This is a genomic window from Nonomuraea sp. NPDC059194, assembly GCF_042754765.1.
GTDB lineage: Bacteria > Actinomycetota > Actinomycetes > Streptosporangiales > Streptosporangiaceae > Nonomuraea.
Genome location: NZ_JBHZBH010000040.1, coordinates 1 through 53,048, shown reverse-complemented (window position 1 = coordinate 53,048; position 53,048 = coordinate 1). Strand labels below are relative to the sequence as shown.

Annotated in this window: 57 protein-coding genes and 1 pseudogene; 30 read left to right on the top strand and 28 right to left on the bottom strand. The window is 70.4% G+C overall.

The genetic code is table 11. The features are described 5' to 3' along the window. Positions 1-68 precede the first annotated feature (68 nt). Positions 69-701, bottom strand: coding sequence for a TetR/AcrR family transcriptional regulator (locus tag ACFXJ8_RS35370; RefSeq protein WP_379648557.1), 633 nt, complete (start codon positions 699-701; stop codon positions 69-71). Between the two features lie 89 nt (positions 702-790). Here ACFXJ8_RS35370 and ACFXJ8_RS35365 point away from each other — a divergent pair, with 89 nt between their 5' ends. Continuing rightward, positions 791-1,453 carry a heme oxygenase (biliverdin-producing) gene (locus ACFXJ8_RS35365; RefSeq protein WP_379648513.1) on the top strand — a complete coding sequence of 221 codons (663 nt, stop codon included), beginning with the start codon at positions 791-793 and terminating at the stop codon, positions 1,451-1,453. A gap of 40 nt (positions 1,454-1,493) precedes the next feature. On the opposite strand, the gene ACFXJ8_RS35360 is transcribed toward ACFXJ8_RS35365, so the two are convergent. The 3 genes from ACFXJ8_RS35360 to ACFXJ8_RS35350 are packed head-to-tail and all read right to left on the bottom strand — an operon-like array spanning position 1,494 to position 3,507. After that, positions 1,494-1,682: a ferredoxin gene (locus ACFXJ8_RS35360; RefSeq protein ID WP_379648511.1), complete on the bottom strand. Its 189-nt coding sequence runs from the start codon at positions 1,680-1,682 to the stop codon at positions 1,494-1,496. Beyond that, on the bottom strand, positions 1,679-2,860 hold the full coding sequence (locus ACFXJ8_RS35355) for an NADH-ubiquinone oxidoreductase-F iron-sulfur binding region domain-containing protein (protein ID WP_379648509.1): 1,182 nt from the start codon (positions 2,858-2,860) through the stop codon (positions 1,679-1,681). The genes ACFXJ8_RS35360 and ACFXJ8_RS35355 overlap by 4 nt, the downstream gene beginning before the upstream one ends. Continuing rightward, a complete protein-coding gene (locus ACFXJ8_RS35350) occupies positions 2,857-3,507 on the bottom strand; it encodes a heme oxygenase (biliverdin-producing) (protein ID WP_379648507.1) in 651 nt (216 codons plus the stop codon). The genes ACFXJ8_RS35355 and ACFXJ8_RS35350 overlap by 4 nt, the downstream gene beginning before the upstream one ends. A gap of 109 nt (positions 3,508-3,616) precedes the next feature. On the opposite strand from ACFXJ8_RS35350, the gene ACFXJ8_RS35345 reads away from it, so the two are divergent. From ACFXJ8_RS35345 to ACFXJ8_RS35320, 6 genes are read left to right on the top strand one after another with little or no spacing between them, the layout of a single operon-like run. Beyond that, complete coding sequence (locus ACFXJ8_RS35345; RefSeq protein WP_379648505.1) at positions 3,617-4,375, top strand: DUF1838 family protein; 759 nt, start codon at positions 3,617-3,619, stop codon at positions 4,373-4,375. Between the two features lie 58 nt (positions 4,376-4,433). Next, positions 4,434-5,399 carry an ABC transporter permease gene (locus ACFXJ8_RS35340; RefSeq protein ID WP_379648503.1) on the top strand — a complete coding sequence of 322 codons (966 nt, stop codon included), beginning with the start codon at positions 4,434-4,436 and terminating at the stop codon, positions 5,397-5,399. After that, complete coding sequence (locus ACFXJ8_RS35335) at positions 5,396-6,238, top strand: ABC transporter permease (RefSeq protein WP_379648502.1); 843 nt, start codon at positions 5,396-5,398, stop codon at positions 6,236-6,238. Before ACFXJ8_RS35340 ends, ACFXJ8_RS35335 begins: the two co-directional genes overlap by 4 nt. Continuing rightward, positions 6,235-7,764 carry an ABC transporter substrate-binding protein gene (locus ACFXJ8_RS35330; RefSeq protein WP_379648500.1) on the top strand — a complete coding sequence of 510 codons (1,530 nt, stop codon included), beginning with the start codon at positions 6,235-6,237 and terminating at the stop codon, positions 7,762-7,764. The genes ACFXJ8_RS35335 and ACFXJ8_RS35330 overlap by 4 nt, the downstream gene beginning before the upstream one ends. Next, positions 7,761-8,663 (top strand): ABC transporter ATP-binding protein, encoded by a 903-nt coding sequence (locus ACFXJ8_RS35325; protein WP_379648498.1) that lies wholly within the window; start codon positions 7,761-7,763, stop codon positions 8,661-8,663. Before ACFXJ8_RS35330 ends, ACFXJ8_RS35325 begins: the two co-directional genes overlap by 4 nt. After that, positions 8,660-9,619 (top strand): oligopeptide/dipeptide ABC transporter ATP-binding protein, encoded by a 960-nt coding sequence (locus ACFXJ8_RS35320; RefSeq protein ID WP_379648496.1) that lies wholly within the window; start codon positions 8,660-8,662, stop codon positions 9,617-9,619. Before ACFXJ8_RS35325 ends, ACFXJ8_RS35320 begins: the two co-directional genes overlap by 4 nt. Positions 9,620-9,659: 40 nt before the next feature. On the opposite strand, the gene ACFXJ8_RS35315 is transcribed toward ACFXJ8_RS35320, so the two are convergent. Next, positions 9,660-10,277, bottom strand: coding sequence for a neocarzinostatin apoprotein domain-containing protein (locus ACFXJ8_RS35315; RefSeq protein WP_379648494.1), 618 nt, complete (start codon positions 10,275-10,277; stop codon positions 9,660-9,662). A 122-nt stretch (positions 10,278-10,399) separates the two neighbouring features. On the opposite strand from ACFXJ8_RS35315, the gene ACFXJ8_RS35310 reads away from it, so the two are divergent. Genes ACFXJ8_RS35310 through ACFXJ8_RS35295 form a run of 4 tightly spaced genes read left to right on the top strand, consistent with a single transcriptional unit; the run spans position 10,400 to position 14,287 of the window. Continuing rightward, entirely contained in the window at positions 10,400-11,122 is a 723-nt protein-coding gene (locus ACFXJ8_RS35310) for a VIT1/CCC1 transporter family protein (RefSeq protein ID WP_379648492.1), read from the top strand. A 15-nt stretch (positions 11,123-11,137) separates the two neighbouring features. Beyond that, a complete protein-coding gene (locus ACFXJ8_RS35305; RefSeq protein WP_379648490.1) occupies positions 11,138-11,590 on the top strand; it encodes a DUF3598 family protein in 453 nt (150 codons plus the stop codon). Further along, the gene (locus ACFXJ8_RS35300) at positions 11,587-13,077 is read left to right on the top strand and encodes a class I adenylate-forming enzyme family protein (protein ID WP_379648488.1); all 1,491 of its coding nucleotides are present in this window, start codon (positions 11,587-11,589) and stop codon (positions 13,075-13,077) included. The genes ACFXJ8_RS35305 and ACFXJ8_RS35300 overlap by 4 nt, the downstream gene beginning before the upstream one ends. Further along, positions 13,061-14,287: a DUF4437 domain-containing protein gene (locus ACFXJ8_RS35295; RefSeq protein WP_379648486.1), complete on the top strand. Its 1,227-nt coding sequence runs from the start codon at positions 13,061-13,063 to the stop codon at positions 14,285-14,287. The genes ACFXJ8_RS35300 and ACFXJ8_RS35295 overlap by 17 nt, the downstream gene beginning before the upstream one ends. Before the next feature lies 1 nt (position 14,288). Here the strand turns inward: ACFXJ8_RS35295 and ACFXJ8_RS35290 are convergent, their stop codons facing one another. The 7 genes from ACFXJ8_RS35290 to ACFXJ8_RS35260 are packed head-to-tail and all read right to left on the bottom strand — an operon-like array spanning position 14,289 to position 21,452. After that, positions 14,289-15,017 (bottom strand): ABC transporter ATP-binding protein, encoded by a 729-nt coding sequence (locus ACFXJ8_RS35290; RefSeq protein WP_379648484.1) that lies wholly within the window; start codon positions 15,015-15,017, stop codon positions 14,289-14,291. Then, the gene (locus ACFXJ8_RS35285; protein WP_379648482.1) at positions 15,014-16,753 is read right to left on the bottom strand and encodes an ATP-binding cassette domain-containing protein; all 1,740 of its coding nucleotides are present in this window, start codon (positions 16,751-16,753) and stop codon (positions 15,014-15,016) included. Before ACFXJ8_RS35285 ends, ACFXJ8_RS35290 begins: the two co-directional genes overlap by 4 nt. After that, entirely contained in the window at positions 16,753-17,622 is an 870-nt protein-coding gene (locus ACFXJ8_RS35280) for a branched-chain amino acid ABC transporter permease (RefSeq protein WP_379648480.1), read from the bottom strand. Before ACFXJ8_RS35280 ends, ACFXJ8_RS35285 begins: the two co-directional genes overlap by 1 nt. Then, complete coding sequence (locus ACFXJ8_RS35275) at positions 17,622-18,797, bottom strand: ABC transporter substrate-binding protein (protein ID WP_379648478.1); 1,176 nt, start codon at positions 18,795-18,797, stop codon at positions 17,622-17,624. Before ACFXJ8_RS35275 ends, ACFXJ8_RS35280 begins: the two co-directional genes overlap by 1 nt. Before the next feature lie 28 nt (positions 18,798-18,825). Next, the gene (locus tag ACFXJ8_RS35270; protein WP_379648476.1) at positions 18,826-20,241 is read right to left on the bottom strand and encodes a dihydroorotase family protein; all 1,416 of its coding nucleotides are present in this window, start codon (positions 20,239-20,241) and stop codon (positions 18,826-18,828) included. Positions 20,242-20,284: 43 nt separating this feature from the next. Further along, entirely contained in the window at positions 20,285-21,094 is an 810-nt protein-coding gene (locus ACFXJ8_RS35265; RefSeq protein ID WP_379648474.1) for an IclR family transcriptional regulator, read from the bottom strand. Between the two features lie 13 nt (positions 21,095-21,107). Continuing rightward, positions 21,108-21,452 carry a hypothetical protein gene (locus ACFXJ8_RS35260; protein ID WP_379648472.1) on the bottom strand — a complete coding sequence of 115 codons (345 nt, stop codon included), beginning with the start codon at positions 21,450-21,452 and terminating at the stop codon, positions 21,108-21,110. 80 nt (positions 21,453-21,532) lie between these two features. Between ACFXJ8_RS35260 and ACFXJ8_RS35255 the strand changes: the two genes are divergently transcribed. From ACFXJ8_RS35255 to ACFXJ8_RS35245, 3 genes are read left to right on the top strand one after another with little or no spacing between them, the layout of a single operon-like run. Further along, entirely contained in the window at positions 21,533-22,726 is a 1,194-nt protein-coding gene (locus ACFXJ8_RS35255; RefSeq protein ID WP_379648470.1) for a CaiB/BaiF CoA transferase family protein, read from the top strand. Then, complete coding sequence (locus ACFXJ8_RS35250) at positions 22,726-23,520, top strand: cyclase family protein (protein ID WP_379648469.1); 795 nt, start codon at positions 22,726-22,728, stop codon at positions 23,518-23,520. The genes ACFXJ8_RS35255 and ACFXJ8_RS35250 overlap by 1 nt, the downstream gene beginning before the upstream one ends. Continuing rightward, the gene (locus ACFXJ8_RS35245) at positions 23,520-24,929 is read left to right on the top strand and encodes an MmgE/PrpD family protein (protein ID WP_379648468.1); all 1,410 of its coding nucleotides are present in this window, start codon (positions 23,520-23,522) and stop codon (positions 24,927-24,929) included. Before ACFXJ8_RS35250 ends, ACFXJ8_RS35245 begins: the two co-directional genes overlap by 1 nt. Positions 24,930-24,961: 32 nt before the next feature. On the opposite strand, the gene ACFXJ8_RS35240 is transcribed toward ACFXJ8_RS35245, so the two are convergent. Together ACFXJ8_RS35240 and ACFXJ8_RS35235 are read right to left on the bottom strand one after the other, a co-directional pair. After that, positions 24,962-25,585, bottom strand: coding sequence for a response regulator transcription factor (locus tag ACFXJ8_RS35240; protein ID WP_379648467.1), 624 nt, complete (start codon positions 25,583-25,585; stop codon positions 24,962-24,964). Further along, entirely contained in the window at positions 25,582-26,784 is a 1,203-nt protein-coding gene (locus ACFXJ8_RS35235) for a sensor histidine kinase (protein WP_379648466.1), read from the bottom strand. Before ACFXJ8_RS35235 ends, ACFXJ8_RS35240 begins: the two co-directional genes overlap by 4 nt. Positions 26,785-26,932: 148 nt before the next feature. Between ACFXJ8_RS35235 and ACFXJ8_RS35230 the strand changes: the two genes are divergently transcribed. From ACFXJ8_RS35230 to ACFXJ8_RS35195, 8 genes are all read left to right on the top strand, one after another. After that, the gene (locus ACFXJ8_RS35230) at positions 26,933-28,003 is read left to right on the top strand and encodes an ABC transporter permease (protein ID WP_379648464.1); all 1,071 of its coding nucleotides are present in this window, start codon (positions 26,933-26,935) and stop codon (positions 28,001-28,003) included. Then, positions 28,000-28,689, top strand: coding sequence for an ABC transporter ATP-binding protein (locus tag ACFXJ8_RS35225; RefSeq protein WP_379648462.1), 690 nt, complete (start codon positions 28,000-28,002; stop codon positions 28,687-28,689). The genes ACFXJ8_RS35230 and ACFXJ8_RS35225 overlap by 4 nt, the downstream gene beginning before the upstream one ends. A 67-nt stretch (positions 28,690-28,756) precedes the next feature. Beyond that, positions 28,757-29,983, top strand: a complete 1,227-nt coding sequence (locus ACFXJ8_RS35220) for an ABC transporter substrate-binding protein (RefSeq protein ID WP_379648460.1) — start codon at positions 28,757-28,759, stop codon at positions 29,981-29,983. Further along, positions 29,980-30,915, top strand: a complete 936-nt coding sequence (locus ACFXJ8_RS35215; protein ID WP_379648458.1) for a branched-chain amino acid ABC transporter permease — start codon at positions 29,980-29,982, stop codon at positions 30,913-30,915. Before ACFXJ8_RS35220 ends, ACFXJ8_RS35215 begins: the two co-directional genes overlap by 4 nt. Then, complete coding sequence (locus ACFXJ8_RS35210) at positions 30,912-31,889, top strand: branched-chain amino acid ABC transporter permease (RefSeq protein ID WP_379648456.1); 978 nt, start codon at positions 30,912-30,914, stop codon at positions 31,887-31,889. Before ACFXJ8_RS35215 ends, ACFXJ8_RS35210 begins: the two co-directional genes overlap by 4 nt. Beyond that, complete coding sequence (locus ACFXJ8_RS35205; protein ID WP_379648454.1) at positions 31,886-32,614, top strand: ABC transporter ATP-binding protein; 729 nt, start codon at positions 31,886-31,888, stop codon at positions 32,612-32,614. The genes ACFXJ8_RS35210 and ACFXJ8_RS35205 overlap by 4 nt, the downstream gene beginning before the upstream one ends. Continuing rightward, positions 32,601-33,281, top strand: a complete 681-nt coding sequence (locus ACFXJ8_RS35200; RefSeq protein WP_379648452.1) for an ABC transporter ATP-binding protein — start codon at positions 32,601-32,603, stop codon at positions 33,279-33,281. The genes ACFXJ8_RS35205 and ACFXJ8_RS35200 overlap by 14 nt, the downstream gene beginning before the upstream one ends. 26 nt (positions 33,282-33,307) lie before the next feature. Continuing rightward, on the top strand, positions 33,308-33,730 hold the full coding sequence (locus ACFXJ8_RS35195; RefSeq protein ID WP_379648450.1) for a DUF2871 domain-containing protein: 423 nt from the start codon (positions 33,308-33,310) through the stop codon (positions 33,728-33,730). A gap of 7 nt (positions 33,731-33,737) precedes the next feature. Here ACFXJ8_RS35195 and ACFXJ8_RS35190 read toward each other — a convergent pair whose 3' ends face one another. From ACFXJ8_RS35190 to ACFXJ8_RS35135, 12 genes are read right to left on the bottom strand one after another with little or no spacing between them, the layout of a single operon-like run. Further along, on the bottom strand, positions 33,738-34,082 hold the full coding sequence (locus ACFXJ8_RS35190; RefSeq protein ID WP_379648448.1) for a cupin domain-containing protein: 345 nt from the start codon (positions 34,080-34,082) through the stop codon (positions 33,738-33,740). Beyond that, positions 34,079-34,930, bottom strand: coding sequence for an HpcH/HpaI aldolase/citrate lyase family protein (locus ACFXJ8_RS35185; RefSeq protein ID WP_379648446.1), 852 nt, complete (start codon positions 34,928-34,930; stop codon positions 34,079-34,081). Before ACFXJ8_RS35185 ends, ACFXJ8_RS35190 begins: the two co-directional genes overlap by 4 nt. Further along, positions 34,927-36,081 carry an acyl-CoA dehydrogenase family protein gene (locus ACFXJ8_RS35180; RefSeq protein WP_379648444.1) on the bottom strand — a complete coding sequence of 385 codons (1,155 nt, stop codon included), beginning with the start codon at positions 36,079-36,081 and terminating at the stop codon, positions 34,927-34,929. The genes ACFXJ8_RS35185 and ACFXJ8_RS35180 overlap by 4 nt, the downstream gene beginning before the upstream one ends. Before the next feature lie 5 nt (positions 36,082-36,086). Then, positions 36,087-36,437: a Zn-ribbon domain-containing OB-fold protein gene (locus ACFXJ8_RS35175; RefSeq protein WP_379648443.1), complete on the bottom strand. Its 351-nt coding sequence runs from the start codon at positions 36,435-36,437 to the stop codon at positions 36,087-36,089. Beyond that, positions 36,434-37,576 carry an acetyl-CoA acetyltransferase gene (locus tag ACFXJ8_RS35170; RefSeq protein WP_379648441.1) on the bottom strand — a complete coding sequence of 381 codons (1,143 nt, stop codon included), beginning with the start codon at positions 37,574-37,576 and terminating at the stop codon, positions 36,434-36,436. Before ACFXJ8_RS35170 ends, ACFXJ8_RS35175 begins: the two co-directional genes overlap by 4 nt. Continuing rightward, positions 37,573-37,935 (bottom strand): MaoC/PaaZ C-terminal domain-containing protein, encoded by a 363-nt coding sequence (locus ACFXJ8_RS35165; protein ID WP_379648440.1) that lies wholly within the window; start codon positions 37,933-37,935, stop codon positions 37,573-37,575. Before ACFXJ8_RS35165 ends, ACFXJ8_RS35170 begins: the two co-directional genes overlap by 4 nt. Then, positions 37,932-38,387 (bottom strand): MaoC family dehydratase, encoded by a 456-nt coding sequence (locus tag ACFXJ8_RS35160; protein WP_379648438.1) that lies wholly within the window; start codon positions 38,385-38,387, stop codon positions 37,932-37,934. The genes ACFXJ8_RS35165 and ACFXJ8_RS35160 overlap by 4 nt, the downstream gene beginning before the upstream one ends. Next, on the bottom strand, positions 38,384-39,409 hold the full coding sequence (locus ACFXJ8_RS35155; protein WP_379648437.1) for a Rid family hydrolase: 1,026 nt from the start codon (positions 39,407-39,409) through the stop codon (positions 38,384-38,386). The genes ACFXJ8_RS35160 and ACFXJ8_RS35155 overlap by 4 nt, the downstream gene beginning before the upstream one ends. After that, the gene (locus ACFXJ8_RS35150; protein ID WP_379648435.1) at positions 39,406-40,737 is read right to left on the bottom strand and encodes an MmgE/PrpD family protein; all 1,332 of its coding nucleotides are present in this window, start codon (positions 40,735-40,737) and stop codon (positions 39,406-39,408) included. Before ACFXJ8_RS35150 ends, ACFXJ8_RS35155 begins: the two co-directional genes overlap by 4 nt. After that, entirely contained in the window at positions 40,734-41,939 is a 1,206-nt protein-coding gene (locus ACFXJ8_RS35145) for a CaiB/BaiF CoA transferase family protein (RefSeq protein WP_379648433.1), read from the bottom strand. The genes ACFXJ8_RS35150 and ACFXJ8_RS35145 overlap by 4 nt, the downstream gene beginning before the upstream one ends. After that, positions 41,936-42,919 (bottom strand): LLM class flavin-dependent oxidoreductase, encoded by a 984-nt coding sequence (locus ACFXJ8_RS35140; protein ID WP_379648432.1) that lies wholly within the window; start codon positions 42,917-42,919, stop codon positions 41,936-41,938. The genes ACFXJ8_RS35145 and ACFXJ8_RS35140 overlap by 4 nt, the downstream gene beginning before the upstream one ends. Next, positions 42,919-43,437 carry a MaoC family dehydratase gene (locus ACFXJ8_RS35135; protein ID WP_379648430.1) on the bottom strand — a complete coding sequence of 173 codons (519 nt, stop codon included), beginning with the start codon at positions 43,435-43,437 and terminating at the stop codon, positions 42,919-42,921. The genes ACFXJ8_RS35140 and ACFXJ8_RS35135 overlap by 1 nt, the downstream gene beginning before the upstream one ends. Positions 43,438-43,514: 77 nt before the next feature. Here ACFXJ8_RS35135 and ACFXJ8_RS35130 point away from each other — a divergent pair, with 77 nt between their 5' ends. From ACFXJ8_RS35130 to ACFXJ8_RS35105, 6 genes are all read left to right on the top strand, one after another. Beyond that, the gene (locus ACFXJ8_RS35130) at positions 43,515-44,543 is read left to right on the top strand and encodes a nitrilase-related carbon-nitrogen hydrolase (protein WP_379648429.1); all 1,029 of its coding nucleotides are present in this window, start codon (positions 43,515-43,517) and stop codon (positions 44,541-44,543) included. Beyond that, positions 44,540-45,946, top strand: a complete 1,407-nt coding sequence (locus ACFXJ8_RS35125; protein ID WP_379648427.1) for an aldehyde dehydrogenase family protein — start codon at positions 44,540-44,542, stop codon at positions 45,944-45,946. The genes ACFXJ8_RS35130 and ACFXJ8_RS35125 overlap by 4 nt, the downstream gene beginning before the upstream one ends. Before the next feature lie 245 nt (positions 45,947-46,191). Continuing rightward, positions 46,192-46,791, top strand: coding sequence for an ECF RNA polymerase sigma factor SigK (gene sigK / locus ACFXJ8_RS35120; RefSeq protein WP_379648555.1), 600 nt, complete (start codon positions 46,192-46,194; stop codon positions 46,789-46,791). Next, complete coding sequence (locus ACFXJ8_RS35115) at positions 46,788-47,552, top strand: anti-sigma factor domain-containing protein (protein WP_379648425.1); 765 nt, start codon at positions 46,788-46,790, stop codon at positions 47,550-47,552. Before sigK ends, ACFXJ8_RS35115 begins: the two co-directional genes overlap by 4 nt. Before the next feature lie 45 nt (positions 47,553-47,597). Next, on the top strand, positions 47,598-49,172 hold the full coding sequence (locus ACFXJ8_RS35110) for a molybdopterin-dependent oxidoreductase (protein ID WP_379648423.1): 1,575 nt from the start codon (positions 47,598-47,600) through the stop codon (positions 49,170-49,172). 49 nt (positions 49,173-49,221) lie between these two features. Continuing rightward, complete coding sequence (locus tag ACFXJ8_RS35105; RefSeq protein WP_379648421.1) at positions 49,222-49,863, top strand: fasciclin domain-containing protein; 642 nt, start codon at positions 49,222-49,224, stop codon at positions 49,861-49,863. A 697-nt stretch (positions 49,864-50,560) separates the two neighbouring features. On the opposite strand, the gene ACFXJ8_RS35100 is transcribed toward ACFXJ8_RS35105, so the two are convergent. Beyond that, on the bottom strand, positions 50,561-51,004 hold the full coding sequence (locus ACFXJ8_RS35100; RefSeq protein WP_379648419.1) for a Fur family transcriptional regulator: 444 nt from the start codon (positions 51,002-51,004) through the stop codon (positions 50,561-50,563). Positions 51,005-51,918: 914 nt separating this feature from the next. Between ACFXJ8_RS35100 and ACFXJ8_RS35095 the strand changes: the two are divergent. Then, positions 51,919-52,020, top strand: a pseudogene (locus tag ACFXJ8_RS35095) (FAD-dependent monooxygenase); the annotation flags it as partial. Between the two features lie 45 nt (positions 52,021-52,065). On the opposite strand, the gene ACFXJ8_RS35090 reads toward ACFXJ8_RS35095, so the two are convergent. After that, positions 52,066-52,206 (bottom strand): FAD-dependent monooxygenase, encoded by a 141-nt coding sequence (locus tag ACFXJ8_RS35090; RefSeq protein ID WP_379648418.1) that lies wholly within the window; start codon positions 52,204-52,206, stop codon positions 52,066-52,068. Between the two features lie 152 nt (positions 52,207-52,358). Here ACFXJ8_RS35090 and ACFXJ8_RS35085 point away from each other — a divergent pair, with 152 nt between their 5' ends. After that, positions 52,359-52,991 (top strand): hypothetical protein, encoded by a 633-nt coding sequence (locus ACFXJ8_RS35085; RefSeq protein ID WP_379648416.1) that lies wholly within the window; start codon positions 52,359-52,361, stop codon positions 52,989-52,991. The last annotated feature ends 57 nt before the right edge of the window (positions 52,992-53,048 follow it).

Below are 53,048 nucleotides of genomic sequence, written 5' to 3'. Positions count from 1 at the left end.
GCGACCCTCCACGAAACGGGGTCTCGCGCTCGGCCGGCGGGTACGAGGTCGTGGGCGTTCCTGGGCAGCTATTCCTTCCGGAGAGCGTTTTGCACGAAGGACGTCACGGCGCGCCGCGCCTCGTCCAGGCCAATCCGCCCTTGAACGAGCGGTATGCGCTCGGCACCGATGACCCCCATGACGCTGCGTGCCGCAGTGTCAGGTTCGAGCGGGCGAAACTCCCCCGTTCGCACGCCCTCCGCGATGATCTCGGCGAGGATCCGCTGCATCGGCGCGACATGTCCCGCCAGCGCGTGATAGGCCTCGGCGCCCAGAGCCACGGACATCTCGGCCGCGTCGGGGTGGGGATGAGCCAGCAGCCCGTCGAGGGTGAGCCGGATGAACACGGCAACCCGTTCGGATGCGCCGGCTGACGTCGGCAGGTCGCGCTCGAACCGCTCGACGAAGTACTCGGTGACCCGCTCGCTGAAGGCCAGCAGCAGCGAGGCCTTGTCGGGGAAGTAGTTGTAGAGCACGGTGCGTGCCACTCCGGCCGCTGCGGCGACGTCGGTCATGGAGATGTCGTCGGTGGCCTGGCTGCGCGACAGCCGGGAGACCGCTGCGAAGATGCGTTCCAGGGTCTGCGCGCGATGCTCGCTCAGGTTCGCGGCGGAGATTCGGGGCACATCGGCATCTTCGCACGCGACAGCAGCCGAGACCATCACAGCCACGACCAGGAACGCCGTTCCATTGTTTTTACGACAAGTTGTCGTTATCTTTGTGGCATGTCGTCATAAAGATGAGGAGACCCATGGAACCCATCTCGCAGGACCGCGATCCTCTGTCCCGGCTGCTCTACAAGGGGACGACGGAGGCCCATCGTGCGGCCGAGAACACGCCCTACATGCTCGCCCTGTTCCAGGGCAAACTCACCGAGGAGGCCTACCGCCTCTGGTTGGTGCGCTTCCACGCCGTCTATGCCGCCCTGGAGCGCACCACGGAGGCGCTGCGCGACGACCCGGCGGTCGGCGTGCTGCACCTGCCGCAACTCCACCGCACCGAGGCGATCGAGAAGGACCTGGCGCACTTCTACGGCCGGGACTGGCGACAGGCCCTGGAGACCTCACCGGCCACCGACGCCTACGTCGCCCGGCTGGAGCGGGTCAGGGACGAGTGGCCGCTCGGGTTGGTGCCCCATCACTGGATCCGCTACGCGGGTTACCTGCACGGCGGGGCCACGCTCGGCAAGATGCTCGCGACCACCTACGGCCTGACCGGAGGCGAAGGCACCGCCTTCTACGACTTCGCCGAGATCGAGGACACTCACGCGTTCGTCGGCGAATACCACGCCCGGATGAATGCGATCCCGGTCACCGACGAGGACGTCCCGGCACTGGTGGACGAGGGCAACCAGGCCTTCAACGGCAACGCCGCCATCACCGTCGAGCTGGGCGAGACCTTCGACCTCGGCTGAGCGGCAAACGGGCTGCCTCCCACCCGGAGGCAGCCCTCGTTCACATCGTGTTGATGGCCTGGAGCGGGCAGGCTTCCACCGCAGCCAGGGCGTTGGCCTCCTGCTCCGGCGGCACCTCCTCGACGAGCACCTTGCCGTAGCCCCACTCATCCAGGCCGAACACCTCTGGGGCGAAGCGCTTGCAGTAGCCCTTGCCGTCGCAGACAGAAGCGTCAATGGCGACCTTCATGCATTCTCCTCAAGTCGAATACGGAAATCGTGCGGGGCGCAGGTGGCGCACCTGGAGTCCACATGCGCCCGCACCCGCTCGCGGTGGTGCCGGAAGAGCGAACCGACCAGAACTGACACCGCGTCGGGCGTGGCGCAGTTGCCGCGCCCGGCCAGCCCCTCCCCCCACCGCTCCAGCCGCTCGACGTCCTCGCCGGTCGCTGCTCCGGCCGTGAGCCGGGCCAGCACCTCGGCGACCCCCGCGCTGCCCTTGACGCACGGCCCGCACTGGCGGGCGTTCTCCTCGTCGAAGAAGCGCGCCAGTTCGGCGGCCACCCCCACGGGGCAGTCACCGGCCAGCAGCACGAAGGCGCCGCAGCCGAGCGTGCTTCCCGCGCTCGCGAAGGCGGCGTGCGTCAGGGGCAGGACGAGCGCGGGGGCGGGTAGCAGACCGCCGGCGAACCCGCCCGCCACGACGCCGGTCACCTCGGCCGCCGAGCCCACGTGCTGCGCCACAAGGGTGCCGAACGGCATGCCGTACGGCACCTCGTAGAGAGCGGGAGCCTGTCCCGCACCGGAGACCGTGGCGAGAAGGGTGCCCGGCGAGTCATCAGTACCGACCGCGCGATACGCCTCAGGTCCGAGGTGTACGGCCAGCGCGAGCTGCGCCAGGGTTTCGACGTTGCCGACCAGGGTCGGCCGTCCGAGCAGCCCTGACTGCCAGGGCCGGGGGGGTTTGGCCGTCGGAAGCGCCGGGCCGCCGCCGACGGCGCGGACGACGGCCGTTTCCTCTCCTGCCACGTAGGCGGGTGACACCTGCACGATCTCGACCTCGGCGGGCGCGACCGCCCGCACCCGAGCAGCCGCGACGGGGTCGCTGAGATACAGGAAAGATCGCTCGGCCCGTACGGCACGCGCCGCCAGTTCCAGCCCGCGCAGCACCAGGGACGGCTGTTCACGCAGCAGGTAGCGGTCCTTGACCGAGGCGGGCTCGCCTTCCTCGCCGTTGGCGATCACGAATCCGGCCGCGACGGAGCGGAGCTTCACCGCGAGCGGGAAGCCCGCTCCGCCCCGGCCGCGGATGCCCGCCGCCGCCGCGATCTCCACGACCTGCTCGCCGGTCGGCTCAGGCCCGCCGGCGGGCAGTCCGGCCAGCAGACGCGGCCGGCCCAGGGATCGCACCGGAACGGGGAAGCTCATGCGACCAGGTAGTCCGGCAGCCGCTTGCCGATCTCGACGAGCACCTCGGTGTTGAGCTGGTAGGCCAGCAGTGCCTCGCGGATGATCCGCTTGCGCTCGACGTCGTCCAGGTCGAGGGCGTTGAGCTGGTCCCGGTACTCGACCTTGAACGCCTTGAGGTCGGGGATGTTGGGGAACAGGTAGAAGCTGATACCGCCCTCGTCCTCGAACTGGTAGGTGCGCTCGGCGACCTTCCTGATCACTTGGCCGCCGGACAGGTCGCCGAGGTAGCGGGTGTAGTGGTGGGCGATGAAGCCGCCGGGCCAGTCGGCGACCTGGTTGATGCGCGCGACGTAGGTGAGCGTGGACTTGGACGGCTTGATCTCCTCGCGCCAGGCAGGGCCGTACAGGCTCTCCAGGTCGCGCTCCAGGGCGGGCACCCGCTCCAGTTCGGCCCGCACGAAGGGGGCGGCGACGGGGTCGTCGGCCAGCGCCCGGCCGGCCTCTTCCAGCGCGACGTAGGCGAAGTAGTGCTGGGCGACCATCTCGGCGTAGCCGGCGCGGGAGACCTTGCCGTTCATCAACGCCTCCAGGTAGGCGGTGTGCTCGGCAGCCTCGTGATCGCCCCAGGTCGTCTTCCTGAGCTCGTCGGCGAAGGTCTCGGTCATCTGTGCCCTCCAGGGCATTGCGTTGGAATCATGTTTCACGACAGAGTGTCGTTAAGTGCCGCCCCTCACGTCAATGGTTTGGCGACACATTGTCATGAAAAGGAGGCTGATGATGGACCTGGTCCGTATCCGAGCCGATCTGAGCGGGGCGCAAGTCACCGTGTGGTGGACGGGCGACGTCTACGCCTGGCTGCCGGGGGACGGCCCCCACCACCTCTTCGGGTTCGAAGGGGTCAACGTGTCCCGGGCGGTGCCCGCTGACGGCGGCTATCGGCTCCTCAGCCGCGAAGCGGCCTTCTACCTCGACCCGGTCACGCGCGAGATCCTGGACGGCTGGGACAACCGCTACACCGGCGAGAAGGTGGACGTCCTTCACGTCTGGAACGACCCGGTGAACCAGTACTGGCCCCGCGGACTCGAACCGTCGACCACCCGGATCGGAACCGATGTGGTCGTCAACGCGGACGTGCTCCTCGCCTACCCTTCGCCGCTGCCGGTCGCCGACTATCCGGACAACTCCGGGGACGACACCTATCGAGCCATGGAGCTGTTCCAGTTCTTCGCCCGCGCCACCGATGTGGACGACCCCGACATGGCAAACGTGCCGTGCACGCTGTCATGGACGCGGGTCGCCCCCTGGCTGCCCTGGATGCGGATGGCCGACCGGCCGGGCGCGCTGGTCTACCACTGCCGGGGCGCCAAGCTCGCGGACTGGGCGGCCGTTCCTGAGCGGACCAGGGAGTTCATCGCCGCGCACGGCCCGCGGTTCGCGGAGGCGCCGGAAGCCTGGTCGGCCCCCAACGAGACCAGCTGGACCTCCTTCCGCTGGCGCGCAATACATCCTTCGGACGATGCCCGGCAGGCCTGAGTGGCCTATTCTTTCCACTCACATATACGACTTTCCGCATATAGGAACAATGTGAGGAATGGTCTGCTTGGCCTCCTACCTCCTCCGGCGCCTGACCGCCCTGCTGACCACGGTCTTCGTGGTGGTCTCGCTGGTCTTCGTCCTACTGCGGCTGTCACCCGGCAGCCCGCTGTACACCCTCCTGGGCTACAGCTACAGCGAGGAAGGAAGGGCCGCCGTCGCGGCCAGGCTCGGCCTGGACGCCTCGATCCCGGAACAGTACATCCGCTACGTCGGCCGGTTGTTCTCCGGCGACCTGGGCAACTCGATCTTCTCTGACCAGCCGGTGGTCACCCTCGTCATGGAACGGCTGCCCGTATCCCTCGAACTGGGCTTGGTGGCGGCGGGTGTGTGGATGTTCCTGGGCGTCCTGGCCGGCGCCGCCGCCGCGCTCCGGCATGGCTCGATCATCGACGGGTTCGTCCGGGTGGTCAGCGTGATCGCGCTGTCCGTGCCCAGTTTCTGGCTCGGACTGGTCTGCGTCCTGGTCTTCGGCGTCTACGTCGTCGGAGTCTTCCCCGCCGACGGCTACATCCCGCCCGGCGAGGGACTGGGCGGGCACCTCGCCAGTCTGGCGCTGCCCGCGTTCGTTCTCGGCCTGCCCGCGTTCGCGGTGGTCGCCCGGACGCTGCGGGCCTCGCTGCTGGAGGTGCTCGAGCGCGACTACGTCACCTTCGCCAGGGCCATCGGCCAGCCGCGGGGTGCGCTCGTCAGGAGGATCGCCCTGCGCAACGCGGCCGTCCCGGTCGTCACCGTCATGGGGTTGATGCTCGGCATGCTGGTCAGCGGCGCGATCCTGGTCGAGAACGTGTTCGGCGTGCCGGGCATCGGCCAGCTCATGGTCGACTCCTTCCGCCGCCAGGACTATCCCGTCGCCGTCGGCTGCTGCCTGGCCGTGGCCCTGCTGTACCTCGTGACGAACCTGCTGGTGGACCTGGCCCAGCTCATGATCGACCCCCGGGTGCGCGAGGGGGTGCTGCGATGAAGCTGACCTGGTTCGGCGCCGGATGCGCGGCGCTGTTCTGCCTGCTGGCCGTCCTGGGCCCGCTGCTGACCGGCGACCCCAACGCGGGCGGACCCGACGTGCTGACCGGCCCGAGCCTGGCCCACCCCTTCGGCACCGACCAACTCGGCCGGGACCTCCTGGCCCGAACGGCGTCAGGCACCCGGGTCTCGCTCCTGGTCAGCCTGGCCGCGGTCGCCCTCGGCCTGCTTCTGGCCCTGCCCTTGGGCATTCTGGCCGGTTACCTGCGCGGCACCCTGCTCGATGACCTGATCATGCGGAGCCTGGAGATCATCCAGGCGCTCCCCATGTTCGTGCTGGCCATGTTCGTCATCGGTCTCAGCGGCACGGCCACCGTGCACCTGGGGCCGATCCCCATCACCATGACCACCAAGGTCGTGCTCCTGCTCGGCATCGCCTTCATCCCCTATTTCGCCCGCGTCGCCCGCGCGGCCACCCTCGTCGAGATGAGCCAGGACTACGTGCCCGCCCTCCAGGTCATCGGCGTCCGCCGTACCCGGATCATCCTCGGTGAGCTGCTCCCCAACATCGCCCCGGCCATGGCCGTCCAGGCCTTCCTGGCGATGGCGCTGGCCGTCTTCGCCGAAGGCGGCCTCGGCTTCCTCGGGCTCGGCATCCAGCTCCCCCAGGCCACGCTGGGCAACCTCACCGGCGGTGGCACCGGCTACCTGCCCGCGGGCGTCTGGTGGTACTCCGTCCTGCCCGGCGCCGTCATGCTCGCCGGGATCCTCGGCTTCAACCTGATCGGCGACACCCTCTCCGACCGGCTCGGCGGACGTGCGCTGAAGGAGATTCGATGAACCACCCCTCCTGGTCCAGGCGACGCCTGCTCGGCGTGCTCGGCGCGATCCCGCTGGCCGCCGCCTGCTCCCCGCAGACCTCCCGTACGGCGGGCGGCACCCTGCGCATCGGCGTCCCGGCAGGACCGAGCAACCTCAACCCGCTCGACTCCGGCAGCGAGGTGACGCGCTGGATCGCCGAGCCGGTGATGGAGACCCTCTACGACTACGACGCGAACGTGCGCCCGGTCCCTCTCCTCGCGGCCAAGGACCCCGTCATCTCACCGGACGGCCTGACCTGGACGATCCCGCTGAAACCCGGAGTGACCTTCCACAACGGCGACCCGTTCACCGCCGAGCACGTCGTCGCCTCGCTCGCCCACGTCGCCGCCTTCGCCAGCGGCAGCGAGTGGGTCGTCTACTTCCTCGGCTACTACTCGGGCGCCCGCGCGATCGACGCGCACACCGTGGAGATCAAACTCAACCGTCCCTACGGGCTGCTCCGCTCCCACCTGACCAACCTGCCGATCACGCACAAGGCCTACGCCGAGCGCAAGGACGCGATGATGGGCACCGGTCCCTACCGGCTGGACAAGGTGACGGCCGGGCTCGGCTACGCGATGAGCGCCCACCCCGGCTACCACGGCCCCAAGCCGGCCTACCCCCGGCTGGACTTCCAGATCATCCCCGACGGCTCGACCCGGGCGGTCAACCTGCGGGCGGGAAGCGTCGACATAGCCACCGAACTGCCCGTCGCCGCCCTGCCCCTGCTCGACGGCCAGCCCAATGTCACCGTCCACCGTGTGGACGCGCCCATCGACCTGCTCACCTACGTCAAGGCCGGCGATCCCCCCTTCGACAACCGGAACTTCCGGCTCGCCGTCGCCCACGCCGTCGACCGGCAGGCGGTCAACGACAAGGTCTTCGGCGGTGCCGCCACCATCGGCCAGGGCCCGATCGGACCCGCCGAACGCGGCTACGACCCCGACCTCCAGATCTTCCCCGCCACCCCGGACCTGGCGAAGGTCCGCGAGCTGCTGAAGGAGGTGAAGGACCCCTCCTTCACACTCACCATCAGCGCCGGGCAGACCATGGAGGACATCGCCCAGGTCCTCATGCAGGGCTGGCAGCGCGCCGGCATCACCGTCAAGCTGGAAGTCCTGCAGGGCGGCCCGTGGGCGCAACGCTGGATCGCCGGCAAATATCAGATGATCATGAATCGCTTCGCCAGCGGCTTCACCAGCGGCGACGCCAACTACCTCACCCTCTCCCCCGCCCTGTCGACCAGCGTGCTGGCCTGCGGATATCACAACAAGGACGTCGACGCCGCCATCGAACGCATCTGGGCCACCGACGACCGGGCCGAACGCGACCGGCTCCTCCAAGAGGTCAACGCCCAGATCACCGAGGACGCCGTGATGTTCCCCCCGGTCTACCCCAAGATGATCGTCGGCCAGCGCTCCAGCGTCAGCCCTCTCGATCCGGCCCGCATGAGCATCAGCCGCCTGGGCACCGCGCGCCTGCGGCCACGTGGAGTCACCGGATGAGCCTGCTCACCGTCACCGGCCTGCACGTGGACTATCCCGGCAAGCGAGCCGTCCACGACGTCTCCTTCGCGCTTCAACACGGCGAGATCTTCGGCCTGGTGGGCGAGTCGGGCAGCGGCAAGAGCAGCGTCTGCGCGGCCCTCACCCGCGTCCTGCCCGCGGGGGCCAAGGCAACGGCGCAGGCCGTACGGCTCGGCGACCGGGAGCTGACCGCGCTCCGCGACGAGGAGATGCGCCGCCTGCGCGCCACCCGCATCGGCGTCATCCCGCAACGCCCCATGACCTCGCTCAGCCCGGTCACCCCCGTCCTGCGGCAGCTGCGGTGGCACGCGGGCGATGCCGACCTCACCGAGTTGCTCGGCCAGGTGGGACTGCGCGCGGTCCTGGACCGGCCTCGCGACTCACCGCACCGCTTCTCCGGTGGCCAGCTGCAACGCCTGCTCATCCTGATCGCCGCGCTGGCCAGGCAGCCCGACCTGCTCATCGCCGACGAACCCACCACCACGCTCGACCCCACGGTCCAGGCGCAGGTGCTCCGCCTGCTGCTGGACCTGCGCGACCGGCTCGGGCTCGGCATCCTCTACGTCACCCACGACCTGGCCGTGGTGGCGCAGATCTGCGACCGGGTCGGGGTCATGTACGGCGGACGCCTGGTGGAAACGGGCAGCACCGAGCAGATCTTCTCAGCACCGCGCCACCCCTACACCCGGGCTCTGCTTTCCGCCCTTCCGGGGCGCGCCGCCGCGGGGTCGCGCCTGGGCACGCTCGTCCCCGGCCCGGTCGCCCGGCACGGCTGCCCGTTCGCACCGCGCTGCCCGGTCGTGCTGGAGGTGTGCGCCGAGCACGATCCCCAGCCCGTTCTCGATGTCCGCTGCCACCACACGGAGGGTGCGCCATGACGCCGCTCGTCGAGCTGGACCAGGTCACCCACCGCTATCCGCTCACCCGGCGGCAGGTCGTGCACGCGGTGGAAGGCGTCTCGCTCAGCCTGGGTCCCGGCCAGACCCTGGCGGTGGTGGGCGAGTCCGGGTGTGGCAAGTCGACGCTCGCCCGGCTCGCCGTGGGCCTGCTGGCGCCGACGGCCGGGAGCGTGCGCGTCGCCGGCGAACCCGCCGGACCGGCGCTCAGCCGTACGGCACGCCGGGCGGTCCAGTTCGTCTCGCAGAACCCCTGGGCGGCGCTGAACCCGCGCAAGACGATCGGCCACTCGGTCGGGCTTCCGCTTCTCGTCCACAAGCTGTGCACGGACGGCGCCGAGCGCGCCAGGCGCGTCGCCGAGTTGCTTGAGCAGGTCGGGCTGCCCGCGGGCTACGCGGACCGTCGTCCCGGCGGGATCAGCGGTGGCGAGCTCCAGCGCGTCACCGTCGCGCGCGCGCTGGCCGCCCAGCCGCGCGCCATCGTGCTCGACGAGCCGACGGCCAGCCTGGACGTCGGCGTCAAGGCCACCGTCGTGAACCTGCTGCTCGACCTGCGCGAGTCCCTGGGCCTGGGCTATCTGCTGATCACCCACGAGCTGGACATCGCGCGGCATCTGGCCACCCATGTCGCCGTGATGTACCTGGGCAGGATCGTCGAACACGGGCCTGCGGCGGAGGTCTTCGGCTCTCCGCGCCACCCCTACACGCGCACGCTGCTGGCCGCGGTGCCCGTTCCCGACCCCACTCGCAGACAGCTCCCCGCTCTGGCCGGCGAGGTGCCCTCGGCCGTGCGCCCCCCGGCGGGCTGCGCCTTCCACCCGCGCTGCCCGTACGCGGCGGACGCCTGCCGGAGCGTGGTGCCGGCCCTGGTGGAGCCGACCGGTCACGCGGGCAGAAGCAGCGCCTGCCTGCGCGACCTGGAGATCTCCCATGCGTGAGGGCGGGCCGGTCGTCCCGGCCCGCCCTCGTCGGAGGCGATCAGGCGGTACGGCGACGCCGTACCAGAACGACCATCCCCGTGATCAACAGCACGGCCGCGATCCCGAGAACGACGACCAGCATGGTGTTGGAGCCGCTCTCCTCCTCGGCGGCAGCCGCAGGCGAGGCTGCCGGTTGCTGGGCGGCCGGTTGCTGGGTGGCCGGTTGCTGGGTGGCCGCCGGGGAACTCGGCGCCGTGGAGGGTGTGGCCTGGGCCGCCTGGAAGGTGATGGGCAGCTGGGCGTAGTTGCGGGTGTCGCGCGGGTTGGCGGAGTCGTTGGTCATCAGCGCGCACGCGGTGGCCGTGCAGTCGGTGGCCCCGAAGGTCGCGACCGGCTTGACCTTCGCCTCCAGCCTGCCGTCCGCGTCGGTCGTGACCCTGGCGAAGTTGCCGGTGTCACAGGCCTTGCCCGGAGGCTGCCTGGTGTCGCAGATCGCCAGGAACAGCGCGGTCTTGGGGGCGAAGCCGGTCCCGGTCACGGTGATCTCGCTACCGGAGGAGAGGTCGGCGCTCTGGCTGGCGGTCAGTTCGGGCTGGGCGCCCGCGGCAGCGGGGCTTGGCCAAAGTGCCAGCCCGAACACGAGAGCGGCGGTCCAGCTGAGCAGTTTGCGGGGCATCCATGGCCTCCCTGGGCAGATCCGGAAGTGGTCTGGTCGAACCCCCGAGTCTCTTGCGGAACACTGTTTCACGACATACTGTCACAAAACAAGATCTGAGATCCCCCAGCTAAAGGACCCATATGAGTGCAGATGTCCTGCCCTCCCCGCCGGTTGAGAAGCACCGGCACCACCGAGACGTGACCGGCGGCTGGCTCCGCCCCGCGGTCTTCGGCGCGATGGACGGCCTGGTCTCCAACTTCGCCCTCATCAGCGGCGTCGTAGGCGGCGGCGCTTCGAGCACGGTCGTCGTCATCACCGGCCTGGCCGGGCTGGCCGCCGGCGCCTGTTCCATGGCCGCCGGCGAGTACACGTCCGTCGCCTCCCAGACCGAGCTCATGCAGGCTGAGATCGAGGTGGAGAAGGCCGAACTGGCCCGCAACCCCGAGGGCGAGCTGGCCGAGCTCACCGCTCTCTACCGGGTCCGCGGCCTGGACGCGGAGACCGCGGAGAAGGTCGCGGCGCAGATCAGCGCCCAGCCGGAACTCGCGTGGCGGGTCCACGTCCGCGAAGAGCTCGGCGTCGACCCGGACGACCTCCCCTCTCCGTACGTGGCCGCCATCTCCTCCTTCACCGCCTTCGCCGCCGGCGCGATCATCCCGGTGCTGCCGTTCATCTTCGGCGCCTCGGGCCTCCTGGTGGCGACCATTGTCAGCGTCCTCGGGCTGCTGGTCGCCGGAGGCGTCGTCGCCCGGCTCACGGCGCGCCCCTGGTGGGCCGGCGCTCTGCGCCAACTGGTGCTCGGCGGGCTCGCCGCCGCGGCCACCTTCGGAATCGGAAGCCTGGTGGGAGCCGGGCTCTCCTGAGAGGAACATCAAGCCATGGGAATCAGGGAAGAGATGCCGCTGCTCGCCCGGCACGAAGGCGACTGGGAAGGCACCTACACCTACGTGGATCCCGACGGCACGGTCGTCGACCGCCACCACGCCCGGCTCACCTGCACCCTGCCGGACAGCGGAGACTGGGACTATTACCAGATCAACCGCTACACCTGGGAGGACGGCCGTACCGAAGAACACCGCTTCCCCGGCACCTACCTGGGCCAGGGCCGCTGCGCCTTCGACACCGAGCGGATCAAAGGCGAGTTCTGGGCCGTCGACGACGACACGATCTACCTGTCGTGGATCTACAAGGAGGACGGCGCCGACCTCAGGCTGTTCGAACTGATCGTGCTGAGCCCGGACGGCAACACCCGCAGCCGGGTCTGGCAGTGGATCCGCGGCGGGAAGTGCATCCAGCGGACCCTGATCAACGAGACCCGCGTCGGGTCATGAGAGCCCAGTTGTCGATCGCCAACGGCGTGCGAGAGTTCGCCGTGGCCACCCCCTCCGCCATCGCGGTGGTGGACGGTGACCTGCACCTGAGCTACTCGGCCCTGCACGAGCGCTCCAGCCGTCTGGCCAACGTGCTGCTCACGGCGGGGCTGACGCCCGGCGACAGCGTGGCGGTCCTTCTCGGCAACCAACTGGAGTACCCGGAGGTGGCGTGCGGGATCGCCAAGGCCGGACTGGTGATGGTGCCGCTCAACCCCCGGCTGACCCAGGCGGAGATCGCTTTCATCGTCGCGCACTCCGGCGCGAGAACACTCATCGTGGACGAGGCACTCGCCGAGCTGACTCCTGACGATCTGGACCTCGTGCTCCGGGTCAGCGACACCTACGAGAACGCCCTCGCCCGCGCGTCCGCCCGCGACCCTGAGATCCAGGTCGACGAGAACTCGCCCTTCTGCGTCGCCTACACCTCGGGCACCACGGGCGATCCCAAGGGCGTGCTCATCAGCCACCGCTCCCGGGTCCTCACCTTCTACTGCGCCGCGTTGGACTGGAAGCTCGGCACCGGCCGCCGGTCGATCGCCGTCGCCCCGATGTACCACGGCGCCGGGTTCGCCTTCGCCTACGGCGCGATCCACACCGGCGGGACCGTCGCCATGCTCCGGTCGTGGGACCCGGAACGCCTGCTGAGCATGGTCGCCGAGTACCGCGCGCAGTCGGTGTTCCTGGTCCCCACCCACGCGCACACCCTGCGCGCGCTCGGCGATCAGGCGTTGCGCCGCCACGACCTGAGCAGCCTCGACACGCTGTTCTTCAACGCCGCCGCGCTGCCGGTGCCGCTCAAGGAGTGGGTGTTCGACGCCTTCCCCGGGGCAGGTGTGCACGAGTTGTACGGTTCCACCGAAGCGGGCATCGTCACCAACCTCCGTCCCGCCGATGCCCGGCGCAAGGCCGGCTCGGTCGGCCACCCCTGGTTCATGACCGAGGTCAGACTGCTCGATGACGACGGCTCGCCCGTCCCGGCGGGCACTCCCGGAGAGTTGTTCAGCCGTTCCCCGTTCCTGATGAACGGCTACCTGCACAACGACGCGGCCACCCGGGCCTGCATGACCGCCGACGGCTTCCTCACCAGCGGCGACATCGCCGTCGCCGACGAGGAGGGATTCCTCCGCATCGTCGACCGCAAGAAGGACATGATCATCACGGGTGGGCTCAACGTCTACCCGCGAGAGATCGAGAGCGTCATCGACGGCTGTCCGGGAGTGCGGGAGTCGGCCGTCGTCGGCGAACCGGACGAGAGGTGGGGCGAGCGGATCGTCGCCTACGTGGTCGGCTCCGCCGCCCCAGCCGACATCGAGGCACATCTGCGCCCCCACCTGGCCGGCTACAAGCTGCCGAAGGTCATCCACATCATCCCGCGTCTCCCCCGGAACGCGGGCGGCAAAGTGCTCAAGCGCGAGTTGAAGGAGTCCCATGCGTCCCCACGTTGAACTCATCCACGAGAAGGACTACATCTGGCACGGCGCCGAACTCGTGGGCGGAGAGGGCCGCGCCAGCGAGCGGCGCCTGTCGGTCGACGAGGAAGACGGATCGTGTTCCCTGCGCGTCGACTTCCACACCCGGTGGGGCCGCGGACCCGGCGTCCACCACGCCGACACCGAGTACTACGTGCTCGAAGGCTCCATGACCTACGGCGCGCGCACCATCGGCAAGGGCGGCTACGTCCACGCGCCCAAGGGCGTCCCGGTCGAGGCCATCACCTTCGCCGAAGGAACCAAGATCCTTCACTATCGCGAGTACGGCGACGCCGGCTTCGACCCCGGCGCGGCCCGCTGGACCGACTCCAGGGACGACGTCATCGTCCTCGATTCCGAGGCCATGACCTGGGACGCCGTACCCAACGCCGGGCCGATGCCAGGTCTGTTCATCAAGTACCTCCACGTCGATCCGGTATCCGGCTTCTACACCCGTCTGGTGCACTCCCAGGAAGGCTGGTCCGACCACCGCCTTGCGCACCACCCGTGCTACGAGGAGGCGTACACCATCGAGGGAGAGATGGAGTACAACTTCGGCACCCTGATCGACGGCACCTACTTCTTCCGTCCCGCCCGGGTCAAGCACGGCCACTTCACCACCATGGAGGGCGGAGTCACCTGGATCCTGCGCTCCGACGGCGAGCTCCAGAACTGGTACACGCAGAACGAGTGGGTCCGCTGGGGCGGCGAGGGGGTCAACTACGGGCCCAACGGCGGACGCATGCGCTGGTCCCAGTCCAGCCATGACCTCGGAGTGGGTTCTCCGCCGCGCAGCGAGAAGGACCTGGCCGACCTGCAGGCCTCGCTGGCCTTCGCCCGCGAGCAGGGCGGCAGGGACGTCGACTTCGTTCCGCACGGGCACGGCACCGACAAGAGCCTGCTGGCCATCGCCAAGGCCATGGACGCCGCCCGCCTGCAGGGCGGGCACACCGACCATGACCATGACCACGGGCACGACCATGACCACGACCACGGGCACGACCATCTCGACTGGGGCGCCGACCCGCACACGCTGGAGCACGCCGACGAGCGCATCGACTCCGGCGCGCACGACTGGGGCCGGAGCCGGCCGTGGAAGCAGGGCGACGCCATCCCCGCTCCGATCCTCTCCAGCCTCCCGGTTCGCAGCCGCTCGGCGGGACGCTGGAGCACCGACGGGATGTGAGTCAGGAACCGTCCGCGTCGCCGAAGTAGGCGGCGCGGACCCGGTCGTCTCCGGCCACGGCCTCGGCCGGGCCGGAGACGACCACCCTGCCGCGCTCCAGCACGTAGGCGCGCTCAGCGAGGCTCAACGCGGTCATCGCCTGCTGTTCCACGAGCAGGACCGACAGGCCGCGCTCGGCGTGGAGACGGCTGATGTAGCCGAACAGTTCCGCCACCTTCTGCGGGGCCAGCCCCAGTGAGGGCTCGTCCAGCGCCAGCAGCCGGGGAGACGACATCAGGGCACGGCCCACCGCCAGCATCTGCGCCTCGCCTCCTGACAGCGTGCCGGCGAGCTGGTCGCGGCGCTCGTGCAAGCGCGGGAAGAGGTCGAGCACCTCATCCAGCAGGTGCTCGACACGAGTCTTGGCCCGCCGGTCGGCGAACGCGCCCAGCCTCAGGTTCTCCAGCACGCTGTGGTCGGGGAACACCTGCCGCCCTTCGGGCACATGGCCGAGTCCGAGCCCGACACGACGCCATCCGGGCACGGAGGTGATGTCGGCGCCGCCGAACACGATCCTGCCGGACGCCGCCTTGAGCAGCCCGGAAACCGCCCTGAGCAGCGAGGTCTTGCCCGCGCCGTTGGGCCCGAGGAGCACGACGAACTCGCCCTCGCCCACGGTCAGGTCCACTCCGTCCAAGGCGCGAACGCCTCCGTAGCCGGCCCCCAGGCCGGAGATCTCCAGCAGGGTCATGCCGACCCCACCAGACCGAGGTAGGCGGCGATCACCGCAGGGTCGGCCCGCACGTGGGCGGGGGTCCCTCGGGCGATCACCCGGCCGGTCTCCAGCACGGTGATCTCGTCGCAGACGGACATGACGAACTCCACGTTGTGTTCGATGAGCACGACGGCCAGCCCGAGCTCGCGCAGCGCGCGGCAGAGCCCGGCCAGCGCCGCCAACTCCTCCGGCGTCAGTCCGGTCGCCGGTTCGTCCAGGATCAGCGCGCGAGGGCGGGTGGCCACGGCCCGCAGGACTTCCAGCAGCCGCTTCTGCCCGTGCGAGAGGGTGCCCGCATCGCGTTCGGCGAGCCCCGCCAGTCCGGCGAAGCCGAGCAGCTCACCGGCGAAGGCCCGGGCCGCGCGATCCCAGCGCCGGTAGCCGGGAAGCCGCAGCACCATGGACAACCAGCCATGCTCGGCTTTCACTCCGCACAGCACGTTGTCCAGGACGCTCTGCCGGTCGAACAGGTGCGGCACCTGGAAGACCCGGGTCACCCCCGCTCCGGGCACGGCCCACGCCTTCGCAGGCGCGGTCTTCCCGAAGATCAGCACCTCGCCGGCGTCCACAGCGTGGAAGCGGGTCAGGCAGGAGACCAGCGTGGACTTTCCCGAGCCGTTGGGCCCGATGATCCCGTGGACGGAGCCCGCGCGGACCGAGACGTCCACCCCGTTCAGCGCGTGGACTCCGCCGAAGTGCTTGGCCAGGCCCCGGCCCTCCAGCGCGGGCACGAGAGACACCGGCACGGAGTTGAGCGCCGGCAGCCGGCCGGGCGTGGCAGGGCCGGGGTCTCCGCGCGGCCGGCGCCGGACCCGCAAGGTGCCGACGATGCCGCGCGGAACCAGCATCATCGCGGCCAGCAGCGCCAGCCCGAGTACCAGCGTGGTGTATTGGGCGAACCCCTTGCCCAGCTCCACGATGAGCGAGATCAGCGCGACGCCGAGCAGCGGGCCGGCGAGCGTGCCGATGCCGCCCAGGAAGAGGCCGACGAAGAAGACCAGCCCGTTGTCGAGCAGGCCGATGTCGGGGTTGACGAAGCCGAGGTGCAGTGCGTAGAGCGCGCCGGACAACCCGCCCAGCCCGCCCGCGATGCTGAAGACGAGCAGCTTGGTCGTCGCGGGGCGGATTCCCAGCGCCGCCGCGGTGTCGGGGTTCTCGCGCACCGCCATGGCCGAACGACCCAGGGGACTTCGCACGAGATTGCGCTGGAGCACGTAGGTCGCCAGCAGCAGCCCGATGACCACGTAGTAGAACGCGGTCTTCGGCATTCCCGGGTCGACTCCCGTGATCCCCACGATGCCGCCGGTCACCGAGTCCCAGTCACGGCCGATCTCCACCACGATGAGGTTGGCCGCCAGGGTGATCATGCCGAAGTACAGGTAGGTGGCGCGCAGGCTGACCAGCAGCGTCAGCGCGGAGAAGGCCGCGCCCAGCAGGACGCTCAGCAGGACGCCGAACGGCCACGGCAGCCCCGCCTGCACCGTCAGGAAGGCGCAGCCGTACCCGCCGAGCAGTTGCAGGCCCGTGTGCGCCATGGACAGCATGCCGCCGTAGCCCATGGCGAGGTTGAGGGAGATCGTGAGGATGGCCGAGATGGCCGCGGACGCCACGAGCCCGACGTAGTAGGAGGCGTTGTAGCTGTAGTAGTCGATGATGAACGGCCAGGCGGCCAGCAGGCCCAGTCCCACCGCCCAGGACAGTCGGGAGATCATCAGTGTGCCTCCATCGGCTTGCCGAACAGGCCGGCGGGGAAGACCACCAGAATCAGGGCGAGCAGGCCGAAGACCACGAGGTTGCCCGCGGTGGCGTTGATGGCGGTGCGGACCACCGAGTCCAGCACCCCCACGATCAGCCCGCCCGCCAGCGCGCCGCGCGGGGAGCCGATGCCGCCGATGACCGCAGCCGTGAAGCCCTTGATGGTGAACAGCAGCCCGGTGGCCGGCCCGATGTACAGCACCGGGGCGGCGAGCAGGCCGGCCAGGGCGGTGATCACGGTCGCGATGACGAAGCTCAGCACCACCATCCGCTGGACGGGAATCCCCATGAGCACCGCTGTGTCCGGATCGTGGGAGGCGGCGCGGATCGCTCTGCCGTACACGCCGCGGCGCAGGAACAGGTCGTAGGCGGCCATCACCGCCAGCGCGATGCCCACAGTGATCAGCTCCTGCCAGCCGACCCGGCCGTCCCCCAACGCGAAGCCGCCGGCGGCGAGCGGCTCCGGTCGCAGCGCGTCGACATCCCGGTAGGCGAGGGTGAACAGGGACTGGAAGATCAGAGCCGCGGCGAGAGTCGCCACGATCCAGGCGAACCTGGACCCCGACATCCGGACGGGCAACATGATCATCCGCTCGGCCAGCAGGCCCATCAGGCCCGCGACGACCACTGTCGCCGCCAGCGCGACCGGCCAGCCGAGGCCGCCCAGGCTCATCACCTGGTAGCCGATGGCGGCTCCGAGGATCAGCGCCTCTCCCTGGGCGAAGTTCATCACCCGGGTGGGCTGGAACGTGATGGCCAGCCCCAGGGCGACCAGCGCGTAGACGGCTCCAGCGAAGAGGCCGTCGATCCATACCTGCGCGGTCATCAGCGCAGCTCTCGGGTGAACCAGCCCTTGTCGTCCTTGTCCCACTGGTAGAGGCGGACGTCGTCGGCACCGTAGAACTCGTGCGCCGTCCCCGGGCTGACGGAGTTGCCCGACGGCGTGGCGTCGGCGGCGAGGTTCAGCCCCTCCATGGCGGCCACCACCTTGTCCGGCTCCAGGCTGCCCGCGGCCTTGGCCGCCTCGGCGAAGGCGAACACGCAGTCACCTGCCATGCCGGTGCCCTTGGGTGAGGTCGCGCCGGTCTTCGGCCCGGTGTTGATGCCGTACTTCTGCTCGACCGCCTCGATGTGCGCGCGGTAGCCCGGTTCCCAGGCGGCCCGATCTCTCGTCGGGTACCGGTAGTTGGGCATCTGGAAGATGACGTTCCGGGCCGCGTCGCCCGCGCCTTCGAGGAAGGCGATGTTCTGCGCCCCCGATCCGGCGCCGATGAGCTGACCGCGGAAACCGGCCGCTGCCGCCGCCGCGATGGTCTTGGCTCCGCCCACGTTGTTGGAGAAGAAGATCGCGCCGGCGTCCTTGAACTTCTCGACGTACGCGGAATGGCTCTGATCGTCCGGCCGGCTGGTCTGGAACCCGAGGTAGGTCATCTCACCGGCCAGCTTGGTCAGCAGCGCGTCGACGGCCTTGCCGGTGTCGTCCGCCTCGTAGACCAGGCCGAAGCTCTTGATCCCCTTGGCCCGCAGGTATTCCACCGCCTTGGCCACGTCGACCTCGGTGGGATCCTGAGCGCGGAAGCCGTACTTGAGCGCGCCGAAGTCGCCGGCGGCGACGCCCGGCTGGCAGTTGACCTTCTTGGCCTGCTCGAAGGTTGCCTTCGCGGCGTTGTAGAAGGCGGTCAACGACGGGCCGACGACCAGCTTGACCTGCGTGTCCCCCGCCAGCTCCCGGGCGGCCTGCACGGCCTTGCCCGGGTCGAGGCCCGAGTCGCGGGCCACCAGTTCGAGCTTGGCGCCGGCCAGCCCGCCCGACGCGTTCAGCTTGTCGATCTCCACCTGGATGGAGTTCTGCTGGGACACGCCGAGTACGGCGAGCGGGCCGGTCAGCGGCCCGACGAGTCCGATCTTGACGGGCGGCTGCCCGCCCGCCTCCTTGCCCGCGCAGCCGGCCGCCGCCAGCGTTAACGCAGCCGAGACGATGACTGATGTCGCTCTACGCACCCGAACCTCCAGATTAGTGGGATTGCCGTCAGATTCTGCGGAGGTAGGAGCCGCCCGGCTCGCCCACGACGGCCCCGTCCTGGAAGGCCACGCGTCCGCCGACCACGGTGGCCACCGGCCAGCCGGTCGTGGCGACGCCCTCGAACGGGCAGTGGTCCTGGCCCGACAGCAGCAGTTCGCTGGTCACGGTGCGGCTGAGCGCGGGGTCGAGCACTGTCAGGTCGGCGTCGAACCCCACGGCGAGGCTGCCCTTGCGGCCCCACAGGTTGTAGGCGCGGGCGGGGTTGGCGGAGGCGACCTCGGCGATCCTGGTCAGGGACAGTCCGCGCTTGAGGTGGCCTTCGGAGATGAGCACCGGGTACAGCAGTGCGGTGCCGCCGAAGCCGGGCCGGGCCGGCCACAGGTCGTCGCCCTTGTGTTCCTCCATGCAGCAGGCGTGGTCCGAGGCCACCCAGTCGATCCGGCCGTCGGCGACCCCGGCCCAGAGGGCCTCGTTGTGCTCGCGGGTGCGGATCGGCGGGTTGACCTTGCCGCCCAGGCCGCCCCGGGCGTCGAGCTCGTCGTGGTCGAGGCAGAGGTGGTGCAGGGTGGTCTCGCGGCGTGCCCCGGGGTGCTGCGCTGCCGCCGCCAGTGCCTGGGCGCTGGACAGGTGGAGGAAGTTGACGTTCACCCCGGTGTGGGCGGCGATCGTAGCGGCCTCGGCGATGGCCACTTCCTCGGTCAGCGGCGGGCGACCCTCGCTGTAGGCGCGCAGGTTCTGCGGCTGCCCGCTGCGCTGGACCCGGTCGATGAAGACGCGCATGAGCTCGGACTGCTCGCAGTGCAGGCTGAGCGAGATCCGCCTGTCCGGGTGGTCGCGCTGGACCTCGGCCAGCTTCTCCATGATGAGCAGCAGGTGGCCCAGGTCGTACTCGTCACCCATGGTGAAGGATCGGGCGTCGCGGCTGTTGGCGGCCAGGTCGAAGCCCTTGTAGAACATGTAGTACTTGAACGAGGTGACGCCGTGCTCGCTGACCAGCCGCGGGATCTCCTCGATCTGCTCGACCGTCATCGGGGCCAGGTGGAAGCCGTAGTCCGTCCAGGCCCGCCCCTCGACGGCGGACAGCGCCTCGGGGAAGATCGTCTGGTAGGGGCCGGTCTTGTCCAGGTAGTGCTGGCCGGTGCGGAAGTACGACAACACCGTGGTGGCACCGCCGACCAGCGAGGAGCGGGTCTCCTCGTAGGCGTCCAGCCCCATATCCCGATAAATCCCGATATGGAAGTGGGCGTCCACGGCACCCGGCAGCACGACCTTTCCGGCGGCGTCGATCACCTCCTCGGCCCCGGACAGGTCCTCGCCGATCGCCACGATTCGGCCGTCGGCTATGCCCAGGTCAGCCTTGACCTCGCCGTGGTACGGCAGGACAAGAAGACCGTCTTTGACAAGCAGGTCATATCGCTTCATAGGTGCGGCCGGTGAAGGGGATCCCGGCCGTCACCTCCTTTCGTCATGTCGTATGGCCCAACTGGGCCGAGAGCCGGGCCGTTGTCTCGAGGAGAGCCTCGGCGGCCTGCTTCTCCTCGCCGCGGAAACGCTCCAGCGGTCCGCAGACGCTGATGACACCGGCGGGGCTGCCGTGGTGGTCGAAGACAGGGGCCGCGACCGAGGCGGAACCGGGCTGCCGCTCGGCGCTGGACTTGGCGTAGCCGCGCCGGCGGATCGCCGCCAGGTCCTTGCGCAGCACGTCCTCGTGGACCAGCGTGCGTTCGGTCAGGCGCGTGAGCGGAACGGTCTTGAAGTAGTCGTCGATCTCCTCTTCGGAGAGGAAGGCGAGGAACGCCTTGGAGGAGGCGCCCGCGTGGAGCGGGTAGGGAACGCCGAGGGAGACCGACATGATCACTTCCCTGCTGGGCGTCACCTGATCGACGTAGACCCGCGTATGGCCGGTGCGGACGGAGAGGGTGGCGGTCTCCGACAGCGTCCTGGACAGCGAGACGAGAGCAGGGGCGCTCAGCCGGCGGATGTCCAGCCGGTCGAGATAGGCCAGACCCAGCCGCATCGTGGTCAGGCCCAGCGAGTAACGCCTGGTCTCCTCGTCCAACTCGACCAGGCCACGCATCCGCAGCGAGGCCAGGATGCGGTGGACCGCGGCCTTGGACAACGCGAGCTTGTCCGCGATCTCGGTGACGCCCAGGGTGCGGGAGTCGGGGTCGGCGAACAGCACGAGCACGTCGGCGGCGCGCTCGACGGTCGCGACGGTCTGGCTCGTGCCCTCGGTGGTGCGCCGGCGCAGCGGCTTGGAGGTGTCCATCGGCATGTGGGCTTCCTACTCATCGGCGACTCAGCCCCACTGGCACGGGCGGGTCGGTGACGATCCTGGTGTCAAGGAAATCCCACCACGTTTCCTGGGACACCCGCTCGCTCTCCCATCCGGCGTCGGCCTTGAGCTCGGCCAGAGCGGACCGGTAGGCGCCCCACGCCGCCTCGTCGTCGAAGGCGGCCCAGTTCTCCAGCATGTAGACGTCGCCGACGACGCTGTAGTACCAGCGCACCTCCTTCACCATCGGCAGATCCTGGTAGAAGAACCGCTCCCGCTGCTCCAGCCAGGCCCAGAACGCCTTCATGTCCCGGCGAGCCGTCTCGGTCAGTCGCATCCGGTAGACGAGGTAGATCATGCCGTGGCCTCCCACTCCGAGGATGTATGCCCTACAGTTTGGAACAGCTTTCCTCAAATGGGAACACCCTTGGAGGTTCCGTGACCAACGGCCCCTTGAACGGCCTGGTCGTCCTCGATGTCGCCACCCTGTTCGCCGGTCCGCTGGCAGCGACCATCCTCGGCGACTTCGGCGCCGAGGTGATCAAGGTCGAGCATCCGCGACGTCCCGATCCCGCCCGCACCCACGGACCGGCGAAGGACGGCCACGGCCTGTGGTGGAAGATGCTCGGGCGCAACAAGAAGGCCGTCACCGCCGATCTCGGCACGCCGGAGGGCGCCGCACTGCTGCGGCGCCTGGCCGCCGAGGCGGACGTCCTGATCGAGAACTTCCGGCCGGGCACGCTGGAACGCTGGGGCCTGTCTCCGGAATCCCTGCACGAGGACAACCCCGGGCTGGTCATCGCGCGGGTGACCGGCTTCGGTCAGTTCGGCCCCTACGCCGGCAGGCCCGGATTCGGCACCCTCGCCGAGTCGATGAGCGGATTCGCGGCGATCACCGGCGAGCCGGACGGACCACCCACCCTTCCCCCGTTCGGCCTGGCTGACGGGATTTCTGCGCTCACCTGCGTGAACGCGGTGACCATCGCCCTGCTGCACCGGCAGACCTCGGGCCGGGGCCAGGTCATCGACCTGGCCATCATCGAACCGTTGCTCACCGTCCTGGGAGCGCAGCCCTCCGCCTACGACCAGCTCGGCTACCTGCAGCCGCGGACCGGCAACCGGTCGGTCAACAACGCCCCGCGCGGAACCTACCGCACCAGGGACGGCCGCTGGGTGGCCCTGTCGACCTCCGCGCAATCCATAGCCGAGCGGGTGATGCTCCTGGTAGGCCACCCTGAGGTGATCGAGGAGCCCTGGTTCGCCTCCGGGTCCGGCCGGGCCGAGCACGCCGACGAGCTCGACACCTGCCTCACCCCGTGGATCGCCGCTCGCGACCTGAGCGAGGTCATGTCGGAGTTCGAGAAGGCACAGGCCGCGATCGCCCCCGTGTACGAGATCTCTGACGTCTTCGCGGATCCACAGTTCCAGGCGCTCGATTCCATCACCACTGTCGACGACCCCGACCTCGGTCGGCTGCGCATGCAGAACCTGCTGTTCCGGTTGTCGGAGACTCCTGGCTCGATCCGCTGGACGGGCCTGGCCCACGGCGCCTCCAACGACGAGGTCTACCAGGGCCGTCTCGGCTTGCCGGCGAAGGAGATCGACGAGTTGCGCGAGAAGGGAATCATCTGATGCCGGGCCCCTGGGAAGCCCTCTCCGGCGCCCGAGTGATCGACCTTGCCCAGCCCATGCGCACCGGCATGCCGCAGTCTCCCAACCACCCGCCCTTCCGCATGCTCCTGGAGCGGCGCCACGGTGACCTGATCAGGGAAGACGGCGGCTCGGCCGCCAACGAGATCATCATCACCGGCGGTCACGTCGGCACCCATGTGGACGCGCTGGCGCACGTCTCCCAGGACGGTGTCCTGTACGGCGGGGTGGCGTCGGAGACCGTGCAGAGCCACCAGGGATTCTCGGCGCTGGGCATCGACGCCTTCTCTCCCTACCTCGGGCGCGCGGTGCTCCTCGACGTGGCCGCCGTCCACGGGGTCGCCACTCTGCCCGCCGGATACGAGATCACGCCGGGCGACCTCGACCGGGCCGCGGACGGACTGGACTTCGCGCCGGACCAGGCCATCCTGATCGGCACCGGCTGGTCTCGTCACTGGTCGAACCCCATGATCTTCACCGGGCAGGCCGCAGGGGCGCCGGGCCCCGGCGAGGCCGCGGCACGCTGGCTGGCCGAGCGGCGCCCACGGCTGGTGGGCGGGGAGACCATCGCCTTCGAGCACATCGCAGCCGGTCGTGGTCACGCCGCTCTTCCGGTCCATCGTGTACTCCTCGTGGAGGAAGGGATCAACATCGTCGAAACGATGCGGCTGCACGAGGTGCTCGACACCACGGCACGAGAGTTCCTGCTCGTCGTCAACCCGTTGCCCGTCGTGGGGGCGACCGGCGCTCCCGTCAGACCGCTGGCGGTGCTGTGATGACCACCTACGCTCAGGTTCTGGCCCGCTTCGCGGCCGACTGCCGCGACGACGGACTGCCACGAGAAGTCGAAACGGACGCCATCGGCCGGATCCGGGACGTGCTCGGCAACTGCCTGGCGGCGCACGCCGAGGAGTCCGAGCCTGGTCCGCTGGAGGCGGTCCGCCAGGTGACCGCCTCCTGGGGTGGAGCCGCGCAGGCCGGTGCGATCGGCATGCCGTACCGACTCCCTGCCCCGTCAGCCGCGCTGGTCAACGGGACGCTCGCGCACGCGCTCGACTTCGACGACACACACCTGCCGTCGGTCCTGCACCCCAGCGCCTCCGTGGTGCCCGCCGCCTTGGCGGCGGCGGCGGAGACCCGCTCCGACGGCCGCGCGCTGCTCGTGGCGGTGGCCGTGGGCGATGAGATCTGTGTACGGCTGGGCGCCGCCTCCTACCTGCCGGACCTGCGCAACTCGCTCTTCTTCGAGAAGGGCCTGCACGCCACCTCCATCTGCGGCACGATCGGGGCCGCCGTCGCCGCCGGACTCCTCTATGGTCTGGACGCCCCTGGTCTCGTCTCCGCCGTCGGTGTCGCGGCCAGCATGGGCGCCGGGCTGCTGGAGGCCAACCGGACCGGCGGCACCATCAAGCGGGTCCACTGCGGCTGGGCCGCGCACGCCGGTGTCAGCGCGGCCGCCCTGGTCCGCGCGGGCCTCACCGGACCGCCCACCGTGCTGGAGGGCAGGTTCGGTTTCCTCACCGCCTACCTGGACGGCCGCTACGACAGCGACGCTCTGCTTTCCGGTCTGGGCGAGCGCTGGGAGGTCACGCGGACCGTCTACAAGCCCTACCCGACCAACCACTTCACCCATCCCGGCATCGACTGCGCGCTGGCGCTGCGCGAGCGCGGCCTCGACCCCGCCGACATCCAGGAGATCGAACTGGCCGTGCCCGGCCCCGTGTTGCGCACGATCGCCGAGCCGTACGAGGAGAAGATCCGCCCTCTTTCGGCGTACCATGCCAGATTCTCCGGCCCCTACACGGTGGCCACCGCCCTGCTCGGAGGCGGTGGGCTGGGCGTCTACCTGGACGACTTCGCCGAGCTCCGCCCCGAGCGGCTGGCACTGGCCGCCAAGGTGCGGTGCGTGGCCGACGAGCGGGCCACCGACCTGTTCCCCACCAGCTTCGGCGCCGCCCTTCGGGTCCGCACCCGGGCAGGCGCGCTGCTGGAGCATCGGGTGGACTCCTCGCGCGGCGGCCCGGGAGCTCCGTTGACTCAGGAGGAGCTGGCGGTGAAGTTCCGGCTCAACGCGGGACGGGCGCTATCCGTCGAAGCCGTGGACGCTCTGGAATCCTCCCTGAGCGAGCTGGCGAGCGCCGGTGATGTCGACCGGCTCACACCATCCTGGGCATCGCGTCCGTGAGGTCTACCCCAAGAGGCTGTCGAGGCGGGAGCTCACGGGGGGCGGATGAGGCCCTTCTTCGAGGCCGCGGCGACGGCCGCGGTACGGGAATCCACGCCGAGCTTGGTGTAGATGTGCGCCAGGTGGGTCTTGACCGTGGTCTCGCTGAGGAACATCGCCTTGCTGATCTGCCGGTTGGACAAACCTGCCGCGACATGGCCGAGAACCTCCAGTTCACGGGGGGAGAGCGCGGCATCGGGGGCGCTGACCCGGCCCAGCAGGCGTGAGGCGACGCGCGGCGCCAGGGCGCTGGCGCCCGCGGCGGCCGAGCGGACGGCGGCGTGCAGGTCATCGGACGGGGCGTCCTTGAGCAGGTAGCCGGTCGCACCGGCTTCGACCGCGGCCACGATGTCGGCGTCGGTGTCGAAGGTGGTCAGCACCAGCACCCGGGGGCCGTTCAGGGCGACGATCTGCCGGGTCGCCTCGCTGCCATGTATGCCCGGCCCGAGTTGGAGGTCCATCAGCACGACGTCGGGCGCGAGCGTGCGGGCGAGCGCCACGCCTTCTTCGCCGGTGGCGGCCTCGCCGATCAGCTCGAAGTCGGGCTGCCCGGCGAGCATGGCGCGGATGCCGGAGCGGACGACGGGGTGATCGTCCACCAGGATGATCCGGATCACGCCGCCTCCCCTCGCGGCAGCGGCAGGGTGGCCACGACGGCCGTGCCCTCCCCGGGAGACGATTCCACGGTGAGGGTGCCCCCCAGAGTGCTCACGCGCTCCCGCATGACCCGCAGACCGTAACCGGTTCCCGCTGCCTCGCCGGCGGGACTGCCCAGGTCGAATCCGCGGCCGTCGTCGAAGACATCCAGCATGACCATGTCGTCCAGGTAGGTGAGGGTCACTCCGGCGTGTTCGGCTCCGGAATGGCGGCTGACGTTGCCCAGGGCGCCCTGGGCGACGCGGAGCAGCGTGGCGTCGTAGTCGACGGGCAGCGGGACCGGGGTGCCCGAAACCTCGAAGCGCACCGTGATGGAGGTGCCGGCCACCGCCGAATCGCTGATCCTGCGCAGCGCCGCGACCAGCGAGGAGTGTTGAAGCGCCGGCGGGGCCAGGGCTCGCACGAAGTTGCGCGCCTCCTCCAGGTTCTCCTTGGCCGCGTCCTCCGCCTCGATGATGCGGCGCTCCGCCTCCCCCGGATCATCGGCGAGATCGCGGCGGGCGGCGCGCAGCAGCAGGATGATGCTGGACATGCCCTGCGCCAGGGTGTCGTGGATCTCCCTGGCCAGGCGTTCGCGTTCGGCCAGGCGGGCGGCGTCGCCCTCGGCCGTCACCAGCTTGCCGCGGGTGCGGACCAGGTCGTCGATGAGCAGGCGGCGTTCCTCGCTCTCGGCGTAGAGCGCCTTGTAGACCATCGCCATGAGCGTGGCCACGGCGGCGCCGATCGTCGGCCCGATGATCTGCGCGGCGGTCAGCCGGCCCTCGTGCCACGCGGCGGCCAGAATGGCCGCGACGGTCAGCACCGCCACCCCCGGCAACGCCACGCTCAGCGGCAGCAGGTGGAGGTAGGCGAAGAAGAGCGGGAAGGCCAGCCAGACGAACTGCGGCGAGGCGACGGCCAGCGCCGCCCACCCGAGCGTGATCACCACCAGCCAGAGCCGTCCCAGCCGCAGGTGCGTCTGCCCGCCGAAGTGCGGCAGCCGCCCCTCGATGAGGATCCCGGCCGCGTACAGGGCTCCGAGCAGCGTTCCCCCGAGCGTCGGCAGGATCTGTCCCTGCCTGGCGACCCCGGCCACCGCGATCACCAGGAGGATCGCGAAGGTGCCGTGGATCGCCCAGCGGAGCAGCCGGAGGGCGGGCGGGAACGGATAGTCGGTCATGTCTCACTCAACGTATGCAATCTCGATCATCTGCCGCATCGTTCAAAAGAAGTATTTCTGACCGACCGAGTGCACGATGTGCGGAAACACCGATGACCCGCAGGCTGAAGCAGTCAGATTCCACTTCGTCCGCAACGGGGGACGCGCCGTGTTCGTGGCGCTCAGAGACCTACGCTTCGCCAAGGGACGGTTCGCCCTGATGGGTACCGTCGTCTTTCTCATCACCCTCCTGGTGACCATGCTGTCCGGCCTGACCGCCGGGCTGGCACAGGAGAACATCTCGGCGGTGGAGAACCTTTCCGCCGATCACATCGTCTTCGACAGCGGCGAAAAGCCCGCCTTCGGGGACAGCCGCATCACCGATGCCGACTGGAAGGACTGGCAGAAGGTGCCGGGCGTCACCGCCGAGCGGCTCGGCGTCTCCATGTCGAGGATCGCCTACGGCGACGACCAGAGCTCGGGCGTGGCCCTCTTCGGCGTCAAGCCGGGCGGCGAGCTCGCCGAGGGGCAGAAGGTCGACACCGGCAAGGTCGTCCTGTCCGCCGCGCTGGCGACCGACAGCGGGCTGAAGGCCGGCGACACCGTGCAGATCTCCGGCAAGGACTTCACCGTCGCCGGAGCCAGGGGCGAGGCCTCCTACAGCCACATCCCTGTCGCCTGGATCAGCATCGGTGACTGGGAGTGGATGAGCCAGCAGCAGGGCGGCGCCGACACGGTGGCCACCGTCCTGGCTCTGCGCACCAGCGGTGACCCGGACCTGGCCGCGACCGACACCAAGCTCGGCACCACGACCGTCCCGCTGTCCGACGCGCCCGCCGCGATCGGCTCCTTCTCCTCCGAGAACGGCTCGCTCCAGCTCATGCGCGGCTTCCTGTTCGCGATCTCGGCCCTGGTCATCGGCGCGTTCTTCACCGTCTGGACGATCCAGCGCCGCGGCGACGTCGCCGTGCTCAAGGCGCTCGGCGCGAGCTCCGGCTACCTGCTGCGCGACGCGCTCGCCCAGGCCGTCATCGTGCTGCTGCTCGGCGCGGGCGTCGGCGGCGCGCTCGGCGCGGCGCTCGGCGCGCTCGCCGAGGGCACGGTCCCGTTCGTGCTGTCGGTGGCCACCACCGTGGTGCCGGTGGCGGTGATGATCCTGCTCGGCGCCGTCGGTGCCGCGCTGGCCATCCGCAAGATCACCTCCGTCGACCCGCTGATCGCCCTGGGAGCCTCCCGATGACCCTCAAGCTCACCGACATCGTCCTGACCTACCCCGACGGGGACCGCACGCTGACCGCGCTCGACCGCGTCAGCATGACCGTCGAACCCGGCGAGTTCGCCGCCGTCGTCGGCCCCTCAGGCTCTGGCAAGTCCAGCCTGCTCGCCGTCGCCGCCACCCTCGTCACGCCCGCCTCGGGCGTCGTCAGCATCGCCGGGCAGGACGTCTCCCGAGCCGGTCAGGCCAAGCGCACAAAGGTGCGCCGCGACCACATCGGAATCGTGTTCCAGCAGGCCAATCTGCTGCCCTCCCTCACCGCGCTCGACCAGCTCCTGGTCATGGCGCATCTGGCCGGGGAATCTCCCCGGGCCGCCAGCATGCGGGCCAGGGAACTGCTCCTCGCCGTGGACCTCGCCGACAAGGAGCACAAGCGCCCGCACCAGCTCTCCGGCGGCGAGCGGCAGCGGGTCAACATCGCCCGCGCGCTGATGAACTCGCCCGAGGTGCTGCTGGTCGACGAGCCCACCAGCGCGCTCGACCATCACCGCGGCGAGCAGATCGTCTCGCTGCTGGCCGAGCTCACCGGGCGCAACAATCTGGCCACCGTCATGGTGACGCACGACCTGGCCACGCTGGCGATGGTGGACACCGTCCTGACCATGACCGACGGCAGGCTCACCGAGGGAGCCGCGGCGCCGGTCGCTTGACCGCGCCCCGAGCCAGCTGCGAGCATCTGCGAAACAGCGTTCCTTGAATAGGAACATGGAGGTCGCCATGCGCATCGTCCCCTCCCTCGCCCTCGGCACTCTCCTCGCGCTCACCGCGAGCGCCTGCGGCGGCTCCGCACCCGGCGGAGCCGCCGCCCCCGCCGGCTCGGGCACGATCAAGATCGGTTCCATCCACCCCCTCACCGGCCCGCTGGCCTTCGACGGCCAGCAGATGTCCAAGGCCGTCAAGCTGGCCGCCGAGCAGATCAACGCAGGCGGTGGCATCAAGTCCCTCGGCGGCGCGAAGCTGGAGATCCTCGATGCCGACAGCCAGGGCAAGCCGGAGGTCGGCCAGAGCGAGGCGCAGCGCCTCACCCAGGCGGGGGCCGTCGCGCTGGTCGGGCCGTACCAGAGCGCGGTCGCCGCGCAGATCGCGACGGTGGCCGAGCGGAGCAAGGTGCCCTTCGTCATCGACGTCGCCTCCGCCGACGACATCCTCAAGCAGGGCTACACCTTCACCTTCCGCCTCCAGCCCTCCTCCGACACCCTCGGCAGGTACGGCGCGCGCCACCTCAAGGAGCTGGCCGAAAGGACCGGGCAGCAGATCGCCAAGGTCGCCTACCTCCACGAGCAGACCGACTACGGCACCGCCACCTACAAGTCCTTCAGCGACGAGGCCGCCAAGCTGGGTCTCCAGGTCGGCCCGGAGATCACCTACGACGCGTTGAAGACCGCCGACCTGACCACCGAGCTCACCAAGATCAAGGCGGCCGGAGTCGACGCGCTCGCCGTCACCGGCTACTACCGCGACGGCCTGCTGACCGCCAAGGCCATCGCCTCGGTCCAGCCAGGTGTGAAGCTCGTGCTCGGCGTGTCCCATGGCGCCTTCAGCTCGCCGGTCTTCCCCCGCGACGGGGGCGCGGCGGCCGAAGGCATCTACGACTCCAACTTCAACTACGACGCCACCAAGCCGGAGACCAAGGCGATCCTCGACGCCTTCCAGGCCAGGCACGGCGAGGAACTGCGCTTCATCCCGTTCACCTCCTACGAGGTCGTACGGCTGATCGCCGCGGCCCTGGAGAAGGCGGCCAGCCGGGATCCGGTGAAGATCCGCGAGGCGCTGGCGGGCATCTCCTTCGACACGCTGATGGCCTTCGACGGGCCCGTGCAGTTCGACCAGACCGGGCAGAACAAGAACGCCACGCCGATCGTCCTGCAGGTCCAGCAGGGCAAGGTGGTGCCCGTGCATCCCGCGGCCAAGGCCGTGGCCGAGCCGAAACCGCAGGCGAAGTGATCAGACGAGCGGCTCTGGGCGTCGCCATCGCGGCCGCTGTGGTGGCGGGCGCGTGGATCCGTTCGGGCAGCGGGACGGTCACCGCCCAGGCGGTCCTGACCGGCCTGCTGCTCGGCGGCGTCTACGCGCTCGTCGCGATGGGCCTGACGTTGATCTTCGGCGTGCTGGACATCGTCAACTTCGCCCACGGCGCCTTCATGACGCTCGGCATGTACACCACCGCGCTGCTGGCCGCCCACGCCGGGATCAACCCCTACCTGTCGCTCCTGGTGAGCGTGCCGCTGCTGTTCGGCCTCGGCTACGCCGTACAGCGGCGGCTGGTCAGCCGCACGATGGGCGGCTCGCTGGCCGCGCAACTCCTGCTGACGCTCGGCATCGCGCTGCTGCTGGAGAACGCCCTGCTGCTGATCTTCTCCGGCGACACCAGGACCGTGGCGGTCGGCTTCGACACGCCACTGCGCCTGCTGGGCGCGGTGGCCGACCTCAGCCGGGTGCTGGCCTTCGCGGGTGCGATGGGCCTGGCCGGGGCGGTGTGGCTGCTGCTGACCAGGACCAGGCTGGGGACCGCGATCCGGGCGGTCGCCGCCAATCCGGAAGGCGCCGCGCTCGTCGGACTCGACGTGCGGCGGATCCACGCGCTGACCTTCGCCGCCGGTACGGCTTGCGCGGGCGCGGCCGGGACACTCGTGGCGCCCCTCGTCACCGTCGAGCCGACCACAGGCGAACTCTTCAACATCATCGGCTTCGTGGTCGTGGTCCTCGGCGGACTCGGCAGCGTGCCTGGCGCGGTCGCGGGCGGGCTGATCGTCGGCCTGACCGAGCAGCTCGGCGGCATCTACCTGCAAGGCCAGAGCCCGTTGCTGGCGGTCTTCGCCGTCTTCGTGCTCGTGCTGCTGTGGCGCCCGCAGGGCCTGTTCGGGAGGCCCGCGTGATCAGGAAGCTCGCGCTGCTCGCGGCGATCGGAGTGGTCCTCGCTCCGCTGCCGCTGCTGCTGCCGCCCGCGCAGGAAGCAGTCGCCGTGCGCGCGCTGCTGTTCGCCATGATGGCGGTCGCCTGGAATCTGATGAGCGGCTTCGGCGGCCTGTTCAGCTTCGGCCACGCCGCGTACTTCGGCCTCGGCGCCTACACCACCGCCCTGCTGACGGTCCGGCTGGGCGTGTCGCCCTGGATCGGCCTGCTCGCCGGGACGGTCATGGCCGCGCTCTTCGGGATGGTCACCGGCTACCTGGCCGTCCGCTACCGGTTGAAGGGCGCCTACTTCGCCCTGGCCACCTTCGCCTTCGCCGAGATGCTCAGGCTGGCCGCGCTGAACTCCACCCTGGTGGGCGGCGCGGTCGGGCTGACCCTGCCCGTCACCGGCGAGCAGGGCTGGCTCACCCTGCGCTTCGACGTCGGCGACCCTGCCTATTTCTGGCTGGCGCTCCTGCTCACGCTGGCGAGCATGGCCACGGTGATCGTGCTGCTGAACGGCAAGGCCGGGTTGAACCTGCTGGCCGTACGGGAGGACGAGACCGCCGCCGCCGCCGCGGGAGTCGACGTGATCCGCCACAAGCTCATGGCCATCGGCGTCTCGGCCGCGCTCACCTCCCTGGCCGGAGGCTTCTACGCGGTCTACTACCTGTTCGTCGGCCCCGACCTGGCCTTCGGCCCGTCAATGTCCATCCAGGCCATCCTGCCCGCGGTGATCGGCGGGGTCGGGACGATCTGGGGGCCGCTGATCGGCGCCGCGGTGCTGGCTCCCCTCTCGGACGTGGCCGCCACGCTCGTCCGCACCCCGCCGGAGTTCCTGGCCTTCCTGCAGGGCCGCAGCGGCCTGGACGTGGTGCTCTACGCGCTCCTGCTGATCACCGTCGTCCTGGCCCTGCCCAGAGGTCTGTACGGAACGCTCGCCGGGAGGCGGCGATGATCCTGCGCATCGAGACAGTGAGCAAGGCCTTCGGCGGCCTGCGCGCGCTGGAGGAGGTGACGTTCGAGGTCGAATCCGGGACGGTGCACGCGGTGATCGGGCCCAACGGCGCCGGCAAGACGACGTTGTTCTCCGTCATCTCAGGCGAGCAGCGCCCCGGCTCCGGCCGGATCGTCTTCGACGGCCGCGACGTCACCGCGCACCCCGCGCACCTGCGCGCCAGGGCGGGGCTGGTGCGGACCTTCCAGCTCACCCGTCCCTTCGCCGCCCTGACGGTCATGGACAACGTGGCCGTGGCCGCCGGGGCGCTGCGCCGTACCAGAAGAGAGGCCGTCAGTGCGGCGGCCGAGACGGTCGAGCGCACCGGGCTCGGCGACTACGCCTCGCGGCTCGCGGGCGAGCTGCCCGCCGCCGCCCGCAAACGGCTGGAGCTGGCCAGGGCGCTCGCGCTCCGCCCCAAGGTCCTGCTGCTCGACGAGGTGCTCGCCGGCCTCACGCCCGCCGAGCGGGAGCCGATGATCGGGCTGCTGGAGGAGCTGCGGGCCGAGGGCATGACGCTGGTCTTCGTCGAGCACGTCATGCCCGCGGTGATGCGCCTGGCCGACCGGGTGGTGGTGCTGGAACGCGGGCGGGTGCTGGCCGAGGGCGAGCCCGCCCGCATCGCCACGGATCCGCGCGTGGTGGCGGCCTACCTGGGAGAGGAGAGCGGCGATGCTCCAGCTTGACGCGATCGAGGCCGGGTACGCCGGGTTGCGCGTGCTGCACGGCCTGTCCCTGGAGGTCGGGATGGGCGAGATCGTCGCCCTGGTGGGCGCCAACGGCGCGGGCAAGTCCACCACGCTGCGAGCCGCCTCGGGGCTGCTGGCTCCCACGGCGGGCCGGGTGCTCTTCGACGGGCGGGACCTGCGCGGCGTCCAGGTCCACGCGGTCGTACGGCGCGGCTTGGTGCACGTCCCTGAGGGGCGGGCGCTGTTCGGCCCGCTCACCGTCGCGGAGAACCTGGCCATGGGCGCTTACCACACCGGCGAGCGCGCCGATGGCGTCCTGGAGCTGTTCCCCCGGCTGGCCGAGCGGCTCGGCCAGCGCGCCGACACCATGAGCGGCGGCGAGCAGCAGATGCTCGCCATCGCCCGCGCCCTCATGACCAGGCCCAGGCTGCTCATGCTCGACGAGCCCTCTGTGGGCCTCGCGCCGCTCATGGTCAGCGCCGTCTTCGCGGCACTCGCGAGCATCCGCGACAGCGGGGTGGCGATCCTGCTGGTGGAGCAGAACGCGACTCAGGCGCTGGCGCTCGCCGACCGCGCCTACGTCATCGAGAGCGGGGTGATCACACTGTCCGGGACCGATCTGGCCGACGACGATCGGGTCCGGCGCGCCTATCTGGGTCGGTAAATGTCAGCTTGTACGAAGGAATACCGTTGAAGAAGCTCTACTACTCCGCGTTCGTCTACATGATCCTCGGTGTGGCCAGCGGCTTGTACTACCGCGACCTCACCAAGCTCAACGACTTCACCGGCGAGACCCAACTCGCCGTCGTCCACACGCACCTGCTGGTCCTCGGCATGGTGTTCTTCCTCGCCCTGATGCTGTTCGAGCGCGCCTTCCAGCTCAGCCAGAACAAACTGTTCGGCTGGTTCTTCTGGACCTACCAGGCCGGGCTCATCCTCACGGCGGGGATGCTCACCCTGCACGGGACGATGACCGTGCTGGGCAAGGAGACCGGGCCCGCGATCGCGGGGATCGCCGGGCTGGGGCACATTCTGCTCACCGTCGCGCTCGTGCTGTTCTTCCTCTGCCTGCGGCGGCGCCTGTTCCCCGCGAAGGGCCAGGCGCCTGCCTGAGGCTTCTCTACTCCGACACGACCCAGTCGGCGGGCCCCGAGAACCACGCCAGGGCGAGGGCGCCCGCCCCGGTCCAGGAGTCCCTTCGCTCCCGCCCGGCGGGGAACCAGCCCCGGTCTCCGGCTCCGAACACGGTGCCGGAGACTGCGAGCTCGCCTTCCAGGATGACGAACTCCTCGTCGCAGGAGTAGTGACCGGCCGCCGGCCGTGTCCATCCCGCGGGGAAGCGAACGAGCACCAGGAACGAGCCCGTCCCCGGGTCGGCGTGCAGGGGCGCGAGGGAGACGGGCGGGCTCGACCGCGGGATGGTGAAGGGGCGCCAGGACAGATCCCGGCCGATCCACTCGATCATCCGGCCATGCCCACCACGCGCCTGGCCGACCTGACCACGGCCTCGTCCACCAGCCGCCCGGCCTCGTCCAGGCAGACGGCGGTCCCGGTGGCGAGCGCCTGCTCGTACCGGGCGAGCAACGACCTGGCCGCGTCGAGCGCTTCCTCCGAAGGAGTGAACACCTCGTGCGCCACCGGCAACTGAGCCGGGTGGACGCACGCCCTGCCCACGAAACCAAGGCGGGCGAGCACCTCGGTGGACTGGCGGAAGGCTGCCAGGTCGCGCACCTCGACGCTCACCGGCGCGACCGGTGGCGCGATCGCTGCGGCGGCGCTCGCCGCGACCACCTGTGATCGTGCCCACAGCAGTTCCATGCCTTCGGGGCCGGGAGTGAGCCCGAGGTCGGCCGCCAGGTCGGCCTCGCCCAACTGGAGGCGGGCGACCCTGGGAGCACGCGCGATGGCCCGCGCCTCGAAGACGGCGGACCCCGACTCCAGCAACGGCATGACGGCGACCGATCCCGGCGCCAGCCCGGCGGCGGCCTCCGCATCGTCCAGCAGTGCGGCCAGCGCCTCGATCTCGGCCGCGCTCTCCGCCTTGGCGACGCTGAGACCGGTGAGCGCCGGTCCGACGACGGCTCTGGCGTCGGCGTGCCCGGCGGGGCCAGGGTTGACGCGCACCCAGATCTCCGGCCCGGACGGTCCCTGTGCCAGCCAGTCGGCGACGGCTGCCCGAGCCGCGGTCTTGCCCGAGTGCGGGACGGCATCCTCCAGGTCGACGATGAGCGCGTCGGCACCGCGGTCGCAGGCCTTGGCCAGCTTCGCCGGCGCGTTGCCCGGCACGTAGAGGTAGGAACGAGCGGTCATCATCCGATACTCCCCTTCCCGCTGGTCAGCGCCTTGGCGATGACCATGCGCAGAATGTCGTTGGTGCCCTCGCCGATCATCATCAGCGGGGCGTCGCGGTACAGCCGCTCCACGACGAACTCCTTGGAGTAGCCGTAGCCGCCGTGGACCTGCATGGCGATGAGCGAGCACTCCTGGGCCGCCTCGGAGGCCAGCACCTTGGCCATCCCGGACTCCAGATCCACCCGCTGCCCGGCGTCGGCCCGAGAGGCGGCCCAGTAGACCATCAGGCGGGCCGCCTGCACCTTGATCGCCATATCGGCCAGCTTGAGCTGGATCGCCTGGAACTCATGGATCGGCCGCCCGAAAGCCTGCCGCTGCGCCGCGTAGCCCATGGCCTCGTCGTAGGCCGCCTGGGCGATGCCCAGCGCACGGGCGGCGACGTTGATCCGGCCCGTCTCCAGCCCGGACAGGACCTGCTGCATGCCGCGCCCCTCGACGCCGCCGAGCAGGTTGGCCACCGGCACGCGGGCGTCCTGGAGCAGGACCTCGCATGACTCGGTGCCCTTGTACCCCAGCTTGGGCAGGTCGCGCAGCACGCTGAAGCCGGGAGTGTCGCGTTCGACCAGGAGCACGGACATGCCCTGGTGCGCTGGCGTGGTCTGCGCGGTCTTCACCAGCACCGGCAGCGGGTCGGCGTGCCGGGCGTTGGTGATCCACGTCTTGGCGCCGTTGACGACGTAGACGTCGCCCTCTCGTCTGGCGGTCGTGTTGATGCCCTGCAGGTCGGTGCCGGCGCCGGGTTCGGTCAGGCCGATGCCGCTGCGACGGGCTCCGGTCGCCAGATCGGGCAGGAACCGCTCGCGCTGCTCCGGCGTTCCGTGCTGGGCGATCATCCAGGCGGCCAGCGAGTGGGAGCCGAGGGTCCCTGCCACTCCCATCCAGCCCTTGGATATCTCCTCGAAGACCAGGGCGAAGGAGACCATGTCCGCGCCGAGCCCGCCGTACTCCTCCGGCACGGTCAGCCCGAACAGGCCCAGGTCCTTCATCTTCTCGACGATCTCCGCCGGGTAGCGATCGGCCGCCTCCCATTCCTGGGCGACAGGGCGGATGTCCTTGTCGACGAAGTCGCGCAGCGTCTGCCGGAACAGGCGCTGCTCTTCGGTCAGTTCCATGTGCATCACTCCGAGAAGACAGGCAGGTGGCGGCCGTCGGGCAGGGGTAGCCAGTCGAGGCGGACGGGCAGGTCGCAGGCCCAGTCGGCATCGCCGACCAGGTGGGTGAGCAGGATGGGCCCTTCGGCCAGCCGTACCCTGGCCAGGACGTAGGGCGGGTCGAACCCGGCGGCGGGGGCGCGGTGCACGACGGTGAAGGAGTCCACCACGCCCCGCCCGGACGCTTGCACGAAGTCCACCTCGCCGCCGCCGCAGGCGGTGCACAGCACGCGCGGGTAGTGCTGGTGCCTCTCGCAGGTACGGCAGAACTGGATGAGCAGGCGCCGCTCGCGCGTCGCCTCCCAGAAGTCGTTCACCGGTCCACCCCCAGGATGACGGTGGCGTGCGCGGACAGGATGCCGCCGGTGCCGTGGGCGAGCGCGACCTCGGCGCCCGGCACCTGGCGCGGCCCGCACTCGCCGCGCAGCTGCCGGACCGCCTCGACCAGCAGAAGCAGGCCGTACTGCCCGGGGTGGTTGTAGGACAGGCCGCCGCCGTTGGTGTTGAGCGGGAACCCGCCGCCAGGGCGGATCCGGCCGCCCTTGAGGAAGTCGGCGGCCTCTCCCCTGCCGCAGAAGCCCAGCCCTTCGAGGCTGAGCAGCACGGTGATGGTGAAGGAGTCGTACAGCTCGGCCACGTCCACGTCATCTGCCCGCAGACCGGCCCGCGCGAACGCCTCCGCCCCCGAACGGACCGCGCCGGTCGTGGTCAGGTCGTCGGCGCCGGTCATCGAGGTGTTGGTGACGCACTCGCCGTACCCGAGGACCACGACAGGCGGCCTGGGCAGGTCGCGGGCGCGCTCCAGCGAGGTCAGCACGATCGCGCCGCCGCCGTCGGTGACCAGGCAGGCGTCGGCGGTGGTCAGCGGGGCGGAGACCATCGGCGCGGCCAGCACCTCCTCGACGGTCAGCGGCCCCGCGCCGTACCGGTAGGCGCTGGGGTTGAGCAGCGCCCATTCCCGAGCGGCGACCGCCACCTCCGCGAGCGCCTCACGTCCCGCGCCGAAGGTGTGCAGGTAGCGCTGGGCGGCCATCGCGTAGTACGAGAACGGGTAGAGCGGGCCGTACGGCGCCTCGTAGACGGCCTCGGGCGTGTGATCCTCGACCACTCCGGCCAGCGAGCGGGAGCGGGCCGAACGCTGGTTGGAGCCGTAGGAGATGACGACGGTCCCGCACTGCCCGGCCTCGATGGCCTGGACGGCGCGCGCGACGTACATCTCGAACGCGCATCCCCCGGCGAAGGTGGAGTCGGTCCAGACCGGCTGGAGGCCGAGGTAGTCGGCGACCTGGGTGGCGGAGAAGCGGGACACGCCGCAGGTGGCCAGCCCGTCCACGTCCTTGAGCGCCAGTCCGGCGTCGGCCAGTGCGCGGGTGATGGCCTGGGCCTGCAGGCTCAGGACGGAGTGGCCGGTGATCCCGAGGTCGGACTCGGCGGCTCCGGCGATCGCGACGGTCATGGGTCGCTCACCTCGGCCGTGCCGGTGGCGGCCACCCTGTCGCCGACGAGCACCTGCTGCTCGATCGTGGTGCGCTTGCCGTCCACCCGCGTGACGGCGCCGGTCACCCGGACGGTGTCGCCCGCGAGGACCATCGAGACCAGCCGGTAGCGCAGCCGGGTGAGCCGGGCGTCGGGTCCTGCCCAGTCCTGGGCGTGCTCCGCCATGAGCGCGCCGAGCAGCTGCCCGTCCACGACCGGCCGGTCGAGGCCGTGTTCGGCGAGGTAGGCGGGCTCGTAGTGGAGCCGGTGCCAGTCCCAGGTGGCCCCGGCGTAGGCCACGAGGTCGGCCGCCTCCAGGGTGCGTTCGAGGTCGATCATGCGGGCCTCACGTAGATGAGCGTCTCGTCGTTGACGGCGAGCAGCTCTCCGTGCTGGTTGGTGTAGGTGGCGCGGGAGAGCACGAAGACCTTCCCCGCCTTCTCGGTGACGTCCTGGATGCGCCAGGTGGCGGTGATCACGTCGTCGGGGTGCACGGGCTGGTGGAAGGTGTAGTCGTTGCCGCCGCGCACCAACCGGGCGCCGGGCACCTCGATCCTCCAGGAGTGTCCGGCGTAGCCGTCCTCGTCACGCGGCAGGTTGGCGTACTGGTTCGTCTCGCAGATCAGCGTCGGCGGGGCGACGACGTCCCGGTAGCCGTGCGCCCTGGCGTACTCCGGGTCGGTGTAGAGCGGGTTGTCGTCGCCTACGGCGAGCGCGAAGTAGCGAATGGCCGCCCGGCCGAGGGCTTCAGGAGCGGTGTAGGCGACCTCGCGGCCGATCAGCTCCTTCACCGGAACACCGCCACGGGCACGACCTCGATGAGGAACTCCGGCCGCAGCAGGGCCGAGCAGACCACCGAGGTGAGCGCGACCTCGCCGAAGTAGCGGGCCCGCAGGTCCGCCAGCCCGGGGTAGACCGACACGCCCTCCGGGGTGACGTACTCGATCAGCCGGACGACGTCGCGCCCGGTCAGCCCGGCTTCGCGCAGCACGGCGGCGATGGCGGCGTAGGTGTACTCCGCCTGCGCCGCCAGGTCACCGTCGAAGATCGCCTTCTGGGTGGCGGGTTCGAGCGCGCCGAAGCCCGACATGAACAGCGTGTCACCCGCGGCGACCCCCGGTTTGTAGGTGAGCGTCTCGTAGCGGGCCCACCCTGGGTTCACCGTGCGCAGGGGCGCGGTGGAGGCGATGGCGTCCAGGGAGACCATCGCGCCGGGGAGCACCGGCCGGTCGACGAGGATGCCCGCCGCGCCGGGGAAGACCGGCCGCCCGTCGCTGCCGGTGCCGCCGAGCAGTTCCCTTCTGGGCCTTCCGCAGCGGGGGTAGTCGGCTCGGGTGCTCGTGGCGGTGTAGTCGATGGTCCGCACCAGCGTCTGCGGGCCGAGCCCGGCCGCCTTGAGCAGGTCGGCGGCGCGTTCCAGGCAGTAGCGGTACTGCGCGCGGAAGTCGCCGGGATGCACCGGGCCATGGGCGTCGCACGGGTGGATGCTCGGGAGGTAGACGATGCCGTCGGCGATGCGCAGCGTGCCCCGGTGCGGGCCGGTGTCCTCGTGGGCGATGACGAGCTCGCCGCCGCCGGGGTGGGCGGTCAGCTCCACGGCGTACGGCTCGCCGCCGGGCAGGGCCTCGACCGCCACGGTCGCCACCGGTACGGCGTGGCCGCCCAGCAGGTCGTGCCGGAGGGCGGTCAACTCGGGCGTGTCGCCGGTGACGTACTCCACGACGTGCACCAGATCGGTGGGCGCAAGCCCGGCGGCGCGCAGCGCGGCACCGGCCTGGGGATATCCGGGAACGGCGGGCAGGTAGACGGTCACGAGGATGCCTCCAGTGCGGTCATCAAGGCGGTGAGCGTGGGCTGTTCGGGCAGCACAGCGCTGAGAGTGAGGAGGGTGTCGGCCCGGTCTCCGAGGTTGGCCCGCGCCTTGCGGCGCACCAGTTCGCCGATCCCCGGGTCTCCGGGTCCTCCCCCACTGCGGTCGACGGCGGCGGTGACGCGCGTGCCGTCGGCCAGCAGCGCGCTCACCCGGCCCGGCTGGTCGGCCGCCGCGCAGGGAAAGTCGACCGGCTGATGCCTGATCCGGGCCGCCAGCGCGGTCACCTCCGGCCGGTCCAGGCGATCGAAGGCGGTCACGGTCAGCTCGCCGTCCAGCAGCACCACGGCCAGGCACCAGGGAAGGGAGAACTTGGCCGCGTAGGCGGACGCCGGGCGGTCCTTGCCGGGGCCGCAGACGAACTGCGCGGCGTCCGGGTGGATCTCGACGACGACGTCAGTCACGTCTCTGCCGTCGATCATGGCCCGTAGCTCCGCACCGGCGTCCAGCGCGGCATGGCTGAGCTGGCAGACCGGGTACGGCTTGACCGTGATCCGCGTCAACTCCCAGTCCGCGCCGAGCCCGGCGAGGACGGCCCGCGTTTCCACCCGCCGGTCGGCGTGCACGGCGTACAGCCCGTAGGCGCCTTCGAAGACGCTGGCCGGGCCGGTCGCGCCCGCCGCGGCCAGCCGCGCGGCCAGGATGCCGGCCTGGGCCGCGAAGCCGGGGTGGAGCTGCTTGGTGGCGGCGCCGGTGTTGACGAACTCCAGCAGCCCGCCCGCCTGGCTCCCGGCGATCCCGAGCGCGTGCACGGCCTGCTCAGGGGTGAGCCGGTAGAGCCGCGAGGCGGCCAGCGCCGCCGCGAACACCCCGCAGACCGAGGTGGCGTGCAGTCCGCGCGCGTGGAACCCGTGCGGTACGGCGGCGCCCAACCGGCAGACCGTCTCCAGCCCGATCACGAGCGCGGCCAGCGCCTCGGCTCCGCCGGCCCCGGTCTCCTCCCCCACAGCCAGCACCGCGGGCAGCACCGGAGCCGTCGCGTGGACCAGGCCTCCGGCGTGCGTGTCGTCGAAGTCCAGGGCGTGGATGAGCGTGCCGTTGGCCAGGGCGGCGGCCGGGGCGCCGATCTTGCCAGGCGACCCGATGACCGTGGCCTCGGGCGGCCCGCCCAGCCCGCGCGCCACGGCGACGGCGGGCCCGGCGGCCTCGAGGCGAGTCGCCGCGACAGCCGTGCCGAGCGCGTCGAGCAGATGCCGCAGGGCGGCCTCGCCCACCTCTTCGGGCACCTCCAGCGGCGCAGTGCCCCACGAGGCGAGCTCTTCGGCGATCATCGCGGCTCCCCGAAGGCGCCCGACCGGCGCAGCTGCGCGACCTTGGCCTCGCCGTAGCCCAGCAGATCGCCGAGGACGTAGCCGGCGTCCTCGTCGCGACGGGGAGCGCGGCGGTAGGCGGGCGCGCGCTCCCCGACCCTGACGGGGGAGGCCAGGTTCCTGAGCTTTCCGAAGGCGGGGTGCTCGGTCTCCACGACCAGGTCCCTGGCCGCGGTGTGCGGCTCGGCCAGGGCCTGCGCGACGGTGTTGATCGGCCCGCACGGGACTCCCGCGGGGGTGAGAAGCGACAGCCAGTGCTCTGCCGTACCAGCCCGGAAGATCTCCTCCAGCAACGGCAGCAGCTCGCCGGCGCGCTCGCGCCGCAGGGAGAAGGTGGCGTACGGCGAGCCGGGCTCCGCCCATTCCGGATGACCGACGACGGGGGCGAGTCGCTGCCAGAACTTCTCCTTGGCGCAGCCGACCACGATCCAGCCGTCGGAGGTCTCGAACGCCTGGAAGGGCACCAGCGAGGGGTGCGCCGAATGCCGGGTGCGGGCCGGGCTGTAGCCCTCGTTGAGATGCCACACCCCCGGATAGGTCAGCAGCGAGATCGCGGTGTCGTAGAGCGACAGGTCGCAGTCCATGCCGACCCCGTCGCGCCGGGCCGCATGCAGCCCGGCGAGCAGGGCGATCGCGGCCACGAAGCCGCCGGAGTAGTCGACCATGGACAACCCCGACTTGGTGGGCGGCCCGTCGGGCTCGCCGGTGACGTCCATCCAGCCGGCCAGTCCCTGGAGGATGTAGTCGTAGCCGGGCTCGGTGGCCCGAGGCCCGGTCATGCCGAACCCGGTCAGCGAGCAGCACACGATCTTCGGGTTCAGGTGCCTGAGCGCGTCGTAGGTGATGCCGATCTTCTGCGGGACGTCGCCGCGCAGGTTGGAGTAGACGGCGTCGGCCCCGCGCACCAGATCCTCGAACACCTCCCTGCCTCCGGTGGTGGACAGGTCCAGCGAGACCGAGCGTTTGTTGCGGTTGAAGGCCTCGAAGAACAGCGAGTCCTCCCCCTCGGCGTAGGGCGGGACGTATCGGCCGACGTCTCCGCCCGACCGGGGCTCCTCGATCTTGATGACCTCGGCGCCCAGGTCAGCCAGATGCAGCGAGCCGAACGGCCCCGCGCCGTACTGCTCCAGGCTGATGATCCGCACGTCCTGCAGGGGTCTCATGTCAGGTCTCCGATGAGCTCGATGATCCGGTCCTGCGCGAGGCGGGTCTCCTCCGCGGCGACGCCGTGGGTCGGCGGGGTGAGCTTGATCGCGTCGGCCAGTCCGCCGTAGGCGGAGAGCTTGTCGCGGACCTGTTCGGCCGTGCCGGACAGGGTGAGCAGCTCCACCATCCGCTCGGGTACGGCTTCGGCCAGGTCGTCGGCGCCTGCGCCGCGCCGGAACAGTTCGACCACCCGGGCCTGCTCCTCGGCCAGCCCATGGAAGGCAAAGAAGTCGGCGTATGTCCTGACCGAGGCGTAGAAGCCGACCAGCCCGGCCGCCCTGCGGTAGGCGACCGCCGGGTCGTCGTCGATGGAGCAGCAGGCCGAGACCACGACCTCGAAGCCCGGCCGCGGATCGAGCTGCGGAAGCAGCTGCTCACGCAGGTAGGCGGGCGAGCAGAGCTCGTGGGAGATCCACCCGTCGCCTATCTCGCCCGCCAGCCGGGTCATCGCGGGACCCACCGCGGCCAGGTAGATCGGAATCCGGCCGCGCTCGACAGGGAAGGGCCGCTGGTAGCCGCGGATCCGCATTCCCGGCGCTTCGATGGGCGCACCCGTCCGGCAGTTCGCGGTGAACTCCCGGATGGCCGTCACGGTGTCCCGCATGCCTTTGACCGGCTTGTCCCAGGTCACCCCGTGCCAGTCCTCGTTGAGCCTGCGCACCCCCGACCCCAGCCCGAGCACGAACCGGCCGCCGGACAGCTCATCCAGGTCGAGCGCCTCCAGCGCGGTGGTCATGGGGCTGCGGGTGAAGGCCAGCGCGATCGCCGTGCCGATCCGCGCCTCGGTCGTCGCCCCGGCCAGGACCGCGGCGGTCACCGTGGCACTGCGGTGCAGCTCGGGAACCCACAACGTGTCAGCCCCCGCCTCCTCCGCGGCGCGAGCCGCCGAGACGAGCTCGTTCAGCGTCTCGCCCCAGGGACCGTAGGTGAGGCGCATCAGAGCGTCAGCTCGCCGGTCTTGGCGACGGGGAAGTAACCCTTGTCCTGCGGGGCGTCGCGACGGTAGACCATCACGCTGCGCCGCCAGGACATGATCTCGTCCCCGTCCTGGTTCAGCCCGCGGGTGCGGCAGGTGACGATTCCGGCATAGGGCCGCGACTGCGACTCGCGCTTGTCCGCCACGATCGACTCGGCGTAGAGCGTGTCGCCCACGAAGACCGGGTGGGTGAGCCGGATCTCGTCCCAGCCCAGGTTCATGATCGCGTTCTGGCTGGTGTCGGCGACCGAGATGCCCAGGATGACCGCGACCGAGAGCCCGGAGTTGACGATCATCTTCCCGTACGGCGCGCGGGCCGCGAAGTCGGCGTTGAAGTGGTTCTGGTTGGTGTTCATCGTCAGGAGCGTGAACCAGGTGTTGTCGGCCTCGCTGATCGTGCGGCCGAGTGCGTGCTGGTAGACGTCCCCGATCTCGAAGTCCTCGTAGTAGCGGCCCGCTGAGGCCTCGTGCAGCGTCACGTCGTTCCCTTTCGCCGGGACAAGCTCGGTGCTACTTTCCATTTTGAGGAACACTGTTTCAGATTGGGAAGGCCCGAGTGACGAATCCCTCATACCGAGCTCTCGCCCTGCAGACCGTCACCCACTCGGTAACCGGCCTGTCGGTGCCGGATGCCCGCGCCGCCATCGGTGCCGCCATCGCCAGGATCGGGGCCCAGATTCGCGCCTCCCGCGCGTGGATCGGCCCGGATCTGCGCCTGGTCGTGCTTCCCGAGTACGCGCTGACCGGTTTCCCGATGGGCGAGCCGATTCCCGGCTGGCGGGACAAGGCGGCCCTCGCCCCCGGCGGCCCCGAGTACGCGGCGCTCGCCGCGATCGCCCAGGACCAGAGCGTCCACCTCGTGGTCAACGCCTACGAGAGCGACCAGCACTTCCCCGACCTCTACTTCCAGGCGTGCGTGATCCTGGACCCGTCCGGAGAGGTCGTGCTGCGCGCGCGGCGGCTCTACTCGATGTACTCGCCCACGCCCTACGACGTGTGGACCCGTTACCTGGACGCCTACGGCACGGAGGCCGTGCTGCCGGTGGCTCGCACTCCGATCGGCAACCTCGCCGCCTTGTCCTCGGAGGAGATCCTCTATCCGGAGCTGGCCCGCTCACTGGCCCTGCGCGGCGCCGAGATCCTCTGCCACCCCACCTCCGAGGCGTCGAGCCCGCAGCTCACCCCCAAGGCCATCGCGCGCCGAGCCCGAGCCGTCGAGAACCTCGCCTATGTCGTCTCCGCCAACAGCGGCGGGCTCACCGGCATCCCCATCCCCTCCGACTCGACCAACGGCGGCTCCGAACTGATCGACTTCGAGGGCCGGGTGCTCGCCCAGGCGGGCGCCGGCGAAAGCCTGGTGGCCGCCGCCGAGCTCGACCTCGAAGCGCTCCGCCGCCACCGTGCGCGACCGGGCATGGGCAACCTGCTGGCCCGCGCCAAACCGGCGCTCTGGGCGCGAGAGTACGGCAGGCACGAGGGAGAGCAGCCGGACGAGCTGGGCGATGCCGTACCGGAGAGGGCCTGGTTCGCCCAACGCCAGCGCGCGACGATCGAGCGGCTGCGCAAGGCAGGGGTGATCACGTGACCCACCAGGTCCGCGATCCCCGCACCGGCGCGGTCGAGCGCGACCTGCGCCCGATGGATGCGGCCGAGCTCGCGCGGACGGCCGACCGCCTGCGCGCCGCCCAGCCCGGCTGGGCGGCGCTCTCACCGGAGGCTCGCGGGGCGGCGTTGCTGGCCTGGCGGAAGGAGATCGCCGCCGCCGAGACGACCCTGCTCTCCGCGCTGATCGCCGACACCGGGCGGCACGCGGAGTCGGTCATGGAGGTGCGCAGCGTTCTCGGCATGCTGGAGCGCTGGACCGCCCTGGCGCCCGCGCTCCTGACGCCAGGGGCTCCGCTGCCGGCGGCCGTACCAGGCGTCGAGATCTGCCAGACCCTGGTTCCCTACCAGCTGACCGGCGTCATCAGCCCCTGGAACTTCCCATTGCTCCTCGGGCTGATCGACGCCATCCCGGCGCTGGGCGCGGGCAGCGCCGTCCTGGCCAAGCCCAGCGAGGTGACGCCGCGCTTCATCGCACCGCTCATGGAGACCGTACGGCGGGTGCCCGCGCTCGCCGAGGTCCTGGCCCTCGTCGAGGGCGACGGCGCGACCGGCGCGGAGCTGGTCGGGCTGGTCGACGTGCTGGCCTTCACCGGCAGCGTGCCCACGGGCCGTGCGGTCGGAGCCGCCGCGGCGGCAGCCTTCATCCCCGTCTTCCTGGAGCTCGGCGGCAAGGATCCGGCCATCGTGCTGGCAGGCTCCGACCTGGAGCGGGCCAGCTCGGCCATCCTCTGGGGCGCGACCGCCAACGCCGGACAGTCGTGCCTGTCGATCGAGCGCGTCTACGTCGAAGAGCCGGCCTTCGAGCAGTTCGCCGACCTCCTCACCGCCAAGGCCCAGCGGCTACGGCTGGCCAGGCCGGGGCCGGCTGACGGCGAGATCGGCCCGCTGATCGACCCGGGCCAGGCCCTGGTCATCGAACGCCACCTGGACGACGCCTTCGCCAAGGGAGCCGTCGCCCGTTGCGGCGGGGCCGTCGAGACTCTGGACGGCGGCCGCTGGTGCAAACCCACTGTGCTCACCGAAGTGGACCACAGCATGCTGGTCATGACGGAAGAGACGTTCGGCCCGATCATCCCCGTCATGCCAGCCTCGGACGCGCGGCACGCCGTGCACCTGGCCAACGACTCTTCCTTCGGGTTGTCGGCGGCTGTCTTCGCCCGCGACCTCGACACTGCCCGGGCTGTCGGGGCACAGCTCCAGGCCGGCGCGGTGAGCGTCAACAACGCGGCCCTCACCGCGTTCGTCCACGACGGAACGAAGAACTCCTTCAAGTTCTCGGGCCTGGGTGGCTCCCGGATGGGTCCGGCCTCGCTGTTCCGCTTCGTCCGGCACCAGGCTCAGCTCATCAACCGATCATCCGCCCCCGACCCCTGGTGGCATTGAGGCGGGCAACAGCCGTGTCAGGGTCCATCACGAGCTGGGCGGTGGCCAGCGCCGGGACCACGTCGGCGTGCGGGACGCCGAGCCGGACGTTGTCCTCGCAGGTGAGCGCATGTCAGTACCTCGGGTTGCTGCTCGCCGCCGGGGACATCATCCAGCTCGCCAGGTGGGACGCGCCTCGCACCCATCCAAGAAACGGATGGCTGCGAATGGACCATATGCGGTTGGTGGCAGTGGCGGGAGGACGCATGCGATCGAACCCGGATTCTGAGCGGGAAAGTAGCCGGTCCGACCATGGCCGGCGGCCGGAGTTGGAGGTGTTGCTGGGCCGGGTGGCCCGTGGTGACCGCTCCAGCTTCGAGCGGGTGTACGACCTGGTGGCCGCGCGGGTGTTCGGCATGGTGGTGCGGGTGCTGCGTGATCGCGCCCAGAGCGAGGAAGTGGCCCAGGACGTGCTGGTGGAGGTATGGCGCAGCGCCGCCCGTTACGAGCCGTCCCGTGGATCGGCCATGGCGTGGGTGATGACGATCGCGCATCGCCGGGCGATTGACCGGGTGCGTTCGGCCGGTGCCGGCGCCGAGCGGGAGGATCGGGTGGCGCGCATGGACGTGCGCAGGCCGTTCGACGAGGTGGCCGAGGCGGTGGAAGGCAACCTGGAACGCGAACGGCTGCGCCGCTGTCTGGCCGGGTTGACGGAACTGCAACGCGAGTCGGTGACCTTCGCCTACTTCGGCGGCTACTCCTATCGTGAGGTCGCCGAGCTGCTGAAGGTGCCGCTCGGCACCATCAAGGCCCGCATGCGCGACGGCTTGATCCGGTTGCGCGACTGCCTGGGGGTGGAGCGATGAACGGAGAGCTGAACACGAGGCAGGACGTGCACATGCTGGCGGGCGCGTACGCGCTGGACGCTATCGATGACGAGATGGAACGGCGGCGTTTCGAGGCGCATTTGGACGGCTGCCCCTCCTGCGCCCAGGAGGTGGCGGGGTTGGCCGAGACCGCCGCCCGCCTCGGCCAGGCCACGGCCGCCACGCCGCCGCCCGAGCTGAAGGGCAGAGTGCTGGCCGAGATCGGCCAGGTCAGGCAGCTGGCCCCGACCGTGGCTCGGCCTCAGGGATCTCGACGCGCGAGTGCCGACCGGAAGGTGGGGGCGCGGGTCGCCGCCGCGATGGCGGCGGTAGGGCTGGTCGCGGCGGCTGTCCTCGGCGTGCTCGCCTACCGGGCCCACACCGAGCTGGAGGAGCTGCGCAGCGCCAACCGCCAGGTCGCGGCGGTGCTGGCGGCCCCGGACGCCCGGCTCGCCGGCACGACCGAGCGGCGGGGTGTCGAGGGGACAGTGGTGCTCTCCCGCTCGGCCGGCCGCATGGTCTTCCTCGCCTCGGGGCTGCAGCCGTTGCCCGACGACAAGACCTACCAGCTGTGGCAGCTCACCCCCGGGCGGGCGCATCCGGCCGGGCTTTTGCGGCCCGACGAGGACGGTTACACCGCACCCGCGCTGGCCGTGTCGGTGCCGGGAGCCACGGCCGTCGGACTGACCGTCGAGCCGGCAGGAGGTTCGGCTGCGCCGACCACCGCTCCGCTGCTGGTGATGGAGATGCCGACCGGCTGAGAAAGTCGCACCCGTCCGGTCGCGGACCGGCTCCGAATCCCTCATGTGACAGGTAAGAGGAACGCGAGAGCGGCCGCGGCGGCGGGCGGACTGGTGTCCGCCGCCGCGGCACTGTCGGCCGGCGAACTCGTGGCGGCGGCGCTGCACCCGTCGGCCGGTCCGCTGGTGGCGGCAGGGTCGGCGTTCATCGATCTGACGCCGGGCTGGCTGAAGGATTTCGCGATCAGGACGTTCGGCGAGCGGGACAAGGACGTCCTGCTCGCCGGGCTGACGCTTGCGGTGGCGGCCTTCGCCGCGCTCGCGGGGGTGCTCGCTCCGTTCCGGCCGTACCTCGCTTTCGGCGGCATGGTGACGCTGGGCGCCCTGGCCGGCCTGGCCGCGCTGACCCGGCCTGGAGCCGACTGGCTGCACGTGCTGCCCTCGCTGACGGCGACCGCGGTCGGTCTGCTGACTCTCCACCTGCTCCGAAGGGCGTGGCTGCGCGCCTTCGCCGGAGGCGCCGTCACCGTCTGCGGCGATGGTCACGGTGATCGCGTGTCGGGTCCTGCCGACGGCACGGCCCGCAGGACGTTCCTGGTCACCGGTGGGGCCGTGCTCGGCGCGGCCGTGCTCGGCGGCGCAGGGTCGCGCGCAATCGGCGCGGCTCGTGACGCCGCCGCGGGCAGCGGCCTGCTGGTCCTGCCCGCGGCGGCCGAGCCGGCCCCGCCCCTGCCGTACGGCAGCGACCTGCGGCTGCCCGGCCTGAGCCCCTTCACCACACCCAACGCCGACTTCTACCGCGTCGACACCGCCCTGGTCGTGCCGCGCGTGCCGTACGAGAACTGGAGGCTGCGGATCCACGGCCTAGTCGACCGGCCGTTCGAGCTGACCATGGCACAGCTTCTCGCGCTGCCGCTGCTGGAGCGGGACATCACTCTCACCTGCGTCTCCAACGAGGTGGGCGGCCCCTACGTCGGCCACGCGCGCTGGCTCGGCGTCGACCTGGCCGCCCTGCTCAGGAGGGCTGGCGTGCACGTAAAAGCCGATCAGATCCTGTCCCGCTCGGCTGACGGCTGGACGTGCGGGACCCCGGTGGAGACCGTCCTGGACGGCCGTGACGCGCTGGTCGCCGTCGGCATGAACGGCCAGACGCTCTCCCCCGTGCACGGCTTTCCAGCCCGCATGATCATTCCCGGCCTGTACGGCTACGTCTCGGCCACCAAGTGGTTGACCGACATCAAACTCACCCGCTTCGGCGACGAGCAGGCCTACTGGACGCGGCGCGGCTGGGCCGATAATGCCCCGATCAAGACCGCCTCCCGCATCGAGGTGCCGGGGCCGTTCGCCAGGCTGAGCGCGGGACCCACCACCATCGCGGGCACGGCCTGGGCGCAACACCGCGGCGTGGCCGCCGTGGAGGTGCGCGTCGACGGCGGCGCCTGGCAGCAGGCCACGCTCGCCCCCTCCCCCAACCCCGACACCTGGCGGCAGTGGCACCTGCAGTGGCAAGCCACCCCCGGCGACCACCGGATCGAGGCCCGCGCCACCGACGCCACCGGCCACACCCAGCCCCAGCAGCGCGCCGAACCCTTTCCCGACGGCGCCACCGGCTGGCATTCGGTCCTGGCGACCGTCACCTGACCTTGCTCCTCAACGACCGTCCCGCAATACACACAGAGAGAAGGCAACCATGAACAAGCGTCTCCTCGCCCTGCCCGTCCTGGCCGCCGCCCTGTCGCTGGCCGCGTGCAGCAGCAACGCCGGCACCACCACCGCCGCCGACACCGCGCCCGCCCCGGCCGAGAGCTCCGCGCCGGCCAGCCAGTCGCCGACGACCTCGCAGCCGGCCATGACCGATGACGAGCCGTTCGGCGCCGCCTGCTCAGCCGTCCCCGACTCGGGTGAGGGCAGCTTCACCGGCATGGCCGACGACCCGGTGGCCACCGCCGCCTCCAACAACCCGGTGCTGTCCACCCTGGTCACCGCCGTGGGCAAGGCGGGCCTGGCCGACACGCTCAACTCCGCCGAGAACATCACCGTCTTCGCGCCCACCAACGACGCCTTCGCCAAGATCCCGAAGGAGACCCTGGACAAGGTGCTGGCCGACAAGAAGACCCTCACCAGCATCCTGACCTACCACGTGGTGCCGGGCCGCAAGACCCCCGCCGACCTGGCGAACGGCTCCTTCACCACCCTGCAGGGCGGCAAGGTGGACACCAGCAGCTCGGGAGAGACCTACGAGGTCGGCAAGGCGAACGTGGTGTGCGGCAACGTGCAGACCCGCAACGCGACCGTCTACATCATCGACACCGTGCTGATGCCCGCAAGCTGATCCCAGACGGGCCCTCGCCCGGCAGCCCCACCCGGGCATGCCGCGTGAGGGCCATCCGGTGGTGGGGCGGTCTTCTGCACCCCCTCGCGGACACCAGGGCCACTCCGCCACCCTCCACAGGATGACTGGCGGTTGCGCCGTGCGCGACCTGCATGCAGGCGGGCTGCGGACAGCGGTCCGCTTGGCCGCTTTCCGCCCAGACGCCCGGCGAGCCTAAGGAACAGGGATGTCACTCGCGTCATCAGATTCACCGCAGCCCTTCCCCGTCACCGCATTCACCGGTCCGGACGGCCGGACCGTGGTGGTCAAAGCGCTCGGCGATCTGGACTACACGTCAGCGGCGTGGTTCCGCCAGCAGATGGACACAGCGTGGGCTTCTTGATCGGCACTTGCAGCCCTTTATGATGGCGACACCGGGTGCGATGACGTCGTATCGAACGGCGCTCAGATCCGAGGACGCCATTCAATCGTGGGTAATCTGATCTGCTTTGTCTCGACCACGCAATGGCGAGAAGGCCCGATCTCGGCGTATTTTCCCGCGCCCCGCAACGGCTCCTCACACGTCGTCTGCGCTTCGGCTCGGCCAGGCGGACCAAAGAAGCAACTCTTGAGGAAGAAGCCCTTTCTTGCCCGGCGGGTACATCGACCGTCTCCCGGCCGCGACGCGCAAGGCCGTCCTGGCGGAGTTCCGCGAACGTCAGAGCGCGCCCGCGCACCCCTGACAGCGGCCGTGCAGCACCTGCCCGGCCGGGCTGAGCGCGAAGCCACAACTGGAGGCCAGGCCGGCCGCCACCGAAGCGAACTGTTCGGCGGGGATCTCCACGAGGGTGCCGCACTGATCGCACACGAGGTGATGGTGAGGCGTCCTGGCCAGGCCGAACAGGGTCTCGCCCGCGTAGTCGATGCTGTGCAGGACGCCGGAGTCGCGCATCGCCGCAACGTTCCGGTAGACCGTCGAAGTGTTGATCGTCGGCTGGACAGCGATCGCCAGTCTGCCGAGCTCCGACACGCTGAGGTGGGTCCCGGCCTGCTCCAGGATCGCGAGGATGGCCATGCGAAGACCCGTCCGGCGAAGCTTCCGGCGGAACAGGTCGTCGACCAGAGCCGCCGACGGTCCGGCACCGCTCGGCTGCGTATGCACGTGACCCAAACCGCCTCCCTAGTTGCTCCGAATACGCTATTGCAAACTACGTCCGGGTCCACGACCTGACCGCGGACGCCTATCGTGCGGCCTTCGGCCTGTTCGCCACCAAAGCTCTGTCGTCTTACGAGCACTCCGGCGCGCGCAGCGCCACGCAACGACGCATCTACCAGAGTTCACCTCGCACCCGCGACAACCTCGAACCCGGTCGTCGGCTGGCCCGCACCGGCGCGCTCAACACGCTCGCCCGCCAGATAAGCCCGCAGCGCCGTGCCGCCCAGCTGGATGACCTGCAAGCCGGTAGGGCCACCCGTGCCCGCGCCGCACGCGAAAGGCTCCGGGACGCCCTGCGCGAGCTGGGCTACTCAGAGGTCAGGGAAGGCCTGGCCACGTTGTACGGCGAGCGTCAGAGCAGTGTGAAAACACTGGCACGCCAGCTCGGCGTGGGAAAGGCCACCCTCCGCCGCGCGCTCACCGAGCACGGTGTCCCGCTGCGCGGATCCGGCGTCAACACCGACGCAGGACGCCGATCGCGCGTCGCCATGAACATCGCGCGAACGGCGGACCAGGTCGGCACCTCGGATTTGCATCAATGGCTCCGGGACCGGCGAGCGGAAGGGTGGAGCCTGAGGCGCCTGGCCGAGCAGCTCGATCGGAGCGTGCCCTGGATTCAGGCCCGGTTGGCTGACGGGAGCCCCCCATCCGTGACCTCCCTCGCCGCCCGACTTGACCGTGTCAAGCAGAATTGGGCAGGTCAAGGGAGGTAAAGCACTCGTCACTCCGCAGTGCGTTGGTGGAGCAGTCGGCTGAGGATGGCCGTCAGGTCGTGCGTCCGGCCTCGCCAGGCCACGTGATCGTCGGATCCGGCAGGTCAGGCGCCGCGTTCGCCTGATGACGATGGAGATCCCGTCCTCATCGTCGGCGGTGGACCGGTCGGCCTGTGCGCCTCGATCGCGCTGTCCCGCTTAGGCATCCCGTCCCTCCTCATGGAGCGCCACCACACCGCCTCAGCTGTCCCAAGGGCAGGGCCGGGCGCTCAGCACCATGGAGATCCTGCGCCGCTACGGGCTGGAGGAGCGCGTGGTGGCGGCCGGGGTGCCACGCGAAGAAGGCCTGCACTTTCTCTTCGGCACCTCGCTGCCACGGAGCACCGCGGCCAGCTTCCATGCGAGGTAGTCGGCGTCCTGGATGCCGCAGTTCATGCCGCGAGAGCGGCGATGTGTCAGCGATCAAGTTATTGAGCCAGATTGAGGCTTGGCTGAGCAGGTAATTGAGCCACTACTGAAGGGCACTATCAGGTTATTGAGCCAGGTCACGACGTGTGCGTGTCGCCTGGACTTGGTCATCCGTGTCCATGATCCTTCTGTTGATCCCTTCAACGGGGTTTCGGGGGATGCCGATGATGGCGCGGAGGTCGTTCCACGTGATCGACATTGCTGAGATCTTGATGCACTGGCACGCCGGTCGGACGGGGCGAGAGATCGCCGACAGTCTCGGTGTTTCACGCAACACCGTGGCCAAGTACGTCGCACCAGCTCTAGCAGAGGGCATATGCCCTGGTGGGCCGCCGGTTGCCGAGACGGAGTGGGCTGAACATGTCCGTCGGTGGTTCCCCGATCTGCAGGACGGACGACTGCGGAGGGTGAGCTGGCCGGCGATCGCCGAGCACCGGGATTACATCGTCGATCAACTCAAGCGCGGCGTCACGATGGCCACCATCCACCAGCGGCTACGCGATGAACAGGGTCTGACCTGTTCGGCGGCGTCGTTGCGGCGGTGGATCGGGGCCAATCTGCCCGAAGAGCTGCGCCGGTCGCAGGTGACGGTGCTACGGCTGGAGCCGCCTCGTCCCGGCGAGGAGGCCCAGGTCGACTACGGCAGGCTCGGGGTCTGGACGGATCCGCAATCCGGCCGCCGCCATCACATCTGGGCTTTTGCCATTGTGAGCGGACATGAGAAACCGGCTCTGTCTCACTCCACGGGGTAGCGGTTACAGCATGTGAGTTCTGGTGCGATTGGTGTTGGTCGCGGTCCTGTAACACCC

Bases quoted from the DNA above. Each gene is read 5' to 3' on its own strand.
- ACFXJ8_RS35370 (WP_379648557.1), bottom strand. From the start codon at position 701: ATGGTCTCGGCTGCTGTCGCGTGCGAAGATGCCGATGTGCCCCGAATC.
- ACFXJ8_RS35365 (WP_379648513.1), top strand. From the start codon at position 791: ATGGAACCCATCTCGCAGGACCGCGATCCTCTGTCCCGGCTGCTCTAC.
- ACFXJ8_RS35360 (WP_379648511.1), bottom strand. From the start codon at position 1,682: ATGAAGGTCGCCATTGACGCTTCTGTCTGCGACGGCAAGGGCTACTGC.
- ACFXJ8_RS35355 (WP_379648509.1), bottom strand. From the start codon at position 2,860: ATGAGCTTCCCCGTTCCGGTGCGATCCCTGGGCCGGCCGCGTCTGCTG.
- ACFXJ8_RS35350 (WP_379648507.1), bottom strand. From the start codon at position 3,507: ATGACCGAGACCTTCGCCGACGAGCTCAGGAAGACGACCTGGGGCGAT.
- ACFXJ8_RS35345 (WP_379648505.1), top strand. From the start codon at position 3,617: ATGATGGACCTGGTCCGTATCCGAGCCGATCTGAGCGGGGCGCAAGTC.
- ACFXJ8_RS35340 (WP_379648503.1), top strand. From the start codon at position 4,434: ATGGTCTGCTTGGCCTCCTACCTCCTCCGGCGCCTGACCGCCCTGCTG.
- ACFXJ8_RS35335 (WP_379648502.1), top strand. From the start codon at position 5,396: ATGAAGCTGACCTGGTTCGGCGCCGGATGCGCGGCGCTGTTCTGCCTG.
- ACFXJ8_RS35330 (WP_379648500.1), top strand. From the start codon at position 6,235: ATGAACCACCCCTCCTGGTCCAGGCGACGCCTGCTCGGCGTGCTCGGC.
- ACFXJ8_RS35325 (WP_379648498.1), top strand. From the start codon at position 7,761: ATGAGCCTGCTCACCGTCACCGGCCTGCACGTGGACTATCCCGGCAAG.
- ACFXJ8_RS35320 (WP_379648496.1), top strand. From the start codon at position 8,660: ATGACGCCGCTCGTCGAGCTGGACCAGGTCACCCACCGCTATCCGCTC.
- ACFXJ8_RS35315 (WP_379648494.1), bottom strand. From the start codon at position 10,277: ATGCCCCGCAAACTGCTCAGCTGGACCGCCGCTCTCGTGTTCGGGCTG.
- ACFXJ8_RS35310 (WP_379648492.1), top strand. From the start codon at position 10,400: ATGAGTGCAGATGTCCTGCCCTCCCCGCCGGTTGAGAAGCACCGGCAC.
- ACFXJ8_RS35305 (WP_379648490.1), top strand. From the start codon at position 11,138: ATGGGAATCAGGGAAGAGATGCCGCTGCTCGCCCGGCACGAAGGCGAC.
- ACFXJ8_RS35300 (WP_379648488.1), top strand. From the start codon at position 11,587: ATGAGAGCCCAGTTGTCGATCGCCAACGGCGTGCGAGAGTTCGCCGTG.
- ACFXJ8_RS35295 (WP_379648486.1), top strand. From the start codon at position 13,061: ATGCGTCCCCACGTTGAACTCATCCACGAGAAGGACTACATCTGGCAC.
- ACFXJ8_RS35290 (WP_379648484.1), bottom strand. From the start codon at position 15,017: ATGACCCTGCTGGAGATCTCCGGCCTGGGGGCCGGCTACGGAGGCGTT.
- ACFXJ8_RS35285 (WP_379648482.1), bottom strand. From the start codon at position 16,753: ATGATCTCCCGACTGTCCTGGGCGGTGGGACTGGGCCTGCTGGCCGCC.
- ACFXJ8_RS35280 (WP_379648480.1), bottom strand. From the start codon at position 17,622: ATGACCGCGCAGGTATGGATCGACGGCCTCTTCGCTGGAGCCGTCTAC.
- ACFXJ8_RS35270 (WP_379648476.1), bottom strand. From the start codon at position 20,241: ATGAAGCGATATGACCTGCTTGTCAAAGACGGTCTTCTTGTCCTGCCG.
- ACFXJ8_RS35265 (WP_379648474.1), bottom strand. From the start codon at position 21,094: ATGCCGATGGACACCTCCAAGCCGCTGCGCCGGCGCACCACCGAGGGC.
- ACFXJ8_RS35260 (WP_379648472.1), bottom strand. From the start codon at position 21,452: ATGATCTACCTCGTCTACCGGATGCGACTGACCGAGACGGCTCGCCGG.
- ACFXJ8_RS35250 (WP_379648469.1), top strand. From the start codon at position 22,726: ATGCCGGGCCCCTGGGAAGCCCTCTCCGGCGCCCGAGTGATCGACCTT.
- ACFXJ8_RS35245 (WP_379648468.1), top strand. From the start codon at position 23,520: ATGACCACCTACGCTCAGGTTCTGGCCCGCTTCGCGGCCGACTGCCGC.
- ACFXJ8_RS35235 (WP_379648466.1), bottom strand. From the start codon at position 26,784: ATGACCGACTATCCGTTCCCGCCCGCCCTCCGGCTGCTCCGCTGGGCG.
- ACFXJ8_RS35225 (WP_379648462.1), top strand. From the start codon at position 28,000: ATGACCCTCAAGCTCACCGACATCGTCCTGACCTACCCCGACGGGGAC.
- ACFXJ8_RS35220 (WP_379648460.1), top strand. From the start codon at position 28,757: ATGCGCATCGTCCCCTCCCTCGCCCTCGGCACTCTCCTCGCGCTCACC.
- ACFXJ8_RS35205 (WP_379648454.1), top strand. From the start codon at position 31,886: ATGATCCTGCGCATCGAGACAGTGAGCAAGGCCTTCGGCGGCCTGCGC.
- ACFXJ8_RS35200 (WP_379648452.1), top strand. From the start codon at position 32,601: ATGCTCCAGCTTGACGCGATCGAGGCCGGGTACGCCGGGTTGCGCGTG.
- ACFXJ8_RS35190 (WP_379648448.1), bottom strand. From the start codon at position 34,082: ATGATCGAGTGGATCGGCCGGGATCTGTCCTGGCGCCCCTTCACCATC.
- ACFXJ8_RS35185 (WP_379648446.1), bottom strand. From the start codon at position 34,930: ATGATGACCGCTCGTTCCTACCTCTACGTGCCGGGCAACGCGCCGGCG.
- ACFXJ8_RS35180 (WP_379648444.1), bottom strand. From the start codon at position 36,081: ATGGAACTGACCGAAGAGCAGCGCCTGTTCCGGCAGACGCTGCGCGAC.
- ACFXJ8_RS35170 (WP_379648441.1), bottom strand. From the start codon at position 37,576: ATGACCGTCGCGATCGCCGGAGCCGCCGAGTCCGACCTCGGGATCACC.
- ACFXJ8_RS35165 (WP_379648440.1), bottom strand. From the start codon at position 37,935: ATGATCGACCTCGAACGCACCCTGGAGGCGGCCGACCTCGTGGCCTAC.
- ACFXJ8_RS35150 (WP_379648435.1), bottom strand. From the start codon at position 40,737: ATGATCGCCGAAGAGCTCGCCTCGTGGGGCACTGCGCCGCTGGAGGTG.
- ACFXJ8_RS35145 (WP_379648433.1), bottom strand. From the start codon at position 41,939: ATGAGACCCCTGCAGGACGTGCGGATCATCAGCCTGGAGCAGTACGGC.
- ACFXJ8_RS35140 (WP_379648432.1), bottom strand. From the start codon at position 42,919: ATGCGCCTCACCTACGGTCCCTGGGGCGAGACGCTGAACGAGCTCGTC.
- sigK (WP_379648555.1), top strand. From the start codon at position 46,192: ATGCGATCGAACCCGGATTCTGAGCGGGAAAGTAGCCGGTCCGACCAT.
- ACFXJ8_RS35115 (WP_379648425.1), top strand. From the start codon at position 46,788: ATGAACGGAGAGCTGAACACGAGGCAGGACGTGCACATGCTGGCGGGC.
- ACFXJ8_RS35105 (WP_379648421.1), top strand. From the start codon at position 49,222: ATGAACAAGCGTCTCCTCGCCCTGCCCGTCCTGGCCGCCGCCCTGTCG.
- ACFXJ8_RS35090 (WP_379648418.1), bottom strand. From the start codon at position 52,206: ATGAACTGCGGCATCCAGGACGCCGACTACCTCGCATGGAAGCTGGCC.
- ACFXJ8_RS35085 (WP_379648416.1), top strand. From the start codon at position 52,359: ATGATCCTTCTGTTGATCCCTTCAACGGGGTTTCGGGGGATGCCGATG.